This is a genomic window from Buttiauxella gaviniae ATCC 51604 (genome assembly GCF_001654835.1).
GTDB classification, from domain to species: domain Bacteria; phylum Pseudomonadota; class Gammaproteobacteria; order Enterobacterales; family Enterobacteriaceae; genus Buttiauxella; species Buttiauxella gaviniae.
The window spans coordinates 1-42546 of sequence record NZ_LXEP01000042.1; the positions used below are offsets into that span (position 1 = coordinate 1).

The window sequence follows — 42546 nt, forward strand, 5'->3', positions numbered from 1 at the left end:
ACTTTCGCTGCTCCCGGCAGCTCAACCCTGACTTATGGGTAACGCTGGGGCAATTTATACCGGGAACAAGGTCAAAACCGGTTCGGCTTTAGACTTTGACCTTCGCTTTTGATTTTGACCTTTGAGTCCGGCATAAATCGCCTCCATTTTGACTGTAAGGCCGGGTCGAGCCGTCAGGAACGGCGAGAGGTTGTGATCGCCGGGAGCCGGGATTATTAAGGGTGCTGCGGTAGCACCCTTGATACGTTCACCGTTTCGGTAAGTACAGGGATCAATGAACGTTTAGTGAACGGAACCGTACGCTAACTCGCATAGAAATCCCTATTCACTTACTGCCAGCAACCCCCGCTTAAACGCCTCAATCCCCGCATGGCTTTCCTCCCCTGGCCGCAGCGCCAGACAATAACACGCCCCTGTCTTCACGCTCCCCGTGAAAGGCTGCACCAGCCTTCCACGATGCAAATCCTCTGCCACCAGTGTGGCATCGGCTATCGCAATGCCAAACCCCTGAATCGCGGCGCTGATAGCCAGGTCCATAGTATCGAAGTGTTGATTTTTATTCATAGCAGGCGGGTTAGGGACGTTTTGCCCAAACCACAACGACCAGTCGGTGCGATCGCGCGTCGGATGAAGAAATGTATAACGACTCAAATCTTCAGGTGTTAAAGCGTTTTCAGGCAATAAATGCTGGCTGATCACGGGCGTAAGCCGCTCCTCAAACAGCAATGCACCCGTTGTGGAAGGCTTGCCAAAAATAATCGCTGCATCAAAAGGTTCGTTTTTGAAATTCACGCCGTGTTCAACGGTGGTGGTTAACGCAACCTGAATCTCTGGCGATGCAATTTCCAGTTGTACAAGTTTTGGCACCAGCCAGCGCATAGCGCAGGTCGGGGCTTTCAGGCGGATCACACTGGATTTATGGCAGGCATTACTGGCGACATTCAGCAAGTGCTCAAAAGATTGCTGCAATTCCGGCAACAGCGCAGAGCCTTGCGGTGTGAGATGCAGCCCGCGGGCATGACGATCGAAGAGCGCATAGCCGAGCCATTCCTCAAGCGTGGAGATTTTGCGGCTGACGGCACCTTGTGTCAGACAGAGTTCTTTTGCCGCGCGAGTCAGATTCAGATGTTTGGCTGTCACCAGGAAAGCATCAACAGTATTCAGGGGGAAATTGCGCCGCATTCGATTGCTCTCCGCTGAGCTATGAGTTTTTTGCATGGCTATTATGACAACAATTCGGTTGTGGTAGCAACCTGTTGCATATTGAATAGTTATGCAAATCGCGTTTTAACAGGAGAGGCCATGACTATGCAAACCCCGGTGCAATTTCGTTCAAAATTACCGGATGTTGGAACCACCATTTTTACTGTTATTGGCCAACTCTCGGCGCAACACAACGCCATTAACCTTTCTCAGGGTGCTCCAAACTTTTCGCCTGACCCAAAGCTGATAGCCGGTGTTACCAAAGCGATGCAGGATAACCATAACCAATACGCATCTATGACCGGTTTCAGGCCGTTAAAAACCCTGATCGCAGAAAAGGTCGCTACGATTTACGGTTCAACGTATGACGTCGACGATGAAATCTTAGTGACTGCCAGCGCCAGCGAAGGGCTTTATTCCGCCATCAGCGGGTTAGTGCATCCTGGTGATGAAGTCATTTACTTCGAACCTTCTTTTGATAGCTACGCGCCCATTGTTCGCCTACAAGGTGCAACACCCGTAGCGCTGAAACTGGTGTTGCCCGATTTCACCGTCAACTGGGATGAAGTACGCGCGGCTATTACGCCTCGTACCCGTATGATCATCGTAAATACACCACACAACCCAAGCGGGCAGGTGTTTAGCGCACATGATCTGGAAATGCTGGTGGAGCTGACGCGTAATACCGACATCATTATTTTGTCCGATGAAGTCTACGAACACATCGTCTTTGACGGTGAGCGCCATCACGGCATGGCAACACATCCGGCACTGGCTGAACGCAGCGTTATCGTTTCGTCATTCGGCAAAACCTTCCACGTGACCGGTTGGCGTGTGGGCTATTGCCTGGCTCCGGCAGAATTAATGACTGAAATCTGCAAAGTGCATCAGTTTTTGATGTTCTCTGCCGATACTCCTATGCAATATGCCTTTGCTGAATATATGGCGAACCCAGATACCTACCTGTCGCTGGCGGCGTTCTACCAACGCAAACGCGATTTAATGCAGACACTGCTGGCTGAGTCTCCGTTTAAATTGCTGCCGAGCGCCGGGTCTTTCTTCCTGCTGGCGAAATTCGATCATTTCACTGATGAATCAGACAGCGAATTAGTAAAACGTTTAATTACTCAATATGGCGTCGCGACCATTCCGCTCTCCGCGTTTTATACCGACGGAACAGACAACAAGTTGATTCGTTTGTCATTTGCAAAAGATGAAGCTACGTTACGTGCGGGTGCTCAAGCACTTTGCCAGGTTAAGCCACGCTGATACGAGGTCATAATGAAAAAAGTTTATGCGTTAAGTTTGTTGGTTGGGATGTGTGCGTCATTCTCGGCATTCGCAGCAACCGAACTGCGCTACGGCGTGGAAGCGGAGTATCCACCGTTTGAAAGCCGTAACTCGGCGGGCGAGCTGGAAGGGTTTGATATCGACTTAGGCAACGCGATTTGTAAAGCGGCGAGCCTGAAATGTTCATGGGTTGAAACGTCTTTTGATGCGCTGATTCCAGGGCTGATGGCGAAGAAATTCGATGCAATTAACTCCGCAATGAATATCACCGAGCAGCGCCGTAAAAGTATCGACTTTACCCAGCCAATTTACCGAATTCCATCACAGTTGGTGGGCAAAGCCGACAGCGGTATGGAAGCAACGCCTGCTGGACTGAAAGGTAAAACTATCGGCGTTCTGCAAGGATCCATTCAGGAAACTTATGCGAAAGAACACTGGGAAAAAGAAGGCGTAACAGTGGTTTCTTATAAAGACCAAAATATGGCGTGGGGCGATTTGCTCAATGGCCGTATTGATGCGTCTTTGGTGATGTCAGCAGCAGGTCAGGCAGGCTTCTTAAGCAAGCCGCAGGGCAAAGGTTTTGGCTTTATCGGCAAGCCGGTAAGCGACGATACGATTCTGGGTAGCGGTATTGGCTACGGGTTGCGTAAAGGCGATGAAGCGACCAAAAAACAGCTTGATGCCGCTATCGATAAAGTACGTGCTGATGGCACGATTACCGCACTTGCCAAGAAGTATTTCCCTGGTATCGATGTAGCCGTCAAATAAGTGTTCTCCAGGTCGGATTAGCGTAGCGACATCCGACACTGCCTGTGTAAATGGAGGATGGCGCATTCGCTTATCCACCCTACAAACCCCACCCCGCAAATTTTGCGTAAAGGTCTGTGTCTCCGATTGGTTTTTCAGTGATTTTTGTCTAGAGTGTGCGGTCTAGATTTTGCCGCTGTTCTGCCTCTTGTGGGGGCGAAACACATCGACAATGAAGGACAATTTTTCAGGCATGAACCGCAGACGTTTTATCAAAGCCTCAATGGCTCTCGCCGCTGTCAGCGGCACAACTTCAATTGCCACGCTCTTCTCGCGTGCAGCTTACGCGGCAGAGTCTGAAATTGCCGATGGTCGCACCACCGCATTCGATTTTTCTGTGCTCCAGTCAATGGCCCATGATTTGTCGAAGAAACCGTGGGTTGGCAAACCGCGTCCGTTGCCGGACACACTGGCAAACTTAACTCCACAGGCTTACAACGCGATTCAGTATGATGCTGAACACTCGCTGTGGAACAACATCGAAAACCGCCAACTTGATGTGCAGTTCTTCCACGTTGGTATGGGCTTCCGCCGCCGTGTACGCATGTTCTCCGTAGATGCATCCAGCCATCAGGCACGTGAAATTCACTTCCGTCCTGAGCTGTTTAACTACAACGACGCAGGTGTTGATACCAAACAACTCGAAGGCCAGATTGATCTTGGTTTTGCCGGTTTTAAAGCATTTAAAGCACCAGAACTGGCGCGCCGTGACGTGGTTTCTTTCCTCGGTGCGAGCTATTTCCGTGCGGTCGATAATACATACCAATATGGGCTTTCAGCGCGTGGCCTTGCGGTAAACACCTATACCGATCAGCTGGAAGAGTTCCCGGACTTTACCTCTTTCTGGTTTGAAACCGCGAAAGCGGGTGACACGAAGTTTGTGGTCTACGCATTGTTAGATAGCGCAAGTGTCACCGGGGCGTACAAATTTACAATCAGTTGTGAAGCTGAGCGCGTGGTGATGGATGTCGATAATCACCTGTATGCTCGTGAAGATATTAAGCAATTGGGCATCGCGCCGATGACCAGTATGTTTGCCTGCGGCACTAACGAACGCCGTATGTGCGACACCATTCACCCGCAAATTCATGACTCCGATCGCCTGGCTATGTGGCGTGGAAACGGCGAATGGGTAACGCGTCCGCTCAATAACCCACAGAAGTTGCAGTTCAACGCTTATCTCGATAACAACCCGAAAGGCTTCGGTTTGCTGCAACTCGACCACGAGTTTGCAAATTACCAGGACATCATGGGCTGGTATAACAAGCGCCCAAGTCTGTGGGTTGAGCCGCTCAATAAGTGGGGTAAAGGCGCGATTGGGCTGATGGAGATCCCGACTACGGGGGAAACGCTTGATAACATCGTCTGCTTCTGGCAGCCGGAGAAACCGGTGAAAGCCGGTGATGAGCTGGAATTCAAATACCGTCTGTACTGGAGCGGTTTGCCGCCTATTCAGTCGCCGCTGGCGCGAGTTTACGCGACCCGCACCGGTATGGGCAGTTTCCCGGAAGGTTGGGCACCTGGCGAGCATTTCCCTGAAAAATGGTCACGCCGTTTCGCCATTGATTTTATCGGTGGTGATTTGAAAGCTGCGGCACCGAAAGGTATCGAGCCGGTTATCACGCTGTCTAACGGCGAAGCCAGACAGATTGAGATTTTGTATGTCGAGCCATTCGACGGCTATCGTATTCTGTTTGACTGGTATCCAACAGATGACTCTACCGACCCGGTAGATATGCGAATGTTCTTGCGCTGCCAGGGTGATGCCATCAGTGAAACCTGGCTGTATCATTACTTCCCACCAGCACCGGATAAACGCAAATACGTTGATGACCGCGTGATGAAGTAATAGCTTAAGCCCCGTTATAAATACGGGGCTTTATCTTTTGTAGGTCGGATAAGTGCAGAGTCATCCGACAGATTCACTTTAGTTTCATCTGCTTGCTGAGCATTTCAACAATATAGCTATTTACCGACATGCGCTGTTCGGCGGCGGCAATCGCCAGGCGTTCGCCAAATGACTCGGGGTAGCGCAGAGTAAAGGTTTTGATCTTCTCTTCGCGCTCATACGGCTCAATGCCGCTTTCTTTGCAATCCGCTAGATACGCTTTCAGCGAAATCTCACCTTCCTGCATCAAGCCCTTAGCGCTACCTGCCACAAAATCGCAGTAGCCTGAAAGCCCGAGAAATTTGCCGCGAAACAGGCTGATTTCAGGAACCCAAGTGATTAACGCCGGTTGGCCGCCAATCACCATTGTATTTGGAATTGAATGTGAATCCGTCATGGTGTTACTCCAATACTTGCCATAGCCCATGAACCCTTCCGTGAAGTCAATTTATGAAGTCATGCTGGCATATAAAAAAATGACGTCAATTTCTGACGTCATTTCTGGAACATCCTTCAGGATTTGAATGAAAGATTGTGCAACGCTACTCCAGCGGCCCACCGAGAATCGTTTCGCGCATGCCCGACAATACGCGCTCACCGGTTTCGCTTTTTAGTTCTTCATACCAGCTATGAGTGATGTTCATATCTTTACCGTGGGTCACATCGCAGCGTTTGCGCGCCTTGAGCACCAGGTCTTTTACGCGATACGCGCGTTTCTCCTGATAGCGTAGCAATGCATCTTCTACACCGAGAGAGTTGGTTTGCAGCGCGACGGCCAGTACAACGGCGTCTTCCATGGCAGCGCATCCGCCCTGGCCGATGTCTGGCGTGGTGCTGTGGCCTGAGTCGCCAAGCAGTGCAACTCGCCCGCGAACCAATTGCATAAATGGTTCAATATCATGAATTTCTATGCGATTAGTGGTGTCGGGGTTAATTGTGGAAATCAACTTTTGCACCGGATCTGCCCAACCAGAAAAATAACGGGTTAAATCGGTTTTTACCGTGCTGCGATCTTCCGGCAGTCCTTTTTCTAATGGCACATCAAAGAAGAAGTAAAAACGATTGCCCGCAACAGGCATCAGCGACACACGTTTGCCTTCGCCGACAAATGTCGTCCACTGGTTGGCAGGTGCAATAGATTCATCAATATCGACCAGACCATTCCAATTAACGTAACCGGCATAGCGGCGCTCTGTCTGGTGGCCGAGCACATAGGGGCGGATCACCGAATGGGTGCCATCGGCGGCGATTAACACATCACCTACTGCAACATGACCATCTTCAAAATATGCCCGCACGCCACCGTCAAACTCTTCGATACGCGCTACGCGCTTGCCAAACTGAATATCCGCACGCCCGTAATTATCAATCAGCATGTCTTGCAGTTCCGCGCGAGCCACCGGATAGGGGCGCTCGCCAACACTTTGAATTAAAGGATCAAGACTAAAACGTGTCAGGGTTTGGCCGTGGACAAATTCTTTGTAGGCCATATATTCCATCGGGCCGCCCAATTGCTGGAGCTGCTCTTTCATGCCGAGCCAGTTGAGGCACTTCACGCCATTTGGCCAAATCGAAATTGCCGCACCAACCGGTTTGATTTCTTTGACCGCTTCATAGACTTCCGTTGTAATGCCACATCTTTTCAGGGCAATTGCCGCCGAGAGTCCACCAATGCCGCCGCCAATTATGATCGCTTTCATCTAAGTCTCCTTTGGGTTACAAAGATGTTAAGCAATATCTATACCAGCATGTGAAGCAGCCCAGCACTGGCGCGAGACGTGCGTTAAACTGATTTGTGCATTGGTGGGGATCTTCTGTGGTGCAATCTATTTTTCTGCACCATTATTTTCCACAGATAAAAAGAAGGAGAGGGTGCGTGCGCGATTCTGAGAATTGGCAAGACGACGTGATTAATATTGATGACCACATAACACTTCATTCAATCAATGAGCGGTATGTGGATGAGATTTTTGCTTTGGTACAAAAGAACAAAGCCTGGCTACAAACAGCGATGGACTGGCCGAGGTTCGTGTTGTCGGTTGAGGACTCGCGCAAAATGGCGCAGGGCAACTATATCCTCCATCATCGTGGCTACGCGAAAATGTTCCTGATTTTCCAGGATGAAAAAATGGTAGGGGTGTTCTCGTTTAACCAGATAGAGCCGACCAATAAAACCGCCTATATCGGTTATTGGCTGGATAAAGATGTCCTGGGGTCGGGGATTATTTCGCGAGCTTTAGACGCGGTCATTCACAAGTACGCCCGTGAAGGCCTGGCCCGCCGTTTTGTGATCAAATGCATTGTCAGTAATGTCGCCAGTAATCAGGTGGCGTTGCGTAATGGCTTCCTGCTTGAAGGGCGCCTGAAACAAGCTGAGTTTTTAAATGGCGAGTTCCATGACCAGAACATCTACGCGCGGATTATTGGTTAACGCGACGGTTCTTAAAACACGCCATAAAACGGTGAGCGAGTAACTCGCTGCTCACCGTTAATATCCTTAATGCCTCGTATATGAATGAGCTCACCGTCCAGGCCATCAACCGCTGCTTTATCGTAAATTTGCACATTGTTCTCTATCAGAACATTACCGGTGATTCGCGCCTGGCCGTAAATCTGCACCTGGTTATCTAATTGGATAGGGCCGCCAATGAGTGTTGCATCATCGAAGATATGCACCTGGTGTTTTAGCACGCAGTCGCCCTCAATAAGCGCATTGCCGTAGACCTGCGAGGAATAGCGAATGGTTGGAATCTGGTCATCACCACGCCCTGCGATAATACGCGCGTTGTCGAACACTCGGGCGCAGTCGCAGATCCAGATATTGTTCTCGTCATTGCCTTCGAGAATTGCCTGCCCGAACACTTCAGCGCGGTGTTCAATAAAGGCGTTGTTCACCACCGCGTTACCAAAGATCTGTGCCTGATGAACCACGCGCGATGCGTTTACCGTAGCGTTGCCATAAATTTGCAGCACTTTATCGTTGTCGGCGGTCAGTCCACGAACCGCAATCACCTTGCTGCCGTTAACAATGCGCGCGGCATCGTAAATACGGCATTCACCGCTAATCAATGATTCTTTAACGATGCTTTTCCCGCTGATATGGGCCCGGTGGCAAAGGGTGGAACTGCCATGAACTTGCGCATCATCGTTAACACTTGAGCCGCCGTATACCATGCACTCGCCGCCATAAATCCAGCAATTCCCGAGCTGGCTAAGATTATCTTCGTTTTCAATCCAGCCACCCAGTTGCCCGGCTTTGATGTCGCTGAAATCGCACAGGGCCACGACTTGCCAGAGTTTGACCTGCTGTTTTTTGCCATCGACCAGATAATCATGTAGTTGCGAGTCGCCCGTTAACTGATACTTGTTCATCATCTTCGCCTTAGTTTTCTTTCTGTTTAAAACTTAGCAGGTAAATCCTCAGATGGCGTTCTTCGGTGCAATCACATAAAATGCATCTAAAATACATTTTAAGTTTTAAACGAAATGAATAAATCAGTAACGCGAACCATGCTTAATCTCCCGGCTGGGTATTTTGGTATGGTTCTTGGGACCATCGGAATGGGTTTTGCCTGGCGCTACGCTGCCACGATTTGGCCAGTATCATCGGTAATTGGTGAGGCGTTTGAGAGCCTGGCGATTGCTATCTGGCTCGCTCTGGCGCTGGCTTTTATCGTGCGCCTGGTGAAATATCCGCAAACCGTTTTAGATGAAGTCCGCCACCCGTTGAAGGGCAGTTTTGTGAGCCTGTTTCCGGCGACAACCATATTAGTTTCGATTGCCATCGCGCCTTATCTTCGTCCGTTAGCCGTGGGCATGTTTGCTTTTGGGGCAATAGTGCAATTGGTATACGCCGCATGGCAAAGTGCCGGGTTATGGCGTGGCAGCCACCCGCATACCGACACTACGCCGGGACTCTATTTGCCAACAGTTGCCAATAATTTTATCAGCGCGATGGCTTGTGGTGCGCTTGGTTTCCATGACCTCGGTATTTTGTTTTTTGGTGCGGGCGTATTTTCCTGGTTAAGCCTGGAACCGGCGATTTTGCATCGTTTACGCAGCGCTGGTGAACTCCCGGAGCCGACGCGAACTTCACTTGGCATTCAACTCGCACCTGCGCTGGTTGCTTGCAACGCTTATTTGAGTGTTAACGGTGGGCAACCTGACTTCTTTGCCAAAATGCTGTTTGGCTACGGGTTGCTGCAATTACTGTTTATGTTGCGCCTGATGCCGTGGTATTTGATGCAGCCATTTAATGCCTCGTTCTGGAGCTTCTCGTTCGGTATTTCAGCACTTGCTGCCACGGCCCTTCATCTGGGCATGGGGAGTAACGACGGGCTTTTTACCGCACTCGCTGTGCCGCTATTTATCTTCACTAATTTCATTATTGGCCTGCTGCTGGTGCGCACGGTTATCCTGCTTTATCAGGGTAAATTACTGCTGCGTGTCGAACGGCCTGCAAAAAGGACAAACTAAGATGTTTTCTGAGAATTACTTCACCGAGAAATATGGCTTAACTCGCACCCATTCTGACGTGGTGAATGCGGTAACGGTTGTCCCGCCTGGGAAAACATTAGATCTCGGTTGCGGTAGCGGTCGTAACAGTCTTTATCTGAATCAAAAGGGGTTTGATGTAACAGCGTGGGATAAAAACCCGATGAGCATCAGCAACCTGAATAAAATTATTGAAGCGGAAGGGCTGAAAAATATCACTGCAGACGTGGTCGATCTCAACACATTACATTTTGACGGCGAGTATGACTTCATTCTTTCAACCGTAGTAATGATGTTCCTGGAGCGTAACACCATTCCAGGGCTTATCGCCAACATGCAGCGTTGCACCAAAGTTGGTGGTTACAACCTGATTGTTGCTGCGATGGACACCGAAGATTTCCCTTGCACCGTCGGCTTCCCATTTGCTTTTACTGAAGCTGAGTTGAGTCATTATTACGCGGGTTGGGAATTGCTGAAATACAACGAAGATGTCGGTGAATTACATAAAACCGACGCGGAAGGTAACCGTATCAAATTGCGATTCGCCACTATGCTGGCACGAAAAGCCTAAGCTGTAGGCCAGGCACGGTTTTGCAGCACGATGCGATAACCATCGTTATCAACAAAGGTGCGCCCGGCGATATCCCAGTACGGATTAAAACTGTTAATGGTTACAAAACCTGCATTCAGCATTTGCTGGCAGGTTTTTTGCCATTGAGCGTTATCCGGATAGTACAGCACTAAGAGGTCATCAACCGTTGCGGCGGGTTCAACCGGGTGGCGGTGGCAAACAGTAAATTCAAGATGCCAGCTTAACTCATCACGACCCAACATCACGCCGCTAAAACCGTCGTGCTCGCTAAAATCCCCGAGTTCTTGCAAACCCAATCCCAGACAGTACATCTCTTTGCTTTGAGCAAGATCGGTCACCGGACGAGCAATACGCAGATGTGGAATCATGGTTACTCCATATTTGTTTATTGTATGTAAGGCTATCTTATATACGAAAAAATGTGTAATTCGAGCTAAATAATGAGCATGTTAAAAAGAACTTTCGCGATTGTTATCTGAGTTTGGGGGAATAGCATTTATAACTTCATGCGCAATCCCAATTTTTTGCTATAACTGAAAGGCTTACATGCAATTTACAGGGATAAAATATGCGCACTTCTTTTTGTGTTAAAGCCGCCTGCCTGACAGGCCTGCTAGCCTTGGCCGGCTGTTCCTCGTCTGTTACCGCTCCTGAGAAGTATTCTGGTTTTTTAAAAGATTATTCCAGTCTTCAGGAAACAACATCTCCATCTGGAAAAACCATTTTACGTTGGGTTGATCCAAGCTTTAAAAGCAGCAACTACGACAAACTTATCTTCAATCCGTTGACTTACTACCCAGTGCCGAAACCAAACACCCAACTGGGTGCTCAGACACTGGATAAAATCCTTGCTTACTCCAATCAACAGTTGAAAGCGAGTGCCGAGAAGCGCATCCAACTGGTCAGTAAGCCTGGTCCGCGTACTTTGATTTTCCATGGTGCAATTACGGGCGTAGACAGCAGTAAACAAGGTTTACAATTCTATGAAGTGATTCCAGTGGCAATGATTGTTGCGGGTACTCAAGCAGCAACAGGCCACCGTACGATGGAAACAAACCTCTATTTTGAGGGGGAGCTAATTGACTCCTCAACCAACAAAGTCGTAATGAAAGTAGTACGTAAAGGTGAAGGTAAAACGGTAAGCAATGAAAGCGCACCGATTACCGTAGACTCGCTGAAATCAGTGATTGATGACATGGCGACAGACGCATCCATGTTCGAAGTTAAATAACGCGCTATGACACGGAAAAGGGAGCTAAGCTCCCTTTTTTTACCTCTTATGCTGCCCGCTTGCGCCATGGCAGTGCATTAAACATCCCCGGTTTTGAAAACATCACCAGATTGCCTAGCAGGATCATGATAAGCCCGATAATGGCATTACTGTGCCAGACATAGCCTTCATAAATTGTTGACAGACTCAGCGCCACTAACGGGAACAGCAATGTGCTGTATGCCGCCGGGCCTGATCCGATACGCCCGACCAGGGTGAAATAGGCGCCAAAGGCAATCACTGAACCAAATATGGCCAGGTAGAACAACGAGCCGAGATAACGCAGCGTGAACTCCGGCATAAACGAATCCCCACGAACCAAAGCCAGCACACCCATAATAATAGTGCCGTAGAACATCGCGTAGGTATTGGTGGACAGAGTCTCAAGTCCCCGGCGCTGGTGGCGCGTGCTAATCATATTGCCAATTGAAAATCCGTAGGTACCCAAGGCACTTAAACCGATTCCCAGCAGCAGAGAAGGGGCCAGCTGTGTGGCGATCAAATCATGCCAGAACAGCGCAACAACCCCTGCAATCCCCAGCACCGCTGCCGGCAGTAAATTTTTGCTCGGGCGCTGACGGAAGAAAATCATGCTGTTAACCGCATTAAACAACACGGCCATGGAGAATATTACCGACTCCAGTCCCGAGCTGATATACGCCGCGGCATGGTAAAAACACAAAAAGTTAAAGCCGAAAACGCAGCCACCTTGCAGCATACAAAACAGATGATCGCGCAAACTGATACGGCGCAAGCGTCCAAGTGCCAGTAACACCACCAGCATCACGACGGCCGCTACGGCAAAACGCCAGAAAATAGAAACGGGTACCGACACCACACCTTGCTGCATGTAAATTGCAAGCCAGGTTGTACCCCAAATCACCACCACCGAAATATAAAGCAATGCATTCATTTTGTTATCTCCCTGTACCGATAGCGGGAGTATCAACATCTGCGCGTGCAGATGCTTTCACCGGCTTGCGTGGCTTGCATATTCTTGCGGTTTTTTTTTGCAAGGTGGATTGTTAATGGCTGGTAACGAGTGCTGGCACTACATACACTGTCAGTCCCGAACCTTGATGGTAATAAGTTATGACCCAGCCGTATCACGCATTTGAAAATCTTCGCCAGCACAACGCCGTGTTGGAAGATAATGTGCAACTGGGTTCCGGGATTCAACTGTCGGCCTGGTCAAACAGTCTCGACCGTGTGACGCAATGCAGCGATCACCATACGTTAAGCATGTATGTGAATGAAGGTTATGAAACCTACCAAAAAACCAATTCAGGTTGGAAAAATGGTGGTGGGCCAGATCGATTCTGTCTAATGCCAAAAGACGGAGAAACTACCTGGGATATTCGCAACCATTTTTCATTTGTGCATTTGTATTGTACGGATGAACATCTGCGTCATATTGCGGAGCAAATCTGGGATCGCAGCCCGGCTGCTCTTCAACTCGATGAGAAAATCTTCAGCGAGGACCCGCGTATTACTCAGTTGTATCGCCACTTTCTACTCAGCAGCGATTGGCAACAGCAGGCGAACCACTTGATGTTGAGTACGGCATCAACACTGCTGTTGACTCACCTGGTTCAGACATACAGCAACGTGCAGTGGCGTTTGCCTAATGTGCGTGGAGGCCTGGCACCTGCGGTGTTGAGAAACATCCAGGCATATATTGAACAGCACCTTAGTGAGCCATTAACACTGACCGAACTGGCTCAAGAAGCAGGGCTCAGCGAGTTTCACTTTGCGCGCATGTTTAAGCAATCAACCCAACTTGCACCACACCAATTTGTGATGCAAAGACGCATGTTACGCGCCGAAGCATTAGTGAAAAATAGCCTGTTATCGCTGACGGATATTGCTATGGCCTGCGGGTTTAGCTCGGCAAGCCATTTCAGCAATCGTTTTAAAGCGACGATAGGCGTAACACCGTCACAGCTACGCGCGGCGGGTAAATGAGAACAACGCGTAACATATCCCGCCAGCCACCAACCCCCAAAAAGCAGAACCAATCCCCAGCAAACTGACGCCAGATGCAGTGACCAGAAACGTGACGATAGCCGCATCGCGCTCACGCTCGTGGTTTAACGCCTGATACAAGCTTCCTGCAATGGTACTCAACAACGCCAGGCCTGCCAGCGTATGAATATAGGCGACAGGCAGTGCGGTGAGTAACGTGGTGATGGAGCCGCCAAAAATACCGGCAAGCAAATAAAACACGCCAGCCGCAGCGGCGGCAAGCCAGCGTTTTGACGGATCGGGATGCGCTTCAGAACCCTGGCAAATTGCGGCAGTGATCGCAGCAATACAAATAGAAAACACGCCAAAAGGTGCCAGTATCAGAGCAATCGCTGCAGTGACCACAATCAGTGGCGATACCGGAATCCCATAGCCAGAGGCTTTGAGTGTGGCAACGCCTGGTGCGTTTTGTGACGCCATAGTCACCAGGAAGAAAGGGATACCGATGCCCAACAGGCTCGATAGTGAAAAATGTGGTGTGGTAAATTCGGGCATAACCATTGCGACCGGCACGCTACCGCTTTGCAGGCTTCCGCTGATGATGCAAACCAGCAGGCCAACTACCATTGCTACCACAACGGCATAACGTGGAGCCCAAGTTTTTGCCAGTAGCCAGCCGAGCAACATACTGGCACAGAGTAAGAAATTCCCTTGCAAAGAAGTAAATGCATCGAGGCCAAAGCGCAGCAGAATGCCTGCCAACATCGCTGCGGAAAGTGTTGAGGGAATAAGGCGCATCAAACGGGCGAAGAGACCGGTCACACCGCACAGCAGAATTAAAAATGAGGCGAAAATAAACACGCCGATAGCTTCATTGAGCGAATGGCCTGGCAAACTGGTCGCGAGCAGAGCCGCACCCGGAGTGGACCAGGCGGTGAGAATGGGTGTGCGATACCAAATCGTTAGCACGAGAGTACTCACCCCCATGCCAATCCCAAGCATCGTCAGCCAACCCGCGATTTGCAGCGTGTTAGCACCAGCAGCTTCCGCCGCCTGCCAGATAATTGCCGCCGAGCTGGCGTAGCCAACTAAAACAGCAACAAACCCTGCCAGGATTGTGGGTAAGGGGATGGATATTGTGCGCATTTTTTCCGTTCATAGTTTTTAGCGTCGTCGAACTATAACATCACAAATCATTAACAACAGACGTGATGATGTTGAAAACTCTGCAAGTTCATTGTTATGCGAAATATTTGGCAAGGGCAAGAATAGGGGGGATTGCTCTCCGGGGAGAGAGCAATTAAACGTCTTATGCGTGTTCGTTACAGGATTCTTGTTCTACGGCCTTGTTGGTATAAGCCAACGCATTTGGGCGTTCCAGTGGTCGTGAGAAATAGTAACCCTGCATATAAGGAATGCCACATTGCTCAAGTAACTGGCGCTGTTTTTCCGTCTCCACGCCTTCGGCGATAACACTGAAGTTGAGGCTTCTGGACATATTCATCATCGCCTGAACAATAGATAGGCCTTTGTGTTCAATATGCTGAATAAACGAGCGGTCAATTTTGATGTAATCAATATTCATATTCTGGATGACTGACAAACTTGAATAGCCCGTCCCAAAATCATCTACTGAGAATTTCACGCCACATTGTTGTAACTGACAGACCTTCTCATTAACCATCATCTGTTCAGACTGGAAGAGCGATTCAGTGACTTCCAGATGCAGTAAATGCCCTGGTATTGCATAGCGTTCGATAACCCGGTTGACGTTATTGACGAACCCTTTGTCATAAAACTGAATCAGTGAGATATTCACGCACATGCAGATTTGAGCATTTGTTTTATGCATTTGCGCCAGTGTTTTACAGGCCTCTTCCAGTACCCAACCTCCCACCTGAACAATGCGGCCGCTTTGTTCCATTAATGGGATAAATTCAACTGGAGAGATCTCCTGCTCCTGATAACGCCAGCGCATTAAGGCTTCAAAACTGACTATTTGGCCGGTTGCGTCGACAATCGGTTGATACACAAGACGGAACTCATCACGCTCAAGTGCACCTTTTAGTGCTTCGTTGAGAGTCATCTTGCGGCGCAGGTTGTGTTCTAGTTCGAGATTATAGAAAGCAAAACGTTCAGGATATTTGCCTTTTTGCGAATACATGGCGATATCCGCAAGCTGAATCAGTCGCGTGATGGAAGAGTCATGCTCAGGACAAACTGAAATACCGATTGTTGCATTCAGGGCAATAGTTTGGTCATCAAGACGGATCGGTAGGGAGAGGCTGGCGATGATATTCTCAGCAAGCTCACTGGTAATGTCATGAGAACTTTCCTTAACCAACAGAATAAATTCATCACCACCCCAACGGCACATAAAGTTACCGTCACCGATAAAGCTTTTAAGTCGGGTACTTAATGCAATGAGTACTTTGTCGCCGACATTGTGGCCTAGCGTGTCATTAATATTTTTAAAACCATCGAGGTCGATAAAGAAAATGGAGAAGCCCGCAATATGGTTCTGCTCAAATTCGCGCTCAATGCCTTCTACCGCCGACAAAAATGCAGTGCGGTTATACAGACCCGTGAGGGAGTCTATATTGGATATAACATACACTTCCTGCGTTCTTTCTCGGATGGTCTCTTCCATGCTGGAAACAAGTTTTTTGTTTCGGTAACGCAACAAGATAGCTTCTTTAATATAATTGGCTGAACGTGCAGAAGCGATAATCATGATTAAAGTAAAACAGACGCCCAGCCCACCGAGGTTAATTTTATATTGTTCTGGCTGCAGCAGCAGCAATATGGACATCGGCATTAAAATAATAATGTTATAAAGCGCGGATAGCAGAAAGCTTGCTGAGAGGATACTTGTGGCTCCCCCAGCCATCGCGGCAAGTATCACATTCGTAGAGCTAAGTTCTTCAATGGTAAATTGCGGGTAGAAAGTGACCGCATAGACGCTCCACAACATAGCCGTTATTAAGCAGCCTATTGAAAAGCGCACCACCCAGTCCTTCCGACCTTTACATTCGGCGTCACTTTTTATCCACATATGGGTATCAATGACGCGAATAGCCAGCACCAGGGCCATGATCAGCCACCAGGTGATTTTGGCGTGGAAATTATTATTGTCGATAAAAGTGAAGGCAAGAGTGGTAGACGCAATAAAAGTAATCAGAATGCCTGGTAATGAGTTGTTGTATAACAACTTAACGCCTTCTGACTTATAAAGCCTTGAATGTTCTGTGTTTATGGTCATTTCTAATCATCTTAATTGAGTCATTTAACTAGCGCCCACTTTAATAGGGCTAATATGATTACTCTTTGTAATTATTCCTTCTGGAAGTATAAGTTAAAACATTTTGTAATACACCGTCTTTAGCAGCCGCCAGCATTATTACTAGCCAATGTTGTCGCGCCGTTTCATACGACTTGAAGTATGACGGGTATATGCTTACGCGGCCAATCTGACTACAATACCCGCCTTTCGCCCATAACATAGAAACAGACCCACTATGCGCCTGCACGCCAATCATCTTGAATTACTCAGCCCAGCCCGTGACACATCCATCGCCCGCGAAGCCATTTTGCATGGTGCGGATGCGGTCTACATCGGTGGGCCTGGCTTTGGCGCTCGCCATAATGCCGGCAACAGCCTGCAAGATCTTGCTGAGCTGGTGCCGTTTGCTCACCGTTATGGGGCGAAGATTTTTGTTACGCTCAACACCATCCTGCATGACAACGAACTGGAACCTGCACGTCGTATGATCCACGACCTGTATCAGGTGGGTGTTGATGCGCTGATTGTGCAAGACATGGGCGTGCTGGAAATGGATTTGCCCCCGATTGAAATCCACGCCAGTACCCAGTGCGATATTCGCAGTGTAGAAAAAGCAAAATTCCTGTCTGATGCAGGATTCTCGCAAATCGTTCTGGCCCGTGAGTTGAACCTCAATCAAATTCGTGCAATTCATGAAAATGTTGATGCCACGATTGAGTTCTTTATTCACGGTGCGCTATGTGTGGCCTATTCAGGGCAATGTAATATCTCCCACGCTCAGACCGGGCGCAGCGCAAACCGTGGTGATTGCTCCCAGGCTTGCCGTTTGCCGTACACACTGAAAGACGATCAGGGCCGCGTAGTGGCCTATGAAAAACATCTGTTGTCGATGAAAGATAACGATCAAAGCGCCAACCTTGCTGCATTGGTAGATGCTGGCGTGCGTTCCTTCAAAATTGAAGGGCGCTACAAAGATATGAGCTATGTGAAAAACATCACCGCTTATTATCGCCAGTTGCTGGATGAATTAATGGAGCAGCGCACCGATTTGGTTCGTGCCTCCGCCGGCAAGACTTCGCATTTCTTTATTCCGTCACCGGATAAAACCTTCCACCGCGGCAGCACCGATTACTTCGTCAATGAGCGCAAAATCGATATCGGCGCTTTTGATTCACCAAAATATATCGGCTTACCGGTAGGTGAGGTCCTGAAGGTGGGTAAAGACTTCCTGGATGTTAGCGTAACCGACACACTGACCAATGGTGATGGTCTGAACGTGTTGATCAAGCGCGATATCGTTGGCTTCCGCGCTAATACGGTGGAGAAAACCGGTAAAAATCAGTATCGCGTCTGGCCAAATGAGATGCCGGAAACACTGAAAAATGTCCGCCCGAACCATCCACTCAACCGTAACCTTGACCATAACTGGCAGCAGGCGTTGACGAAGACCTCCAGCGAACGCCGTATTGCGGTGGATTTGGAGCTAGGTGGTTGGGAAGAACAGCTGATTTTAACCCTCACCAGTGAAGATGGAGTCAGTGTAACTAAAACGCTGGAAGGGCAGTTCGAAGTGGCGAACAACCCGGAAAAAGCGTACTCGAACCTGCGCGATGGCCTGACAAAACTGGGTCAAACCATGTACCAGGCGCGAAAAGTAGAGTTGAATCTTCCCGCTCCATTGTTCGTGCCAAACAGCCAGTTGAATCAACTGCGCCGTGAAGCTATCGACGAGCTGACCGATGCGCGCCTGCAACAGTATCAGCGCGGCACCCGTAAAGCTGTTAGCGTTCCGCCACCGGTCTATCCAGATGAGCATCTGACGTTCCTCGCCAATGTTTACAACCATAAAGCGCGTGAGTTTTATCAGCGTTATGGCGTGAAACTGATTGATGCCGCTTATGAAGCCCACGAAGAAAAGGGTGAAGTACCGGTAATGATCACTAAACACTGTCTGCGTTTTGCGTTTAACTTGTGCCCGAAACAGGCGAAAGGTTCAGTAAAAAGCTGGAAAGCCACGCCAATGCAGTTGGTGCATCAGGATGAAGTGCTGACGCTGAAATTTGATTGTAAACCGTGTGAGATGCACGTTATCGGTAAGATGAAGAATCACATCCTCAAGATGCCATTACCAGGCAGCGATGTTGTGGCATCTATCAGCCCGGATGAATTGCTGAAGACAATGCCGAAGCGCAATAAGTAAGCCATAGAGAGAGGGCATCCAATGCCCTCTCTTTTAATTCTGTGCCCGCAACTGATCAATCATCCATCTTCCCGCAGTGCCTGGCGGCGTTTTATTTGACCACAAAACATCCACATCAATGCGCTGGGGCCAACCCGCAATGGGTAACTCCTGCAAGATCCCGTGACCAAATTGCTCTACCAGCCAGCGCGGCAAAATCCCCCAGCCAAAACCTTGCTCGGCCATTTCCAATAGCATCAATAACGATGGTGATGACCACATTGGGCCACCGCTTTTATTGCGAGTCGGATCGGTAAAGGTGCTCAAACAGAGCTGGCGTACAGTCTGTAGCATATCCATTTCAACCGCAGGCAGACGGGCCAACTCATGCTGGCGGTGAATAAAAATCGCCATCTCCGCACCGACCTGTAAACGAGCCACCGTTACATCCACCGGGTAACGTGGCTGTACCCGCAACACACCCACATGCGCACGGCCAATTTGTATCAGGTCGATAACGTCTTCATCCTCAGCAATCAGACACTCGAATTCAATATCGGGAAAGCGCTGTGAAAAACGCTGGAGAATCGATTCTTGGTGTGAAGTTTGCCAGACATCAGAGAGCACAAAACTCAGACGCGGCTCAACGTTGCCTGCAAGGCGTACCGAGACTTCATTGAGCCTTTCGCTTGCCGCAAGTATTGACTGGATATAGGGCAAAACGTGTTTTCCCTGGTCAGTCAATACGGGTTGACGGCTCTGACGATCAAATAAGGTCACGCCCAGGTCGGCCTCGAGATTTGCAATCGCACTGCTTATCGTCGACTGGCTTTTCTTTAGCTTACGCGCCGCCGCAGAAAACGACCCCGTTTCAACCGCATGTAAAAACGCTTCGAGGGATTCAGGGGAGTAATTCATTATGTATCGCTTTTCTCGATGGCTACTAACTTAATTCTATCAGTAATAGCGATAATAATACGCAGAGCCATTTTGCTTTTATTTCGTCTGGAGTTAGTTATGCAGTCTCAAAAGAGAACATTTGCCGAACGCATCCTGCATGCGGTGGGTTTTGAAGTCATCGCAATTGCGATTTGTGCGCCATTGGCCGCGTGGATTATGGATAAGCCACTGTTTCAGATGGGTGCGCTGGCAGTAATGCTTTCGACCGTCGCCATGGTGTGGAACATCATTTATAACGCCGGGTTCGATAAAATCTTCCCGATGGGGCAAAAACGCCGCTTGCCACTGCGCGTCGCTCACGCGCTGGGCTTTGAAGGGGGCTTTATCCTGATTGGCCTGCCGCTGGCGGCTTGGATGCTGGATATTTCTCTACTGCAGGCGTTTATGGTCGAGATCGGTTTCTTCCTGTTCTTCCTGCCGTATACCGTAATTTATAACTGGGTGTACGACACTCTGCGTGCTCGCTGGACACAGTGCCAGGCGTAACGATAAACAACAGAACGCACCGCCATGGTGCGTTCTTTTTCTGAGCGACTGTTTTTGCCTCAAAAACAGACAAATCCCCCCTGAAATGCACCAAAAATGGCCTGGCATATTTCCTGCTTAAACATGTTATCTCCACACGACATGAAGTGAGGAATTATGATCAATATGGACCCTGGTGTTGCGTCATTTTTTGATGAAATGTTTGCTCTCGATGGCCATCATCGTGGCCATTATGGGAATTACTGGAATTGGTTGCAGCAGGCAGACAGCTCAGCGGTGATGCGCAAGAAACAAGAAGCCGCGTTACTTTTTCACCGTGTGGGGATTACTTTTAATGTCTATGGCGATGAAGATGGTGCCGAGCGTTTAATTCCTTTTGATAGCGTGCCGCGCATCATTCCCGCCACGGAATGGGCGATGCTCGATGCCGGTATCCGCCAACGCGTGCAGGCGCTAAATCTCTTTTTGCACGACATCTATCACGATCAAAATATCCTCAAAGCAGGTGTAATTCCGGCGGAGCAAGTGTTGGCGAATGACCAATACCAGCCCTGTATGCAGGGAATAAATCTGCACCGCGATATCTACGCGCACATCATTGGCGTGGATATGGTACGCGGTGGCGATGGGCAATATTACGTGCTCGAAGATAACTTACGCACTCCGTCGGGTGTCTCGTACATGCTGGAAAACCGCAAAATGATGATGCGGTTATATCCGGAATTATTTGCCCAGCAGCGCATTCGTCCGGTCGAGCGCTACCCCTCACATTTGCTGCAAACTCTGCGTGAAAGCTCGCCAGTTAACGACCCAACGGTAGTGGTTCTTACGCCAGGCCGCTTTAACAGCGCCTATTTTGAACACAGCTTCCTTGCGCAGCAGATGGGCGTTGAACTGGTTGAAAGCGCTGATTTATTCGTCAAAGAAGGCGCGGTGTTTATGCGCACCACGCTTGGGCCATGCAAAGTCGATGTGATTTATCGTCGTGTAGATGACGCCTTCCTCGATCCATTGGCCTTCCGCCCGGACTCTATGCTCGGCGTACCCGGCCTGCTCTCGGTGTACCGCACAGGTGGTGTGGTGCTGGCGAACGCCATCGGAACCGGCGTTGCTGATGACAAATCCATTTATCCCTACGTGCCCGCGATGATTCGCTTCTATCTCTCCGAAGAGCCTATTCTCAATAATGTGCCAACATGGCAATGCCGCCATCCTGACCAACTGGGCTATGTGCTTTCACGCCTTGATCAAATGGTGGTTAAAGAGGTCCATGGCGCAGGCGGCTATGGCATGTTGATTGGCCCAGCGGCCAGCAAAGCTGAAATTGAAGCCTTCCGCTCGGTATTAAAAGCGCGCCCCCAAAACTACATCGCTCAGGACACCCTGGCGCTTTCAACCTGCCCGACGTTTGTTGACGAGGGTCTGGCACCACGGCATATCGACTTACGACCTTTTGCTCTCTACGGCGCAGAAACGCGCCTTATCGCTGGTGGGCTAACACGTGTAGCGCTGAAAAAAGGCTCGCTGGTAGTTAACTCATCACAAGGCGGTGGCACCAAAGACACTTGGGTTCTGGAGGATGACACATCATGTTAAGCCGCACAGCCAGCGAACTCTATTGGATGGCGCGTTATCTGGAACGCGCTGAGAATATCGCACGGGTATTAGACGTGACTAACCGCCTTTCGATGATGCCATTTCGTGAAACCGGGCATCAGGATTTGCAGGTGCCGCTGAATTTAACCGGCAGCGGGGCGGCTTACTGGGAGTATTACCAGCAACTCACTATGCCCGGTATTTTCGACTACTTTGCACTTGATACCCGTAACCCGAGCAGCATCTATAGTTGCCTGCAGTCGGCCTGGGAAAACGCTCATGCGGTGCGTGGCAGCCTCTCTTCTGAGGTATGGGAAAGCATCAATACCGCATGGATAGAAATGAAGCGGCTGCGTAAAGAAGGAGTCAACAGCAGTAATGCCGATGATTTTTTCGACTGGGTGAAAGAACGTTCGCATCTGTTTCGCGGCGCGATGTTTGGCACGTTGCTGCGCAATGATGCGATGTCATTTATTCGTCTGGGTACCTTGCTGGAGCGGGCTGACAGTACTGCACGTTTGCTCGGCGTCAAAAATCAATTGTTGGATAACGACCCTGACGCGGTGCGCGAACACTACCGCATGGACACCCTGCTGCGTGCCGTGAGTGCACGAGAGGCATACCACAGTATCTATAAGCAGCAACTGGTGCGCGAAATGGTGGCTGACCTGCTGATTTTGCGTAGCGAAAGCCCGCGTTCATTACGTTCCTGCATTGAGGAAGTGGTGAATCAACTGGAACTGATTGGCGGGCATAGCGCTAATGCTCCACGTCGCCTGGCGCATGTTCTGCATGCTGAACTGCGTTTTAGCACGCTGGAGGATGTTTTCGACACGGGGCTGCAACACTGGCTGACAGGTTTTTTAAGCCAGGTGAATGCGATTTCCGAAAGTATCCAATATACCTATCTGGAGGCACAATGAGACTGACGATTGAGCACAGCACACTCTACAGCTACGAGCAGCAAGTGAAGCACAGTACTCAATATTTGCGCCTCACGCCGCAGGAGTCTGAACATCAGCGCATCATTTCATGGCAATTGGCGCTGCCGGAAGAAGCAGTGCAAACCACAGATGCCTTCGGCAATATTCTTCATGTACTCACGCTTGACCGCCCGCATCAGTCAATCAGCATTAAAGCCACTGGTGTTGTGGAAATTGCAGAAGATGAAGTGATGGATGATGGAACGCGCGAGGCTCTTTCACCACTGGTATGGCTGCGTCATACGCCATTAACGCAACCAGATAGTGCCATTCTGGCGTTTGCCAGGGAGTACTGGCAGGGCGGTTCGCCACTCGATAGCCTGACGGTAATGATGGGGGATGTGCTGGAACGGATGCCGTACACGCCGGGAGGCACGAATGTGAAAGATACCGCAGCCCAAGTCTTCGACGCAGGGGTTGGCGTTTGTCAGGATCACGCACATGTATTTGTGGCCTGCTGTCGTAGCCTCGGACTTCCGGCGCGTTATGTTAGCGGCTATCTCTATACCCCAGACAGCGCTCATGTTGCGACCCACGCATGGGTTGAAACGCTCATCGAAGGGCGCTGGCACACTTTTGATATCACCAACAATACGCGCAATACCTGCCACCATTTGAAGCTGGCTGTCGGTTTTGATTATCTGGATGCCTGCCCGGTGCGTGGTGTGCGTCTTGGCGGAGGTGATGAAGGCATGGAGACGATTGCCGCGGTGCAGCGTATGCAAAGTGCACAGTGATTTTAAAATGTTCGCCTTCATCCTAATCCTCTTCCTGAGGACCAAAATGAGGGCATTAAACAGACTCAACAAAATCGAGAGTTCTCTATGACCTACTGCGTCGCCATGCGCTTATCCAGCGGCTTGATTTTTGTCAGTGATTCGCGCACTAATGCGGGTGTTGACCATATCTCCACGTTTAAAAAACTGCATGTGTTCCAACGCAGCGATGACCGAACGTTAATCATGCAAAGTGCGGGAAACCTGGCGACCACCCAAAGCGTCATCAATTTATTGCAGCATCGTGCACAAGACGCCACCACGCAAAATCTCTATACCGTCAGTTCGCTATATGATGCGGCCGTGCTGGTGGGGCAAACCTTAAAAGAGGTGATTGCACGTGATGGAGCAGATTTCACCGCCACGTTTATTCTCGGTGGGCAGATTCGCGGTGAAGGTATGCGCCTGTTTCATATTTACGCCGAAGGGAATTTCATCGAAGCCACCAGCGACACGCCGTATTTCCAGATTGGCGAAAGCAAATATGGCAAACCGATCATCGATCGTATCGTCAGTTACGACACCGGGCTTGAGCAGGCGGTTCAGTGTGCGTTGATTTCGATGGACTCCACGTTGAACTCGAATTTATCCGTGGGCTTGCCGCTGGATGTGATGATTTATCACGGCGATTGCTTTGACGACTCACAGCAGTACGCTATTACCGCACAGCATGAATACTTCAGCGAAATCCGCAATATGTGGGGGAGTTGCCTGCACTCGGTGTTTGACCAGTTGCCGCCACTGCGGCTCTAACGATGAAGGGGATGTTTGCAGGATTGTGCAATCATCTAACAGCATTGCGCTACAGGAAATACACTGTTTCAGACGACACTGAGCCGGTCAAACATACCTGGAGCGCATCATGAAAACTATTAATCACATCTATATCAATGGCCAGTTTGTTACCCCACATGGCAATGAGCTGTTCGAGCTTGTTAACCCAACTACCGAAGAAACCGTCGCGCAAGTGCAACTGGCAGATGTTGAAGACACTCGGCAGGCAATTGCTGCTGCAAAAGCGGCGTTCCCAATAATGCGCAGTGCTTCCCGCGAACAGCGTATGGCCTGGCTGCAACAACTGCATGACGCCGTAAAATCCCGCGAAGTTGAATTGATTGATACCATGGTGGAAGAATACGGCTGTATGCCTGCGTTTGCTCAGGGTACTGTGAATCATGCCATCGACAGCTTTATGCAAATGCGCGATGTGCTGGCAAAATTCCCCTTTGAAATCCGTGTTGGCAACGCTCGTGTGATCATGGAGCCTTTGGGGGTGGTGGGGCTGATTACACCGTGGAATGGTAACTATGGTTTTATTGCCTCTAAGCTTGCGACGGTAATTGCTTCTGGCTCAACGGCGGTGATTAAACCTAGCGAACTGAGTGCCCGCCAGACGGCATTAATTACTGAGTGTCTACATGCCGCAGGCCTGCCGAACGGGGTGATAAATATTGTCACTGGTCGTGGTGACGTGGTCGGTGCTGAAATTACACGTCATCCTGATATCGCAAAAATCTCATTTACGGGTTCTACCGCCGTGGGAAAAACCATTGCCCGTGGTGCGGTGGATACGCTTAAGCGCGTGACGCTCGAACTGGGCGGGAAGTCTGCCAATGTGCTGCTTGATGATGTCGATCTTCAACAAGCCATTCCACTGGCGTTGCAGGTGATGTCCTGGAACAGCGGCCAGGCATGTATTGCCGGTACACGTTTGTTAGTCCATGAAAACCGCCTCGAGGAAGTTAAGGCACAGTTACGCCAGGACATATCTCAGTTGGAACCTGGTAAGAACGTTGGAACAGCGGTGACGGCACAGCAATATGAACGCGTGCAGGCATACATCCGCAAAGGGGTTGAAGAAGGTGCTGAATTACTCTGCGGGGGTGAAGGCCGCCCGGAAGGTTTTGAACGCGGTTACTTTGTGAAGCCAACTGTTTTTGTGAATGTTCGTAACGATATGACTATCGCCCAACAAGAAATTTTTGGCCCGGTGCTGTCGGTGATTACCTATAAAGATGACGCAGAAGCTATCGCAATTGCCAACGATACCGTTTACGGATTACAGGCATATGTAAGTGGCAAAGATGCGCAACGTACACAGACGGTTGCAAGCCAACTTATCGCCGGACGAGTATTTGTTAACGGTGTTTATAATGAGCCACAAGTGCCATTTGGCGGTTTTAAACAGTCAGGGATTGGACGTGAATTTGGTACTTTCGGGTTGGAAGGGTATCTTGAGCCAAAAGCCATAATGGGGCAGTGATATGCCGGAACGAGAAAACATTATGCGGCCTGAGGGCCGTATTTTAGCTGAGCTTTGTAAAAGCGTGGCGCGGCATTACCAATGTGCGGAAACGTCTGAGATGGAACTGCAAACCGCAGTGCCCTGGCTTCGATTTATCCGCGTATCTGAACCAACGCTGTTTAACCGAGGCATGCTGGAACCGTCGATGTGCATGCTGCTTCAAGGGCGTAAAAAAATGCTCATAGGTGACAATGTCACGGAGTATGGCCCGGGGAACTACTCAATGGCGGCGGTAGACATGCCGGTCTCCGGTCAGGTGACTCAGGCCACTGTGTCCGAGCCTTATTATGGCGTGCGCATTGACCTCAATAGTCGAGAAATTGCCGATTTAATCGTCTCATTGCAAATTACGCTGCCTGAAAAACAAGGTGAGAGTGTCAATCCTGGGGCCTGGATATCCAGTGCTGATGAAGCCTTGCAGGATGCCTTTTTACGTCTGGTGAAAGTGCTGGATACCCCTGATGATTTACCGGTGATGTCCAAACTGATTAAGCAGGAAATTCTTTATCGCCTGGTGACATCGCCATCAGGTGCGACGTTCTGGAAACAGACGCTCTCCTGGAATCAGGGCAAAGGCGTGGGGGAAGCTCTGGCATGGATTAAGCGCCATTTTGCTGAACCGCTAAAAATTGATGAACTGGCAAAGCGTGTCGGCATGAGTACTTCAAGCCTGCATCATCGCTTTAAAGCCCTGACCGTGATGAGCCCGTTGCAATATCAAAAGCAGATCCGTCTGCTCGAAGCCAGGCGATTATTACTCAGTGGCGGCCAGGATGTGGCAAATGTCGCCTGGCAAGTAGGCTATGAATCGCCATCGCAATTTAACCGTGAATATCGTCGATCGTTTGGCGCAGCGCCTTTGCAGGATGTTGAAACGCTACGCCAGATGGGCGTTACGCTATAGTTTTTCTTGCCACAATAAACAGGCGTGGGAACAGCATCAACACGTTGCCATCGTGTCGCGGCGGATACGCCTGCTGCAAAAGCGTGTGGTAACGCTCCAGAAATGCCTGTTGCTGAATGCTGTCTAGGTTTGCGAGATAAGGCCGTAAACCGGTAGAGCTCAGCCATTCAATAATCGCCTGTGCTGACGGCATAACGTGGAAATAGGTTGTACGCCAGATATCCACCGCACAGCCCGATTGCGCCAGCAAATCGTAATACTGTTGTGCAGGTAGCAACGCTTCTCGCCCGGAGTCAGGGTTCCCCAGTTCAGCAGCGACCTGGCGCATTAATGTATGCGTTGGCTCCTGCCAGTTATCCGGCATTTGCACCGCTAACACTCCATTTTCGGCAAGCTGTGTCGCCAGGTGGGGAAACAGTTCTGGATGGTTGCTTACCCACTGCAATGACGCATTAGCATAGATAACATCTTGCTTTACCGCCGGCGTCCAGGATGTCACATCAGCCTGTTCAAACTGGCAATTGGGCAGGGCGGCGCGAGCTTTTTCCAACATCGCCGGAGAGCTATCGATGCCTGTCACAGTTGCATCCGGGAAGGCCTGGTGCAATAAAGCGGTACTGTTGCCTGGGCCGCAGCCTAAATCGGCAATATGTTTTGCGTCGGGGTGTTGAATGCGCGCGGCGAGTTCTGCTGCCGGGCGCGTACGTTCAGCTGCAAACTGCAAGTAAAGCGCGGGGTTCCAGTCCTGCATAGCTTTCTCCTGTGACTTAATTGCATTAAGCGTAGTGATGAATTAAGAAATTGTGCATGGTTTAGAATCTGATTAATTACTGTAACGTAGTGACTAAACTCAGGTAAGGAAAACCGCTATGAAAGTGACTCGCAAACAGGAAAAGATCGTCAAGCGCGCACTGGAGGGCTGGCGTCAGGAAGGGGTGATTGATGCCTCAGAACAGCAGCGTTTGCAACAAAACCTCTCGGTTCAGCTTTTTGACTGGCAACGAATGAGCCGCTATGCATTCTGGATAGCGCTGGCCTGCTTTATTATCGCGATGGGCAGCCTGGTTGCTGATGAATATTTGATGGCGTTGCTGTTTAATTTTGGCTACCTCACGCGCGCGGTCATTTTGCTGCTTATCGCCATTGCCTTTTATTGCTGGGGATTCTACCGCCAGAGAAAGACGCCGGATAAACGCTACAGCAATGAGGCCATTCTGTTCCTGGGCGTATTATTCACCGCACTATTTTTATGGCAGCTCGGCATGGCGTTTGATAACGGCAGCGGAAATGTAGCACCGCTATTTTTGCTCGGCTGCGCGATTTACGGCGTCATTGGCTACATGAGCCGTTCGGGTCTTATCTGGCTATTTTTCCTGCTGGCATTAGGCAGCTATTTCGGGACATCGACAGGCTATTCTTCCGGCTGGGGCGCTTATTGGCTCGGTATGAACTACCCAATTCGCTTTGTATTATTCGGCGGGGTATTACTCGCGGCATGTTACCTGCTTAAAAAACCTTTGCTGCAACGTAACGTGTTTGCAGTCAGCAAAGCGATGGGGCTGCTGTATCTGTTTATCGCTTTGTGGATTTTGTCGATCTTTGGCAATTACGATTTGGATATCTGGCAAAGTGTGCGCCAGATTGAACTGCTGCACTGGTCATTGCTGTTCGCCCTGGCGGCAGGCGCATGTATCTGGATTAGCCTGAAAACTGACGATGGAATGCTGCGCGGATTTGGCCTAGCGTTCCTCGGTATTAACCTCTACACCCGCTATTTCGAAATGTTCTGGGACGACACCAATAAAGTGATTTTCTTCTTACTGCTCGCCATCTCGCTGGCCCTTGTCGGCCGCTATGCCGAGAAGATTTGGCGGCTAGGGGAGAAGTGACAGTCGCCGGGCGGGTAAGCACAACATTACCCGCCCGCGAATAGCAAAAATCATTCAGGGGTAAAAGTCAGATACCCGGCCACGCCACCGCCACCATCTTTCGGGTGATGGGCGCCCTCCATTACCGTGACTTTTGGGAAGTCGAAAGGAGAAACGCCTTCAATGCAGGCGACATTCACGCCATATTGCTCAGGGTTTGAGCGGCGCTGGTGGAAAGTATAAATCCCGCACACGGAACAGAAGAAATGCACCGCTGCTCCGGTGTTAAAACGATATTCGGTGAGTTTATCCTGCCCTTTAGTAATCTTAATCCCCGACAACGGAGCAGAGACAGCAACTGCGCCGCGCATTCGGCAAAATGAACAGTTACAGCGGCGGATAGTGTTAAAACCATCGCTAAGTTCGACGGTAAAAGCGACAGCACCACAATGACATTGAGCAGAAACTTTTTGTTGCATAGCCACCTCAGTCCAGATTTTTAATTCTCCTGAGTTTAGTGGTTAACTGAGGCTTGTCATTACGCTCAGGCTGTCTTTTCGTCTCATCTTTTGCGAGGATAGCGCGGAATTTACAGCTATCAACAAAAGGTAACGATATGGCTAAGCATCCAACGGGTAAATATTTGCGCGCCCCAATTACGTCCAACGATAAAAATCTGCTGATTTACGTGGTGCGTGGCTCGAAAATTGACGATATGCCACCCGATGAAGATGAGGATTACCCGGGCGATATGCAGATGTTGATGCCGCAGTTATCTAAAGATTTCGATGCGGAATTAAACGAAGCACTCGACGAGTGTGAGTCAGGCGATGTGATTGTCTTTATGTGTACGACGGATATGATTTTTGAGCACGCTTACTCGAAGATTAAAGCCATGCTGCGCGCTTAATTAACGCCTGTTTGAAAACCAAACCCCGGTGCGATGACCGGGGTTTGTGCTATTAGTGACCGTAAAAAATCTCGCCTTTCATGGCACGTAAAATCTTCCCTTCCGCGTCGGTAATCAACACATAATTCCCGCCCATGTATGTCCAGTGGCTTCCCGCTTCTGGTGCTGGCAGGTGCCTGATTTGCCAGGCATCAATGCGGTACTCCTTGGTGCGATACAAATCCGGTACGATGTCGCCAATTTTAAATGGCTTGTAATCGGCATGAAATTCTTGAATTTCAAACGAGGAAGCTGGCTGCGGAGCGGCTGGTGCCGGTGCGACAGCAGGCGCATCAGCTGCTTGAGCCGTCATCGCCAATGGTAGAGATCCGGCCATCAGGGCCACAGAAAAAACAAACACATTCAATTTACGCATATCTTCTCCAGATACATTCATCTGCTAACTTTCAAATAATGCCGTTATCTCTATCACGTTGTTTCACGAGTGATAATCAATTTTTCGTTACTTGAAGTAAATGACTTGCGGTAGGCGGCGGGTGTGGTGGCGAACTTAGCGCGGAAATGGTGGCGCAGAGTCGCCGCACTGCCAAATCCGACACGCTCGGCTATTTCATCAATGGAGAGAGTGCTGCTCTCCAGTAAATCCCGACAGCGCGCCAGGCGCATATTCAGCAGCCAGCGTGTGGGCGTGGTGCCGGTTGTTGCGGAAAAACGGCGTAAAAATGTTCTCGGGCTCATGCCGGTAAACACCGCCAGCGACTCTACCGAGTGTTCATCCGCCAGATGAATTTGCAAATAATCGAACAGCGGGCTTAGACGCTTGCTCTCATAGGCAACCGGAATAGGTTGTTCGATAAACTGAGCTTGCCCGCCAACGCGATGAGGGGGGACGACCAGTCGGCGCGCCACGCTGTTTGCGGCAGCCTGGCCGTAATCCCGCCGCACCAGATGCAAACTCAAATCGATACCAGCGGCACTTCCGGCAGAGGTCAGTACCGATCCGTTATCGATATACAACACATCTGGCATCACCTGAATGGCAGGGTAGCACTGCTGAAGTTTTTCGGTATAACGCCAGTGGGTTGAGGCTTGTAACCCATCGAGCAGGCCGCTGGCTGCCAGCACGAATACGCCGGAGCATATCGACATAATCCGCGCACCGCGTGAATGTGCCGTGCGTAACGCTTCGCACAACTGTGGTGGAACCGGCTCATCGGCACCTCGCCATCCGGGCACAATAATCGTTCCGGCATCTTCCAACAAAGAAAGACCACCATCGACCGCCAGCCGGATACCTCCAGTCGCTCTAAGCTCGCCTGGTTCGATTCCTGCGACCGCAAACTGATACCAGTTATCGCCCATTTCCGGACGCGGCAGGCCAAACACTTCAACAACGACACCAAATTCAAAGGTACACAGGCCGTCATATGCCAGCGCAACAACTAGAGGGTTTTGCAAAGGGATATCCCGAACGATTGTCATGATCTTCACGTTATCTGTCATTTCTGCCATACGTCAAGCCACACGCTGCGCTCTATAGTGAGATCTCACCATCATGAGGAGTATTTATGAGTTACGTTACTGATTATCCAGCCGCTGCCCCAGAAATCGCCGCTGCTCATTTTCTCCAGCGTTTGTGTCTCGAAACAGACTGCGATGATGTGCATAGCGCAATGAAAGACGAAGATATGGATTTTGTTCTGCTGCATGTTGTCGGCTCACCGGAAGCATTCGCCCGTCGCCATATTCCTGGTGCTTTGCATTTGCGCCATCGCGATATGTCGGCTGAACGCATGGCCGAATGGCCTGCAGATACCTTATTCGTGGTTTATTGCGCCGGCCCGCATTGCAACGGTGCTGATCGCGCAGCTTTAAAACTGGCGCGTCTGGGCCGCCCGGTGAAAATTATGATTGGTGGAATCACCGGTTGGGCTGATGAAGGATTTAGCTTTGCGTGAGTCGTGAATTTGCTATCCGCAGGGCGCTAAGTGGGTGTAATCTTTGCCTCAAATTTGTCATATCTAAAGGAAGTCACAATGTCGATTTACAGTGAAACCAATGCACAGTTCATCCTGGGTTTAAGCAACCTGTCTGCAATCCTTGAGAAAGCGGCTAACTGGGCGAAAGAGAACGGCAAAACGGAAGAGAGCCTGCTGACTGCATCACTGGCGGAAGATATGTATCCGCTGGTGCGCCAGGTGCAAATTACCACCGATATGGCTAAACGTGCCGTTGCTCGCCTGGCGGGTGTTGATGCTCCGGTGATGGAAGATAACGAAACCACTATTGAACAGCTTCAGACTCGTATCAAAGCAACGGTTGAGTTCATGAAAGGCATTAGTGATGAGCAACTCGCTGGCGACGACGAGCGCCCAATTGTTGTGATGGCTCGTGAACACGAATTGCGTTTCACCGCTCGCAACTACGTGTACAAATTCGCTACGCCGAACTTCTATTTCCACTTTACTACCGCTTACGACATCCTGCGCCAGGCAGGGGTGGCTTTAGGCAAGCGTGATTTTGTCGGCCCAATCTTCTAAGCCGCTTTACCCGTCATACTTCAAGCTGCAGGGGTGTTGGCTGCACTATTCGGCTCATCCATGAGCCTCACCCCTTAGGGGCCGCTGCAAACAGCGTTCAAATCTGCTCCTGCAGATTTGTCGCAAACCCCAGTCACTTACTCAAGTAAGCTCCTGCAGATTTGTCGCAAACCCCAGTCACTTACTCAAGTAAGCTCCTGGGGATTTGCTCTCTTGCCGCCTACCTGCAACTTGAATTATTTAGGGTATGCATGAATAAATAGTGCGACTAACTTAATCGATAATAGCGGTTAGGCCGCAACTTCTCAGGCATTGCCTCACTCTCATCCATATCCTGTAAATCCCGCTCAATAGTATTGCAAATAGCATCGAGCGGCAGGTCGTTGTCTTCTGTGCCAAACGGTTCTTCCAGCTCTTCAGCCAGCGTATCAAGCGAAATAAAGGTATATGAAACAAATACTGACAAGAACGGTGTCATGTAGTGTAGGTCGGTGACCAAAGCGAACGGCAGCATGATGCAGAACAGGTAAACGGTGCGATGCAAAATCAGCGTATAGGCGAACGGCAACGGAGTGTTGGCAATACGCTCACAGCCTCCGGCAACCGCTGAAAGATCGTTCAGATGATGGTTCAGGCTGCTCCACACTACATCGGAAATCAGGCCCTGTTTGCGCTTATCGGCGAGCCAGTCACCCATCAGCAAGAGTATGCGGTTACAGGGCGCGTGGCTTTTCATCACCCACTGTAATTCATCGGCAGTTAAGAATTTTTTCAGCGTTTCTTCCATCGGGCGCTTACGCAATGTGAGCCTGAGCGCATGGCAAAAGGCAATCTGCAAATTCACAAACGACGTAATCTGACTCTGGTTTTCACCCAACAGACTTTTTGTCTCGCGCAAAAACGAACGCTGAGTAATCGCCAGTTGCCCCCACAAGGTGCGAGCCTCGTTAAAGCGTGCGTAACAGACGCTGTTTCTGAACCCGAGAAAAATCGCTATCGCCACACCAAGAATACTAAAGGGTGCTGTAGTCAGCTTAATGCCGAGGGTTTCATACCAGGGGAGAAAGAAAATGACGCTTATGGAAAGCGCGAGGTTCAGTAATAGGCGTGAATAGATTTTTTGTAGAACCGAACCATGCCAGACAAATAAGCGAATAAACCAGTGTTGATGCGGGCGAACAATCATAATCGGGAGGCTCAAAAACAGGACGTCATATTAGACGGCAAAGTGTGATGTAGATCAACTTTGAATTTACAGCATCTTAACAACATGAATTATTTTCAATAACCATGAAAGATCTTCGTTTGTCCTCATGTTCAGCATCTGCCATTCTCAATCACACAAACAGCCGTCCAGACGGCTAAATATTCAAATAATGAATTATCACCTGACTAAATTAATTAGCCGGGTTAGCGGAGAAAACACATGCCACAGTCAACACAACATCGCGCCCCGTTCCGTGCCGATATCGTCGGTAGCTTCTTACGTCCAGCCACTATCAAAAATGCTCGCCTTGCGTTTGCTGCAGGTGAAATCGATGCCAGCCAGTTGCGCAAAGTTGAAGATGATGCGATTCGTGCTTCGGTCGAGCAGCAGTGTGCATGCGGTCTGCATGTGGTGACTGATGGCGAGTTCCGTCGGGCATGGTGGCATTTTGATTTCTTCGACGGGCTGCAAGGTGTGGAACGTTATGAATCTGAGCAGGGCATTCAGTTTAATGGGGTACAGACCAAGGCGCATAGCGTGCGTGTGGTGGGCAAGCTCGGATTTGGTTCGCACCCAATGCTGGAAGATTTCCGCTATCTGAAAAGCATCAGCGGCAACGCGGTGCCAAAAATGACCATTCCAAGCCCAAGCGTGTTGCATTTCCGTGGTGGCCGCAATGCTATCGACAGTAGTGTTTACCCTGATTTAAAAGAGTATTTTGACGATCTGGCGACGACATGGCGCGATGCGATTCAGGCGTTTTACGCTGCAGGTTGCCGCTATCTGCAACTTGATGACACCGTTTGGGCTTATCTGTGTTCCGATGCCCAACGTAAAGAGATCCGCGAGCGTGGGGATGACCCAGACAAACTGGCGCAAATCTATGCTCAGGTACTGAATAAAGCGCTGGAAGGAAAGCCGGATGATTTGGTTATCGGCCTGCATGTTTGTCGCGGTAACTTCCGTTCCACGTGGATTTCAGAGGGTGGCTACGAGCCAGTTGCGCAAGTGTTGTTCGGCAGCGTCAATGTGGATGCTTTCTTCCTTGAATACGATAACGACCGCTCCGGTGATTTTGCACCGCTGCGCTTTGTGCGGCCGGGTCATCAGCAGGTCGTTTTAGGTTTGATCACTACCAAAAATGGTGAGCTGGAAAACCCGGAGTTGATTCAACAGCGTATTAACGAAGCGGCGCAATATGTCGATATCAACCAAATCTGCCTCAGCCCACAGTGCGGCTTTGCCTCAACAGAAGAGGGTAATAGCCTGACTGCCGAGCAGCAGTGGGACAAAGTGCGCCTGGTGACGGAACTTGCCGAAAAGGTCTGGTAAAACGGTGATTGTGTCGGATGTCGCTAACGCGAGATTCGACACAATCACATCTTACAGTCAGCTATGAGCGAACAGCGGAAGTTCGCAGTTCTTCTTCCAACTAATGAAGACATTCCTAACATCGCTGTTACTCTACGAATAGCAGATCGGTGCGATTTAAAAATTACTAGTCAGTTAATCCGCTGAAATGAAAGAAACTCCAATCATTTCTAAGCCTCTCACATTCCATATTTTTGATGTATAGGTCCTGCCAATACATCAAGTAAGGAGTGCGTGACAGGTCTTATGAGGTCAGAGAGGGTATCGTAACCATGAGCCGGAATTCCTGAAGCGATATATCTCTCATTGAGATAATGCTGGCATAATTTCTGAGTATCTTCGTCAAGTTTTCCTGTGGACGCCAGATAACGAAAAAAACTTGAAATTTCACTTTCAGTGGGGGTCGATGCCAACCATTCGCCCATCAATGTGACAAAACCTGCATCGTTTCCCATCCTGAATTTGAGTGCTTGGTTAATTCTGTCTTGGAAATCCCACAGGTCATGATCATGGCGGGGTATCATTTTTTTGACGATAACGCCAAGTTGCTGGGTGTCAGATCTTGCTGAGCCAAGAATGATAACGGCACAACTGGTAATTGGAGTCATTACCTGAGAACTGAGAGTTGCTATATAAGGGGTGTATCCTAATATCGACTGGGGCCGCCCATATATGGGCAATAAAAATGATGGTTACACAGTAAGATATTTTGATGTGAAGTGTTTTACATATGTTATTATCGTATGTATTCACAAAATCAATTGATACCAAAAATATATAGAGATTGTTAAATGATAGGGTTATTACATTCAAAAATAACAAAGAAATGTTTATTAGGCGTGTTGTTTATGTTGGTGTTTTATTGTATTAATGTTTTGCATGTTACAACAAATGAACCTCAACATAACCTACCTTTTTTTTATATTTTATCACTACCATTATTAACATCATTTTTTCTTTATTTTAAATCCAATTCATTACCAGCAATTATAATTGTGCTAGCTTGTGGCTACTTTCAAGATAAATACCAAGCATTAAGCTATCTGCATCTCCTTTCAATTCTATTAGCCGCAGGCACAAGTACTCTTATTTATTACTTTCTTTCTGAAAAAAAACATGCCAATCATTTTTGGTACAATTCAAAACCCCTAATAAAAATATCGACAATAATTTTCCTCAATAGTCTAATGGGTATTTTTTATTGGCAAGTGGTAACGTTAAAATTAACTGGAGAACATCATTATAACTACACTACCATTAGATTCCTTGTTGATTGCATGTTATTGTGTAACTCATGTTTACTGGGGGTTCCTTTTTTTTCATTCTTGTTCTCATCCTTCCAAAAAAACAAGAGAGCATTAAGGTTTATAACGTCAAAAAGTTTTCCATCTACAAATATAAAATCACTTTATATCATATTCTTCTCTGCATCAATTCTTAGTTCAATATATTTATATATGTATTCACTAAACTTACTTACAAGCTTTCTCATTTGTTGGTATTTACCTCTTCTGATATGGCTTGGAGTTACTTATAGTAATGTGCTTATGCTACCAGTGTGGTTATTCGTATCTCTTGGTACCACCTTTGAGTTGAATAAAAGTACTTATGGCATAGCCATCAGCAATTTAAGTAACAGTGCGGATATATCATTATTCACTGCATCCGTACTGCTTGTTTCTTCTTGTGCTTTTATATGGGTAACATTTAACACGTCACGAATAAGTTCATATGTCCACCACCTTAAATACATTTCAAAACTGGAACCAAACACGAAAATACCTAGCCTTTTAGCTTTAAAGGAAGATATTTCCAGAAATCATTATAGCTGTTTATGTTTAATTAACTTACCTGAGGTCGCCCCGCTTTCACATATCTATGGCATATCCTTACGATTTAACTTCATCACATCATTACGTTCTTATTTATTAGCATTCTTACATCATGGGGAAGACTTCTATTATATTCAAGGATATGGCGTAGTTATAACTTTTAAACAAAAAGAACTTAATCGCATCGATGTATTAAACAGTAAAATAAAAGAATTTAGGTTCATCTGGAATAATGAAGTGAAATTAGGTCTCTGCTATGGAATTGTATATACAAATTTCATTCCTGAAAAAAGTCAAGTTTCTGTATTGATCGGAGAATTACACAAAAAAACCACGATTTCTATGCAAACAGGGACACCTTTATTACACGTGCCAGCAATAGAACAAGATAAATATACCATGGGTAAAATTCGGCATAGACTCCAACAGTCAATTGATCAACATGCATTTATGCTTTTTGTTCAACCCATTGTGTCTACTAAGGACAAGAAAACCTATTATGAAGTTCTTATGCGTATGAAAGGGGGTGATGGAGAAATTATATTTCCTGATACATTTTTACCAATGGCGAGTAATGCTGGATTACTTACGGACTTAGATATGGTAATAATAGAGCAAACCTTTAAATTTATGACAAATAATAATGCATGTGCAAAACAGAGTTTCTCCATTAATTTAATGCCGAGTACATTATATAATTCAAATTTTTTATCCAAAATTAAAGCACTTTTTGAGTCTTATCAAGTAAATCCTCGGCGAGTTATTTTTGAGATAATCGAGGCCGATGTTTTTGATATACAAATAGTATCCCCCCTTATACAGGAATTACGTACACTAGGATGTCGCATAGCCATTGATGACTTTGGGACTGGGCATTCCAGTTATTCACGCCTGAAGGCTCTAGATGTTGATATATTGAAGATTGATGGTTCATTCATACGAAACATACTTGTCGACGAATTTGACCTCCACACAACAAAATCCTTTTACGCAGCCGCCAAATTGAAGAATCTAGATGTTGTTGCCGAATTTGTGGAGAATCAGAAAATTCAAGATATGCTAACACAGCTAGGAGTTGAATGGCTTCAAGGCTATCATACTGGGAAACCTTTTCCGATAGAAAACGTTTCCACAACAAACCACAATTTTTAATCCATCATGAACTCAATAAAAGTTATCGCTATCGATTTGACTAAAAACTTCTTTAAGGTCTGCGTCTGGATGAGCGATTGAGCATTGCATTTAACCATAAGTTTTCCGGGGCTAAATTGCTGGATACCATTCGTCAGTTTCCTGTCAGTTCGATTATTGCAATGAAGGTTTGTGCTATTTCGCATTACTGGGGACGCACTTTTCAGGGTTGTATCGCGTTAACGGCAGCAGGTTAGCAAAAGCGGCGTTGTCGATTATTCAGGTAAACTGTTCAGCTGGTGACAATCCGTCGCCGGCTGGATGATCAAATGCTCTTTGCGTATCATATGAATCAACTCAATGTGGCTGGGAGTGTCTGTGCCCGGCGAAACGACTTGAATCCCAGCATTGGCCGTGTCCGGCGTTTGATATTCCGGTGATCTTGTTCACTAAGGTTGTTCAGATACTTACTCTGCCTGATAGTGATGGTTCCTTCTTCTGGTTTGTCGGGATTAAGTATGGCCAACGCTGCCGTATTGGCACCACTTTTATCGATAGTGACCATCTCGGGCACATCGTGGTATCGAATGGCTTTGCGGAAAAATCGAAGAGCTGCCGCTGCATCTCGTTTTGCCGTCAGCAGAAAGTCGATAGTCTGACCTGTGGTATAGACTACCCGGCACAGGTATTCCCACTACCTTTTGATTTTGATGTAGGTTTCATCCATTCGCCACCGCCAGCCCACAGTTCGTTTATGCCGACGAAAGACCTTATCTAGCAACGGCACCAGACGGATGAGTCAACGGTGAAGCGTGGAATGATCAACGATAACGCCACGCTCTGCCATCATCTCCTCGAGATTGCGCAGACGCAAGGCCAGCGAACACACTGAGCGATAACATCGGCGGGATAATGTAGGCGCTGGAAGGCAATTAAGATCAATGAAATAGTCAGATAACACCATAAAAAACAGCATGTTTCCTGACGATTTCTTAATGCGACAGAACCGATTTAGCCCGGTCAGATATGGCTTGTCCAAAAAGCCTGTGATAGTTAACACAGTCAATGACCTTAGCCCCTACAGACTGATAACCAATTGAGCATTAAACACTCTTTTTCTCGGGCGATATTTGCTATATGGCTCATTAAATGGCGTCCGATGCCCACTCCTCGAAACGTCTCGGATACCCGCCCTCATTCTGTCACTCGCCACCTTCAGTACCGGTGCCGCGAAGCTTCCGGCAAGCCTGATGGATAAAGACAATCCCGGCCAGGAATACTGGTGCCAGGGGAACGACATAAACACCTACATGTGCTCGCTGACCGGCGTAAGTCATGACCGTAAGTTTGCCCTGATTCAGGACCTGCCTGTGAAGGTGTAAGCTTCGGGGTTATCGACCTGGCGCGCCAGACCGGCATCAATGTTCCTTACGATGGTAGTGACTGTAAGGGCGATGTGCAGGCCGGGTTTGTGCGTGGCTCGAAAGATAATGCTCTGTATGTGAAGATTGTCCGGGGCAGCAAAACCCTGAGGCTGTATAAGGTACAAACCGGTTACTGACAATCTCCACACACCCGAATACTCCCACAGCCCCTGACTCGCTGCGTCAGGGTCTTTTGCTTTTAAGTTACACCGAATGCCTGAATCTCAATTACTACCGTCGGGTTCATTCACTCGCCAGCAGGCCGAAGCTGTTACCCGCCGGTACCACAACATCGCCATTGAAGACAACCAGGGCAGTCACTTCCGTCTGGTGGTTAACGACCCCGAAGGCCGGATGGTCTGGCTAGCGTGGAACTTTGAACCGGATGCTGGTACGGTCCTCAACCGGTATATCGGGCAGGATGGCATTTGCAGAGCATTATCCACCGACTGACGGCAGTCATTTACCAGCATACATTTCAGACCCTGATTACCCCATCCCATACGCCAGCCATCGCCGCTGGCGTTTTTTATTGACAGAGAAACCCTATGACAACACAGACACAGAGCGAGTTTGTTCCCGCTAACAAACCGCAGTTCACTCTCAGTGCCACGCTGGTACAGATGTATTCTTTGCGGCGACCGGATGCGCGCAACGGAATTACTGTCAGAAAGAAATCATGCGATGGTGAAAAATCGATGGCTGCAAACAGGGTTTATGGATCAGTGTGCCTGAAAAATGCGTTTCAGGTTAAAAATTGCACTAAACCAGCATTTTCTATGAAACAACGTTCAGCCCCAAGTGAAGTCAGGTTCTCGCCGCTGTCGTTCATGGTTAAAAGACAACTAAAAGCCCTAATTGAAAATCCTAACCATCAAGGAATAATATCTCCACCCTGACCGGGTGGAGATATTATGGTTTACTTATCAGACATGTGAAGCAGTAAGGGTAGTGTGATTCACATTAACTGCTAATGCACTGGTATCGAGTGCTGCGGAAGGTGACGTATTCATTGCCGCCATGGCATGAACAAGTTGCCCCGCAGCGCCCGAGGCTGCATTTGAATTTACGAACGCAATACCCGTGCTGAAATTTCCGCCCTGCCACATATGATCCATTGAGGCTTCAAATGTGCCCTCAACATTATCGTTACGGTCAGCTCCCCAAGGGTTGGCGAGAATAAAGTTTTGGGTGTTTTCATCAAAGCCGATAATGGCATATGCGTGACCACCAACAAGATTTGTCTGTCCGGTAACGGGATTTTTTAATTCCTCCCAGCTAGAAAGTTGCGCAGGTGCACCATCCAGTACCGCGGTTTTCAGAAGTTCAAAATCCGTGGTGTTCCATTTTTCCTCTGTCGTCGTTAAGGCACGGAATGAAGTCAGCGTGTCGCCTGTGACTTCCATTATCTTTTCTTTTCCGCCAGCCAGGCTTGAGTAACTATTTACATCAGTGTAATAGGCTGCTTCAAAAGCGACATTCGCGCGTTCTGCAATCGCCACCCAACTTGAAGTGCTTGAGTTAGCTCCACTGCTATATGCCTCGCCATCTACCGTTACCCAATGAGGCACACCGTTTTGAAAGAAACGCACGCTGTAGGTATTGTTCGGGTTCTGAACAAACATTGACTTGATGAAATCAGGTGCAACATTTACAACCGTCTGGAGCGTGGAGAGGAATGAACAATCGGACACTCCGCCCTGATGGATGTCATTGATGGTTGGTCCACCTTTAGCGAATAACGGGCGACCGTCTACATGAGCCGTTGAAGAAGACTTCGGATCGTTCGCACCATCAAACCATGTTGAAATTAACTGGTTAAATTGCGTCACAGATGAGCCAGTATTCAGGCTACCAATGCGTTCACCTTCACCCGTCGCCGTCCAGTGAACAGATGCGCCATTCGTACCTATCAAGCCACTGACCAATGAATAGATTGCCGAATCAGTCCCGCAGATATTGCCAATCGCCTGCACATAATTTTTTATGTCATCAAACTGGGTTTCCGTAAGATTACCTGTTAATTGCGAGGCAAAATCTTTAAGAACGGATTCAATGGATGTAAAGCTGAATAATGAAGCATCACTGGCGATTTGATTGCTCATGATGCTTCTTAACGCTGAGTCATTGACGATACCCGTTAGCGAGAAACCAGCATCCACAGATGTGCTAATTAACGTCTGCTGGCTTTCAGACAGCTCGCTTTGTTGATTAAGAGACATCATTTGAGAAACGGTTAGCAACTGATCGGTAGTCAGTGATGATAATAAACTGCTTTCATCAGAGAACTGGCCCAGGGCTACGAAGTGCTGAAAATCCAGGCCTACATACGCGACAGGATTCAGACTGTTAAGCTGTAATGATGTGAGTGATGCAATAGCATCAAGGCTCATATTATTCAGGATTGTTGCTGAAAGGCCGGAGATATCATTGCCAAAACGATACATTTTATCCGCAGTGAATCCGCCTACTGCAGCCACACCTATCCAATCTAAATGCTGCAAAGCCTGAATTTGCTCCGTACTTAATGAGGAAATTTGTTTCTCTGTCAGTCCCTGATATTCCGTTTTTGACAACTGCCCAATAGCCGCAATGGAAAGCCCAGAAATATCTAAATTACCAAACTGTTCGCTGGACAATTGGTCTATATACGGAGCAATCGCGACCTGGGAAGCGGTTAGGGCGGCCAGATGCTGGTTATCCCAATGAGTAAGATTACCCTGCTGAAGATGAGGGAACTGAGCAGCAGTGATACCTTTCATCGCCTCAGGACTTAAGCTGTTAAACCAGTCTGACGTGAAGAACCAGAAGTTATAGGTTATCCCTCCGACCTGATCTGCGGTTAATAGACTACGGTGCTCAGCATTCATGCCATTAAATGCGTCAAGGAAAATATCGCCAATACGCTCAGGTGTTATTGCCTGGAATGCTTCTTTCGTCAGATGATTAAACCAGCCAGCAGAGAACCAGTAGAAATTCTGCGTACAATTTTTTAGCTGCTCTGCCGTAAACCCTGCAGCAGCCTCATCCGGCATCCACGCTGCATGTCCCATAGCATTAATTTGTTCAGCGTTTAAGCTGGCAATTTGCCCGGATGTTAGTCCCTTAAATTCGTTGCTCCAGTGACTAATAGCGAATGTTGGTACTTTGGATATATCTAACAGACCAAACTGCTCTTTGCTCAGACTGCCGAAATTATTCATGCCGCCAATTTGTTCAGCGGTTAATGCGCCCAGATGTTTATTATCCAGTGCCGCAAGTGTCGTGGTGGACAGTTGACTT

General features: G+C 48.6%; 42 protein-coding genes and 2 pseudogenes. 26 read left to right on the forward strand and 18 right to left on the reverse strand.

Annotation, left to right across the window (positions count from 1 at the left end; genetic code table 11):
- Positions 1–321 precede the first annotated feature (321 nt).
- Positions 322–1182, reverse strand: a complete 861-nt coding sequence (locus M977_RS20845; protein ID WP_064518668.1) for a LysR substrate-binding domain-containing protein — start codon at positions 1180–1182, stop codon at positions 322–324.
- A 120-nt stretch (positions 1183–1302) separates the two neighbouring features.
- Here M977_RS20845 and M977_RS20850 point away from each other — a divergent pair, with 120 nt between their 5' ends.
- From M977_RS20850 to M977_RS20860, 3 genes are all read left to right on the forward strand, one after another.
- Positions 1303–2472: a pyridoxal phosphate-dependent aminotransferase gene (locus tag M977_RS20850; RefSeq protein ID WP_064518669.1), complete on the forward strand. Its 1170-nt coding sequence runs from the start codon at positions 1303–1305 to the stop codon at positions 2470–2472.
- Between the two features lie 12 nt (positions 2473–2484).
- Positions 2485–3261 carry a transporter substrate-binding domain-containing protein gene (locus M977_RS20855; protein ID WP_064518670.1) on the forward strand — a complete coding sequence of 259 codons (777 nt, stop codon included), beginning with the start codon at positions 2485–2487 and terminating at the stop codon, positions 3259–3261.
- 232 nt (positions 3262–3493) lie between these two features.
- Entirely contained in the window at positions 3494–5149 is a 1656-nt protein-coding gene (locus tag M977_RS20860) for a glucan biosynthesis protein D (RefSeq protein WP_064518671.1), read from the forward strand.
- A 73-nt stretch (positions 5150–5222) separates the two neighbouring features.
- On the opposite strand, the gene M977_RS20865 is transcribed toward M977_RS20860, so the two are convergent.
- Positions 5223–5585: a type II toxin-antitoxin system HicB family antitoxin gene (locus M977_RS20865; protein WP_064518704.1), complete on the reverse strand. Its 363-nt coding sequence runs from the start codon at positions 5583–5585 to the stop codon at positions 5223–5225.
- Between the two features lie 145 nt (positions 5586–5730).
- On the reverse strand, positions 5731–6888 hold the full coding sequence (gene hpxO / locus M977_RS20870; protein WP_064518672.1) for an FAD-dependent urate hydroxylase HpxO: 1158 nt from the start codon (positions 6886–6888) through the stop codon (positions 5731–5733).
- A 176-nt stretch (positions 6889–7064) separates the two neighbouring features.
- Between hpxO and rimL the strand changes: the two genes are divergently transcribed.
- Entirely contained in the window at positions 7065–7619 is a 555-nt protein-coding gene (gene rimL, locus M977_RS20875; protein ID WP_064518673.1) for a 50S ribosomal protein L7/L12-serine acetyltransferase, read from the forward strand.
- An 11-nt stretch (positions 7620–7630) separates the two neighbouring features.
- Here rimL and ydcK read toward each other — a convergent pair whose 3' ends face one another.
- Entirely contained in the window at positions 7631–8563 is a 933-nt protein-coding gene (gene ydcK, locus M977_RS20880; protein ID WP_342446879.1) for a YdcK family protein, read from the reverse strand.
- 111 nt (positions 8564–8674) lie between these two features.
- Here ydcK and tehA point away from each other — a divergent pair, with 111 nt between their 5' ends.
- Complete coding sequence (gene tehA / locus M977_RS20885; protein WP_064518675.1) at positions 8675–9664, forward strand: dicarboxylate transporter/tellurite-resistance protein TehA; 990 nt, start codon at positions 8675–8677, stop codon at positions 9662–9664.
- Between the two features lies 1 nt (position 9665).
- Positions 9666–10253 carry a tellurite resistance methyltransferase TehB gene (tehB, locus tag M977_RS20890; protein ID WP_064518676.1) on the forward strand — a complete coding sequence of 196 codons (588 nt, stop codon included), beginning with the start codon at positions 9666–9668 and terminating at the stop codon, positions 10251–10253.
- Here tehB and M977_RS20895 read toward each other — a convergent pair.
- Positions 10250–10642: a hypothetical protein gene (locus M977_RS20895; RefSeq protein ID WP_064518677.1), complete on the reverse strand. Its 393-nt coding sequence runs from the start codon at positions 10640–10642 to the stop codon at positions 10250–10252. The two genes, tehB and M977_RS20895, sit on opposite strands and share 4 nt — an antisense overlap.
- Before the next feature lie 200 nt (positions 10643–10842).
- Here M977_RS20895 and M977_RS20900 point away from each other — a divergent pair, with 200 nt between their 5' ends.
- Positions 10843–11505 (forward strand): DUF3313 domain-containing protein, encoded by a 663-nt coding sequence (locus tag M977_RS20900; protein WP_064518678.1) that lies wholly within the window; start codon positions 10843–10845, stop codon positions 11503–11505.
- Positions 11506–11551: 46 nt separating this feature from the next.
- Here the strand turns inward: M977_RS20900 and M977_RS20905 are convergent, their stop codons facing one another.
- Complete coding sequence (locus tag M977_RS20905; protein WP_064518679.1) at positions 11552–12457, reverse strand: DMT family transporter; 906 nt, start codon at positions 12455–12457, stop codon at positions 11552–11554.
- Positions 12458–12636: 179 nt separating this feature from the next.
- Here M977_RS20905 and M977_RS20910 point away from each other — a divergent pair, with 179 nt between their 5' ends.
- Positions 12637–13509 (forward strand): AraC family transcriptional regulator, encoded by an 873-nt coding sequence (locus tag M977_RS20910; protein WP_064518680.1) that lies wholly within the window; start codon positions 12637–12639, stop codon positions 13507–13509.
- On the opposite strand, the gene M977_RS20915 is transcribed toward M977_RS20910, so the two are convergent.
- Positions 13489–14655 carry a benzoate/H(+) symporter BenE family transporter gene (locus M977_RS20915; RefSeq protein WP_064518681.1) on the reverse strand — a complete coding sequence of 389 codons (1167 nt, stop codon included), beginning with the start codon at positions 14653–14655 and terminating at the stop codon, positions 13489–13491. The two genes, M977_RS20910 and M977_RS20915, sit on opposite strands and share 21 nt — an antisense overlap.
- Before the next feature lie 163 nt (positions 14656–14818).
- Positions 14819–16771, reverse strand: a complete 1953-nt coding sequence (locus M977_RS20920; RefSeq protein ID WP_064518682.1) for a putative bifunctional diguanylate cyclase/phosphodiesterase — start codon at positions 16769–16771, stop codon at positions 14819–14821.
- Positions 16772–17027: 256 nt separating this feature from the next.
- Here M977_RS20920 and M977_RS20925 point away from each other — a divergent pair, with 256 nt between their 5' ends.
- Positions 17028–18992: a peptidase U32 family protein gene (locus tag M977_RS20925; RefSeq protein WP_064518683.1), complete on the forward strand. Its 1965-nt coding sequence runs from the start codon at positions 17028–17030 to the stop codon at positions 18990–18992.
- A 33-nt stretch (positions 18993–19025) separates the two neighbouring features.
- On the opposite strand, the gene M977_RS20930 is transcribed toward M977_RS20925, so the two are convergent.
- Positions 19026–19889 (reverse strand): LysR family transcriptional regulator, encoded by an 864-nt coding sequence (locus M977_RS20930; RefSeq protein WP_064518684.1) that lies wholly within the window; start codon positions 19887–19889, stop codon positions 19026–19028.
- Between the two features lie 99 nt (positions 19890–19988).
- Between M977_RS20930 and M977_RS20935 the strand changes: the two genes are divergently transcribed.
- The 7 genes from M977_RS20935 to M977_RS20965 all read left to right on the forward strand — a co-directional run bounded on the left by M977_RS20935 (position 19989) and on the right by M977_RS20965 (position 26981).
- On the forward strand, positions 19989–20417 hold the full coding sequence (locus M977_RS20935) for a multidrug/biocide efflux PACE transporter (RefSeq protein WP_064518685.1): 429 nt from the start codon (positions 19989–19991) through the stop codon (positions 20415–20417).
- A 156-nt stretch (positions 20418–20573) separates the two neighbouring features.
- Complete coding sequence (locus tag M977_RS20940; RefSeq protein ID WP_064518686.1) at positions 20574–22013, forward strand: circularly permuted type 2 ATP-grasp protein; 1440 nt, start codon at positions 20574–20576, stop codon at positions 22011–22013.
- Positions 22007–22936: an alpha-E domain-containing protein gene (locus tag M977_RS20945; RefSeq protein WP_064518687.1), complete on the forward strand. Its 930-nt coding sequence runs from the start codon at positions 22007–22009 to the stop codon at positions 22934–22936. Before M977_RS20940 ends, M977_RS20945 begins: the two co-directional genes overlap by 7 nt.
- Entirely contained in the window at positions 22933–23733 is an 801-nt protein-coding gene (locus tag M977_RS20950) for a transglutaminase family protein (protein ID WP_064518688.1), read from the forward strand. The genes M977_RS20945 and M977_RS20950 overlap by 4 nt, the downstream gene beginning before the upstream one ends.
- A gap of 87 nt (positions 23734–23820) precedes the next feature.
- A complete protein-coding gene (locus M977_RS20955; RefSeq protein ID WP_064518689.1) occupies positions 23821–24525 on the forward strand; it encodes a proteasome-type protease in 705 nt (234 codons plus the stop codon).
- 109 nt (positions 24526–24634) lie between these two features.
- Positions 24635–26035 carry an aldehyde dehydrogenase family protein gene (locus tag M977_RS20960; RefSeq protein WP_064518690.1) on the forward strand — a complete coding sequence of 467 codons (1401 nt, stop codon included), beginning with the start codon at positions 24635–24637 and terminating at the stop codon, positions 26033–26035.
- Positions 26036–26135: 100 nt separating this feature from the next.
- Positions 26136–26981 (forward strand): AraC family transcriptional regulator, encoded by an 846-nt coding sequence (locus M977_RS20965; RefSeq protein ID WP_245163523.1) that lies wholly within the window; start codon positions 26136–26138, stop codon positions 26979–26981.
- Here the strand turns inward: M977_RS20965 and tam are convergent.
- Positions 26971–27732 carry a trans-aconitate 2-methyltransferase gene (gene tam / locus M977_RS20970; RefSeq protein WP_064518692.1) on the reverse strand — a complete coding sequence of 254 codons (762 nt, stop codon included), beginning with the start codon at positions 27730–27732 and terminating at the stop codon, positions 26971–26973. The two genes, M977_RS20965 and tam, sit on opposite strands and share 11 nt — an antisense overlap.
- A 118-nt stretch (positions 27733–27850) precedes the next feature.
- On the opposite strand from tam, the gene M977_RS20975 reads away from it, so the two are divergent.
- Complete coding sequence (locus tag M977_RS20975; protein ID WP_064518693.1) at positions 27851–28870, forward strand: DUF2157 domain-containing protein; 1020 nt, start codon at positions 27851–27853, stop codon at positions 28868–28870.
- Between the two features lie 50 nt (positions 28871–28920).
- Here the strand turns inward: M977_RS20975 and M977_RS20980 are convergent, their stop codons facing one another.
- Complete coding sequence (locus M977_RS20980) at positions 28921–29328, reverse strand: GFA family protein (RefSeq protein WP_064518694.1); 408 nt, start codon at positions 29326–29328, stop codon at positions 28921–28923.
- Between the two features lie 137 nt (positions 29329–29465).
- Between M977_RS20980 and M977_RS20985 the strand changes: the two genes are divergently transcribed.
- The gene (locus tag M977_RS20985; protein WP_064518695.1) at positions 29466–29759 is read left to right on the forward strand and encodes a hypothetical protein; all 294 of its coding nucleotides are present in this window, start codon (positions 29466–29468) and stop codon (positions 29757–29759) included.
- Between the two features lie 52 nt (positions 29760–29811).
- Here M977_RS20985 and M977_RS20990 read toward each other — a convergent pair whose 3' ends face one another.
- Positions 29812–30174 (reverse strand): RcnB family protein, encoded by a 363-nt coding sequence (locus tag M977_RS20990; protein WP_064518696.1) that lies wholly within the window; start codon positions 30172–30174, stop codon positions 29812–29814.
- A gap of 53 nt (positions 30175–30227) precedes the next feature.
- Entirely contained in the window at positions 30228–31262 is a 1035-nt protein-coding gene (gene ftrA, locus M977_RS20995) for a transcriptional regulator FtrA (RefSeq protein ID WP_208326122.1), read from the reverse strand.
- Positions 31263–31327: 65 nt separating this feature from the next.
- Here ftrA and M977_RS21000 point away from each other — a divergent pair, with 65 nt between their 5' ends.
- The gene (locus M977_RS21000) at positions 31328–31717 is read left to right on the forward strand and encodes a rhodanese-like domain-containing protein (RefSeq protein ID WP_034495169.1); all 390 of its coding nucleotides are present in this window, start codon (positions 31328–31330) and stop codon (positions 31715–31717) included.
- 78 nt (positions 31718–31795) lie between these two features.
- A complete protein-coding gene (locus tag M977_RS21005; protein WP_064518697.1) occupies positions 31796–32299 on the forward strand; it encodes a DUF1993 domain-containing protein in 504 nt (167 codons plus the stop codon).
- A gap of 268 nt (positions 32300–32567) precedes the next feature.
- On the opposite strand, the gene M977_RS21010 is transcribed toward M977_RS21005, so the two are convergent.
- Entirely contained in the window at positions 32568–33485 is a 918-nt protein-coding gene (locus tag M977_RS21010; protein ID WP_064518698.1) for a bestrophin family protein, read from the reverse strand.
- A 240-nt stretch (positions 33486–33725) separates the two neighbouring features.
- Here M977_RS21010 and M977_RS21015 point away from each other — a divergent pair, with 240 nt between their 5' ends.
- Positions 33726–34838 (forward strand): cobalamin-independent methionine synthase II family protein, encoded by a 1113-nt coding sequence (locus tag M977_RS21015; protein WP_064518699.1) that lies wholly within the window; start codon positions 33726–33728, stop codon positions 34836–34838.
- Positions 34839–35056: 218 nt separating this feature from the next.
- Here the strand turns inward: M977_RS21015 and M977_RS21020 are convergent, their stop codons facing one another.
- The gene (locus M977_RS21020; RefSeq protein WP_064518700.1) at positions 35057–35485 is read right to left on the reverse strand and encodes a hypothetical protein; all 429 of its coding nucleotides are present in this window, start codon (positions 35483–35485) and stop codon (positions 35057–35059) included.
- 183 nt (positions 35486–35668) lie between these two features.
- Between M977_RS21020 and M977_RS25025 the strand changes: the two genes are divergently transcribed.
- Positions 35669–37861 carry an EAL domain-containing protein gene (locus M977_RS25025; protein ID WP_083962974.1) on the forward strand — a complete coding sequence of 731 codons (2193 nt, stop codon included), beginning with the start codon at positions 35669–35671 and terminating at the stop codon, positions 37859–37861.
- Between the two features lie 77 nt (positions 37862–37938).
- Positions 37939–38097 (forward strand): hypothetical protein, encoded by a 159-nt coding sequence (locus M977_RS25335; RefSeq protein WP_157092100.1) that lies wholly within the window; start codon positions 37939–37941, stop codon positions 38095–38097.
- A gap of 22 nt (positions 38098–38119) precedes the next feature.
- On the opposite strand, the pseudogene M977_RS21030 reads toward M977_RS25335, so the two are convergent.
- Together M977_RS21030 and M977_RS26175 are read right to left on the reverse strand one after the other, a co-directional pair.
- A pseudogene (locus M977_RS21030) lies at positions 38120–38788 on the reverse strand (IS6 family transposase).
- Positions 38789–38911: 123 nt separating this feature from the next.
- On the reverse strand, positions 38912–38986 hold the full coding sequence (locus M977_RS26175) for a hypothetical protein (protein WP_083962975.1): 75 nt from the start codon (positions 38984–38986) through the stop codon (positions 38912–38914).
- On the opposite strand from M977_RS26175, the pseudogene M977_RS26045 reads away from it, so the two are divergent.
- The 3 genes and pseudogenes from M977_RS26045 (at position 38971) to M977_RS21045 (ending at position 40163) form a co-directional block, all read left to right on the forward strand.
- Positions 38971–39401: pseudogene (locus M977_RS26045) on the forward strand (hypothetical protein). The gene M977_RS26175 and the pseudogene M977_RS26045 sit on opposite strands and share 16 nt — an antisense overlap.
- A gap of 76 nt (positions 39402–39477) precedes the next feature.
- Positions 39478–39717, forward strand: a complete 240-nt coding sequence (locus M977_RS21040; RefSeq protein WP_064518702.1) for a DUF905 domain-containing protein — start codon at positions 39478–39480, stop codon at positions 39715–39717.
- A gap of 95 nt (positions 39718–39812) precedes the next feature.
- Positions 39813–40163, forward strand: coding sequence for a hypothetical protein (locus M977_RS21045; protein WP_064518703.1), 351 nt, complete (start codon positions 39813–39815; stop codon positions 40161–40163).
- Positions 40164–40190: 27 nt separating this feature from the next.
- On the opposite strand, the gene M977_RS21050 is transcribed toward M977_RS21045, so the two are convergent.
- A partial coding sequence (locus M977_RS21050; protein WP_209438613.1) for a C2 family cysteine protease occupies positions 40191–42546 on the reverse strand: 2356 nt, incomplete at its 5' end.

Coding starts and splice junctions, on each gene's coding strand:
- M977_RS20975 (WP_064518693.1), top strand. CDS start 27,851: ATGAAAGTGACTCGCAAACAGGAAAAGATCGTCAAGCGCGCACTGGAG.
- M977_RS20915 (WP_064518681.1), bottom strand. CDS start 14,655: ATGCGCACAATATCCATCCCCTTACCCACAATCCTGGCAGGGTTTGTT.
- M977_RS20900 (WP_064518678.1), top strand. CDS start 10,843: ATGCGCACTTCTTTTTGTGTTAAAGCCGCCTGCCTGACAGGCCTGCTA.
- M977_RS20895 (WP_064518677.1), bottom strand. CDS start 10,642: ATGATTCCACATCTGCGTATTGCTCGTCCGGTGACCGATCTTGCTCAA.
- M977_RS20905 (WP_064518679.1), bottom strand. CDS start 12,457: ATGAATGCATTGCTTTATATTTCGGTGGTGGTGATTTGGGGTACAACC.
- M977_RS21000 (WP_034495169.1), top strand. CDS start 31,328: ATGAGTTACGTTACTGATTATCCAGCCGCTGCCCCAGAAATCGCCGCT.
- M977_RS20965 (WP_245163523.1), top strand. CDS start 26,136: ATGGAACTGCAAACCGCAGTGCCCTGGCTTCGATTTATCCGCGTATCT.
- M977_RS20990 (WP_064518696.1), bottom strand. CDS start 30,174: ATGCGTAAATTGAATGTGTTTGTTTTTTCTGTGGCCCTGATGGCCGGA.
- M977_RS21005 (WP_064518697.1), top strand. CDS start 31,796: ATGTCGATTTACAGTGAAACCAATGCACAGTTCATCCTGGGTTTAAGC.
- M977_RS21020 (WP_064518700.1), bottom strand. CDS start 35,485: ATGACTCCAATTACCAGTTGTGCCGTTATCATTCTTGGCTCAGCAAGA.
- M977_RS20925 (WP_064518683.1), top strand. CDS start 17,028: ATGCGCCTGCACGCCAATCATCTTGAATTACTCAGCCCAGCCCGTGAC.
- M977_RS20935 (WP_064518685.1), top strand. CDS start 19,989: ATGCAGTCTCAAAAGAGAACATTTGCCGAACGCATCCTGCATGCGGTG.
- hpxO (WP_064518672.1), bottom strand. CDS start 6,888: ATGAAAGCGATCATAATTGGCGGCGGCATTGGTGGACTCTCGGCGGCA.
- M977_RS20960 (WP_064518690.1), top strand. CDS start 24,635: ATGAAAACTATTAATCACATCTATATCAATGGCCAGTTTGTTACCCCA.
- M977_RS21045 (WP_064518703.1), top strand. CDS start 39,813: ATGACAACACAGACACAGAGCGAGTTTGTTCCCGCTAACAAACCGCAG.
- M977_RS20980 (WP_064518694.1), bottom strand. CDS start 29,328: ATGCAACAAAAAGTTTCTGCTCAATGTCATTGTGGTGCTGTCGCTTTT.
- tam (WP_064518692.1), bottom strand. CDS start 27,732: ATGCAGGACTGGAACCCCGCGCTTTACTTGCAGTTTGCAGCTGAACGT.
- ydcK (WP_342446879.1), bottom strand. CDS start 8,563: ATGATGAACAAGTATCAGTTAACGGGCGACTCGCAACTACATGATTAT.
- M977_RS20910 (WP_064518680.1), top strand. CDS start 12,637: ATGACCCAGCCGTATCACGCATTTGAAAATCTTCGCCAGCACAACGCC.
- M977_RS25025 (WP_083962974.1), top strand. CDS start 35,669: ATGATAGGGTTATTACATTCAAAAATAACAAAGAAATGTTTATTAGGC.
- tehB (WP_064518676.1), top strand. CDS start 9,666: ATGTTTTCTGAGAATTACTTCACCGAGAAATATGGCTTAACTCGCACC.
- M977_RS20850 (WP_064518669.1), top strand. CDS start 1,303: ATGACTATGCAAACCCCGGTGCAATTTCGTTCAAAATTACCGGATGTT.
- M977_RS20985 (WP_064518695.1), top strand. CDS start 29,466: ATGGCTAAGCATCCAACGGGTAAATATTTGCGCGCCCCAATTACGTCC.
- M977_RS21040 (WP_064518702.1), top strand. CDS start 39,478: ATGCCTGAATCTCAATTACTACCGTCGGGTTCATTCACTCGCCAGCAG.
- ftrA (WP_208326122.1), bottom strand. CDS start 31,262: ATGACAGATAACGTGAAGATCATGACAATCGTTCGGGATATCCCTTTG.
- M977_RS20940 (WP_064518686.1), top strand. CDS start 20,574: ATGATCAATATGGACCCTGGTGTTGCGTCATTTTTTGATGAAATGTTT.
- M977_RS21010 (WP_064518698.1), bottom strand. CDS start 33,485: ATGATTGTTCGCCCGCATCAACACTGGTTTATTCGCTTATTTGTCTGG.
- tehA (WP_064518675.1), top strand. CDS start 8,675: ATGAATAAATCAGTAACGCGAACCATGCTTAATCTCCCGGCTGGGTAT.
- M977_RS20860 (WP_064518671.1), top strand. CDS start 3,494: ATGAACCGCAGACGTTTTATCAAAGCCTCAATGGCTCTCGCCGCTGTC.
- M977_RS20865 (WP_064518704.1), bottom strand. CDS start 5,585: ATGACGGATTCACATTCAATTCCAAATACAATGGTGATTGGCGGCCAA.
- M977_RS20950 (WP_064518688.1), top strand. CDS start 22,933: ATGAGACTGACGATTGAGCACAGCACACTCTACAGCTACGAGCAGCAA.
- M977_RS20845 (WP_064518668.1), bottom strand. CDS start 1,182: ATGCGGCGCAATTTCCCCCTGAATACTGTTGATGCTTTCCTGGTGACA.
- M977_RS20945 (WP_064518687.1), top strand. CDS start 22,007: ATGTTAAGCCGCACAGCCAGCGAACTCTATTGGATGGCGCGTTATCTG.
- M977_RS21015 (WP_064518699.1), top strand. CDS start 33,726: ATGCCACAGTCAACACAACATCGCGCCCCGTTCCGTGCCGATATCGTC.
- M977_RS20920 (WP_064518682.1), bottom strand. CDS start 16,771: ATGACCATAAACACAGAACATTCAAGGCTTTATAAGTCAGAAGGCGTT.
- M977_RS20855 (WP_064518670.1), top strand. CDS start 2,485: ATGAAAAAAGTTTATGCGTTAAGTTTGTTGGTTGGGATGTGTGCGTCA.
- M977_RS20955 (WP_064518689.1), top strand. CDS start 23,821: ATGACCTACTGCGTCGCCATGCGCTTATCCAGCGGCTTGATTTTTGTC.
- M977_RS20930 (WP_064518684.1), bottom strand. CDS start 19,889: ATGAATTACTCCCCTGAATCCCTCGAAGCGTTTTTACATGCGGTTGAA.